41 protein-coding genes, 5 tRNA genes and 1 riboswitch (1 of these 47 cut by a window edge) are annotated in these 46342 nt (G+C 54.3%); of the genes, 17 read left to right on the top strand and 29 right to left on the bottom strand.

Translation table 11 applies throughout. The features are described 5' to 3' along the window. The first annotated feature begins 433 nt into the window (after window positions 1-433). Both purH and purD read left to right on the top strand, forming a co-directional pair. Entirely contained in the window at window positions 434-2023 is a 1590-nt protein-coding gene (purH, locus tag ACOTX3_RS04910) for a bifunctional phosphoribosylaminoimidazolecarboxamide formyltransferase/IMP cyclohydrolase (RefSeq protein WP_058679397.1), read from the top strand. Window positions 2024-2038: 15 nt separating this feature from the next. After that, window positions 2039-3331 (top strand): phosphoribosylamine--glycine ligase, encoded by a 1293-nt coding sequence (gene purD / locus ACOTX3_RS04905; protein ID WP_013095019.1) that lies wholly within the window; start codon window positions 2039-2041, stop codon window positions 3329-3331. 46 nt (window positions 3332-3377) lie between these two features. Here the strand turns inward: purD and ACOTX3_RS04900 are convergent, their stop codons facing one another. The 6 genes from ACOTX3_RS04900 to nudC all read right to left on the bottom strand — a co-directional run bounded on the left by ACOTX3_RS04900 (window position 3378) and on the right by nudC (window position 7732). Then, window positions 3378-4070, bottom strand: a complete 693-nt coding sequence (locus ACOTX3_RS04900; RefSeq protein WP_023621286.1) for a DUF1481 domain-containing protein — start codon at window positions 4068-4070, stop codon at window positions 3378-3380. Window positions 4071-4081: 11 nt separating this feature from the next. Then, a complete protein-coding gene (gene hupA / locus ACOTX3_RS04895) occupies window positions 4082-4354 on the bottom strand; it encodes a nucleoid-associated protein HU-alpha (RefSeq protein ID WP_002445246.1) in 273 nt (90 codons plus the stop codon). A 186-nt stretch (window positions 4355-4540) separates the two neighbouring features. Further along, complete coding sequence (locus tag ACOTX3_RS04890) at window positions 4541-5131, bottom strand: YjaG family protein (RefSeq protein WP_013095017.1); 591 nt, start codon at window positions 5129-5131, stop codon at window positions 4541-4543. Between the two features lie 44 nt (window positions 5132-5175). After that, on the bottom strand, window positions 5176-5844 hold the full coding sequence (gene nfi, locus ACOTX3_RS04885; protein WP_013095016.1) for a deoxyribonuclease V: 669 nt from the start codon (window positions 5842-5844) through the stop codon (window positions 5176-5178). A 9-nt stretch (window positions 5845-5853) separates the two neighbouring features. Then, window positions 5854-6918 (bottom strand): uroporphyrinogen decarboxylase, encoded by a 1065-nt coding sequence (hemE, locus tag ACOTX3_RS04880; RefSeq protein ID WP_038418433.1) that lies wholly within the window; start codon window positions 6916-6918, stop codon window positions 5854-5856. 40 nt (window positions 6919-6958) lie between these two features. Then, a complete protein-coding gene (gene nudC / locus ACOTX3_RS04875) occupies window positions 6959-7732 on the bottom strand; it encodes an NAD(+) diphosphatase (protein WP_013095014.1) in 774 nt (257 codons plus the stop codon). Window positions 7733-7827: 95 nt separating this feature from the next. Here nudC and ACOTX3_RS04870 point away from each other — a divergent pair, with 95 nt between their 5' ends. From ACOTX3_RS04870 to ACOTX3_RS04825, 10 genes are all read left to right on the top strand, one after another. Continuing rightward, entirely contained in the window at window positions 7828-8325 is a 498-nt protein-coding gene (locus ACOTX3_RS04870; protein WP_013095013.1) for an Rsd/AlgQ family anti-sigma factor, read from the top strand. Window positions 8326-8379: 54 nt separating this feature from the next. Then, window positions 8380-8489, top strand: a riboswitch (TPP riboswitch). A 79-nt stretch (window positions 8490-8568) separates the two neighbouring features. After that, window positions 8569-10464 carry a phosphomethylpyrimidine synthase ThiC gene (gene thiC / locus ACOTX3_RS04865; RefSeq protein ID WP_020684620.1) on the top strand — a complete coding sequence of 632 codons (1896 nt, stop codon included), beginning with the start codon at window positions 8569-8571 and terminating at the stop codon, window positions 10462-10464. Then, window positions 10464-11099, top strand: coding sequence for a thiamine phosphate synthase (thiE, locus tag ACOTX3_RS04860; RefSeq protein ID WP_058661700.1), 636 nt, complete (start codon window positions 10464-10466; stop codon window positions 11097-11099). Before thiC ends, thiE begins: the two co-directional genes overlap by 1 nt. Then, window positions 11092-11847: a HesA/MoeB/ThiF family protein gene (locus ACOTX3_RS04855; protein ID WP_013095010.1), complete on the top strand. Its 756-nt coding sequence runs from the start codon at window positions 11092-11094 to the stop codon at window positions 11845-11847. The genes thiE and ACOTX3_RS04855 overlap by 8 nt, the downstream gene beginning before the upstream one ends. Next, the gene (gene thiS / locus ACOTX3_RS04850; protein WP_013095009.1) at window positions 11831-12031 is read left to right on the top strand and encodes a sulfur carrier protein ThiS; all 201 of its coding nucleotides are present in this window, start codon (window positions 11831-11833) and stop codon (window positions 12029-12031) included. Before ACOTX3_RS04855 ends, thiS begins: the two co-directional genes overlap by 17 nt. Window position 12032: 1 nt before the next feature. Then, window positions 12033-12803 (top strand): thiazole synthase, encoded by a 771-nt coding sequence (gene thiG, locus ACOTX3_RS04845; RefSeq protein ID WP_013095008.1) that lies wholly within the window; start codon window positions 12033-12035, stop codon window positions 12801-12803. Continuing rightward, entirely contained in the window at window positions 12800-13933 is a 1134-nt protein-coding gene (gene thiH / locus ACOTX3_RS04840; RefSeq protein WP_058679394.1) for a 2-iminoacetate synthase ThiH, read from the top strand. The genes thiG and thiH overlap by 4 nt, the downstream gene beginning before the upstream one ends. Before the next feature lie 325 nt (window positions 13934-14258). After that, a complete protein-coding gene (locus tag ACOTX3_RS04835) occupies window positions 14259-15800 on the top strand; it encodes a sensor domain-containing diguanylate cyclase (protein WP_058679393.1) in 1542 nt (513 codons plus the stop codon). Window positions 15801-15946: 146 nt separating this feature from the next. Continuing rightward, window positions 15947-16255, top strand: a complete 309-nt coding sequence (locus tag ACOTX3_RS04830) for a PTS sugar transporter subunit IIB (protein ID WP_023334100.1) — start codon at window positions 15947-15949, stop codon at window positions 16253-16255. Continuing rightward, window positions 16255-16572: a PTS lactose/cellobiose transporter subunit IIA gene (locus ACOTX3_RS04825; protein WP_013095004.1), complete on the top strand. Its 318-nt coding sequence runs from the start codon at window positions 16255-16257 to the stop codon at window positions 16570-16572. Before ACOTX3_RS04830 ends, ACOTX3_RS04825 begins: the two co-directional genes overlap by 1 nt. A 57-nt stretch (window positions 16573-16629) precedes the next feature. Here the strand turns inward: ACOTX3_RS04825 and rpoC are convergent, their stop codons facing one another. The 13 genes from rpoC to ACOTX3_RS04760 all read right to left on the bottom strand — a co-directional run bounded on the left by rpoC (window position 16630) and on the right by ACOTX3_RS04760 (window position 30700). Further along, entirely contained in the window at window positions 16630-20853 is a 4224-nt protein-coding gene (gene rpoC, locus ACOTX3_RS04820) for a DNA-directed RNA polymerase subunit beta' (RefSeq protein ID WP_013095003.1), read from the bottom strand. 76 nt (window positions 20854-20929) lie between these two features. Next, entirely contained in the window at window positions 20930-24958 is a 4029-nt protein-coding gene (gene rpoB / locus ACOTX3_RS04815) for a DNA-directed RNA polymerase subunit beta (protein WP_008503453.1), read from the bottom strand. Window positions 24959-25277: 319 nt separating this feature from the next. Beyond that, window positions 25278-25646, bottom strand: coding sequence for a 50S ribosomal protein L7/L12 (gene rplL, locus ACOTX3_RS04810; protein ID WP_013095002.1), 369 nt, complete (start codon window positions 25644-25646; stop codon window positions 25278-25280). A gap of 66 nt (window positions 25647-25712) precedes the next feature. Next, window positions 25713-26210 (bottom strand): 50S ribosomal protein L10, encoded by a 498-nt coding sequence (rplJ, locus tag ACOTX3_RS04805; RefSeq protein WP_013095001.1) that lies wholly within the window; start codon window positions 26208-26210, stop codon window positions 25713-25715. A 292-nt stretch (window positions 26211-26502) separates the two neighbouring features. After that, window positions 26503-27207 (bottom strand): 50S ribosomal protein L1, encoded by a 705-nt coding sequence (gene rplA / locus ACOTX3_RS04800; RefSeq protein WP_013095000.1) that lies wholly within the window; start codon window positions 27205-27207, stop codon window positions 26503-26505. Between the two features lie 3 nt (window positions 27208-27210). Further along, entirely contained in the window at window positions 27211-27639 is a 429-nt protein-coding gene (gene rplK, locus ACOTX3_RS04795; RefSeq protein ID WP_008503452.1) for a 50S ribosomal protein L11, read from the bottom strand. A gap of 155 nt (window positions 27640-27794) precedes the next feature. Next, entirely contained in the window at window positions 27795-28340 is a 546-nt protein-coding gene (gene nusG / locus ACOTX3_RS04790; RefSeq protein ID WP_003862341.1) for a transcription termination/antitermination protein NusG, read from the bottom strand. 1 nt (window position 28341) lies between these two features. Beyond that, window positions 28342-28725: a preprotein translocase subunit SecE gene (gene secE / locus ACOTX3_RS04785; protein WP_013094999.1), complete on the bottom strand. Its 384-nt coding sequence runs from the start codon at window positions 28723-28725 to the stop codon at window positions 28342-28344. Between the two features lie 229 nt (window positions 28726-28954). Further along, window positions 28955-30139 (bottom strand): elongation factor Tu, encoded by a 1185-nt coding sequence (gene tuf, locus ACOTX3_RS04780; RefSeq protein ID WP_013094997.1) that lies wholly within the window; start codon window positions 30137-30139, stop codon window positions 28955-28957. Between the two features lie 118 nt (window positions 30140-30257). Then, window positions 30258-30333, bottom strand: a tRNA-Thr gene (locus ACOTX3_RS04775). A gap of 6 nt (window positions 30334-30339) precedes the next feature. Continuing rightward, window positions 30340-30414 (bottom strand) — tRNA-Gly (locus ACOTX3_RS04770). 117 nt (window positions 30415-30531) lie between these two features. Beyond that, window positions 30532-30616 (bottom strand) — tRNA-Tyr (locus tag ACOTX3_RS04765). A gap of 8 nt (window positions 30617-30624) precedes the next feature. After that, window positions 30625-30700, bottom strand: a tRNA-Thr gene (locus ACOTX3_RS04760). Between the two features lie 317 nt (window positions 30701-31017). Between ACOTX3_RS04760 and coaA the strand changes: the two genes are divergently transcribed. Then, window positions 31018-31968, top strand: a complete 951-nt coding sequence (gene coaA, locus ACOTX3_RS04755; RefSeq protein ID WP_013094996.1) for a type I pantothenate kinase — start codon at window positions 31018-31020, stop codon at window positions 31966-31968. 43 nt (window positions 31969-32011) lie between these two features. Here the strand turns inward: coaA and dppF are convergent, their stop codons facing one another. The 7 genes from dppF to eptB all read right to left on the bottom strand — a co-directional run bounded on the left by dppF (window position 32012) and on the right by eptB (window position 40197). Next, entirely contained in the window at window positions 32012-33025 is a 1014-nt protein-coding gene (gene dppF / locus ACOTX3_RS04750; RefSeq protein WP_014830234.1) for a dipeptide ABC transporter ATP-binding subunit DppF, read from the bottom strand. After that, window positions 33022-34005, bottom strand: coding sequence for a dipeptide ABC transporter ATP-binding protein (dppD, locus tag ACOTX3_RS04745; protein WP_013094994.1), 984 nt, complete (start codon window positions 34003-34005; stop codon window positions 33022-33024). Before dppD ends, dppF begins: the two co-directional genes overlap by 4 nt. 10 nt (window positions 34006-34015) lie before the next feature. Then, complete coding sequence (gene dppC / locus ACOTX3_RS04740; protein WP_020684504.1) at window positions 34016-34918, bottom strand: dipeptide ABC transporter permease DppC; 903 nt, start codon at window positions 34916-34918, stop codon at window positions 34016-34018. A gap of 9 nt (window positions 34919-34927) precedes the next feature. Next, window positions 34928-35947 (bottom strand): dipeptide ABC transporter permease DppB, encoded by a 1020-nt coding sequence (gene dppB, locus ACOTX3_RS04735; RefSeq protein ID WP_014830232.1) that lies wholly within the window; start codon window positions 35945-35947, stop codon window positions 34928-34930. A gap of 159 nt (window positions 35948-36106) precedes the next feature. Beyond that, window positions 36107-37714: a dipeptide ABC transporter periplasmic-binding protein DppA gene (gene dppA / locus ACOTX3_RS04730; RefSeq protein WP_023620080.1), complete on the bottom strand. Its 1608-nt coding sequence runs from the start codon at window positions 37712-37714 to the stop codon at window positions 36107-36109. Window positions 37715-38334: 620 nt separating this feature from the next. Beyond that, window positions 38335-38411 (bottom strand) — tRNA-Pro (locus tag ACOTX3_RS04725). Window positions 38412-38502: 91 nt separating this feature from the next. Further along, window positions 38503-40197, bottom strand: coding sequence for a kdo(2)-lipid A phosphoethanolamine 7''-transferase (gene eptB, locus ACOTX3_RS04720; RefSeq protein WP_023620079.1), 1695 nt, complete (start codon window positions 40195-40197; stop codon window positions 38503-38505). Window positions 40198-40267: 70 nt separating this feature from the next. Between eptB and ACOTX3_RS04715 the strand changes: the two genes are divergently transcribed. Then, a complete protein-coding gene (locus ACOTX3_RS04715; protein WP_013094987.1) occupies window positions 40268-40435 on the top strand; it encodes a hypothetical protein in 168 nt (55 codons plus the stop codon). 1 nt (window position 40436) lies between these two features. Here ACOTX3_RS04715 and ACOTX3_RS04710 read toward each other — a convergent pair whose 3' ends face one another. Together ACOTX3_RS04710 and ACOTX3_RS04705 are read right to left on the bottom strand one after the other, a co-directional pair. After that, the gene (locus ACOTX3_RS04710; RefSeq protein WP_058679187.1) at window positions 40437-41639 is read right to left on the bottom strand and encodes an L-lactate MFS transporter; all 1203 of its coding nucleotides are present in this window, start codon (window positions 41637-41639) and stop codon (window positions 40437-40439) included. A 238-nt stretch (window positions 41640-41877) separates the two neighbouring features. Then, window positions 41878-42576, bottom strand: a complete 699-nt coding sequence (locus ACOTX3_RS04705; protein ID WP_023620076.1) for an autotransporter domain-containing protein — start codon at window positions 42574-42576, stop codon at window positions 41878-41880. 159 nt (window positions 42577-42735) lie between these two features. Here ACOTX3_RS04705 and tag point away from each other — a divergent pair, with 159 nt between their 5' ends. Next, window positions 42736-43317 (top strand): DNA-3-methyladenine glycosylase I, encoded by a 582-nt coding sequence (tag, locus tag ACOTX3_RS04700; RefSeq protein WP_013094984.1) that lies wholly within the window; start codon window positions 42736-42738, stop codon window positions 43315-43317. Beyond that, window positions 43295-43741 (top strand): N-acetyltransferase, encoded by a 447-nt coding sequence (locus ACOTX3_RS04695; protein ID WP_013094983.1) that lies wholly within the window; start codon window positions 43295-43297, stop codon window positions 43739-43741. Before tag ends, ACOTX3_RS04695 begins: the two co-directional genes overlap by 23 nt. On the opposite strand, the gene ACOTX3_RS04690 is transcribed toward ACOTX3_RS04695, so the two are convergent. Beyond that, entirely contained in the window at window positions 43704-46025 is a 2322-nt protein-coding gene (locus tag ACOTX3_RS04690) for a molybdopterin guanine dinucleotide-containing S/N-oxide reductase (protein WP_072205163.1), read from the bottom strand. The two genes, ACOTX3_RS04695 and ACOTX3_RS04690, sit on opposite strands and share 38 nt — an antisense overlap. A gap of 164 nt (window positions 46026-46189) precedes the next feature. Between ACOTX3_RS04690 and ACOTX3_RS04685 the strand changes: the two genes are divergently transcribed. After that, window positions 46190-46342 carry the 5' portion of an OmpA family lipoprotein gene (locus tag ACOTX3_RS04685; RefSeq protein ID WP_023620074.1) on the top strand. Its footprint extends 510 nt past the window's final position, so 153 of the gene's 663 nt are visible here — the first part of the coding sequence; its start codon is at window positions 46190-46192; its stop codon lies off the right edge, out of view.

The raw sequence follows: 46342 nt of genomic DNA, 5'->3' as shown, positions 1-46342 counted from the left end.
TAAATTGTTAAAGAGCAGTTGCGACGCGCTTCAGCGCTCTGTCGCGAGGTGGCGTATATTACGCTTTCCTCTTTCAGAGTCAACCCTGAATTTCAGGATTTTTTCTCCTCAACCGACCGGGTTGTTTGTGAAGTGATTCACATCCGCCGTGTCGATGGAGGCGCATTATAGGGAGTTCTCCGCAGGCCGCAACCGCTAAATGACAGAAAAATGACTGACTGCTGCATTCCCCAGCAAAACCCCGCCTTATACCTTTTTACACACAGAGTTATCCACAGCGATGCGAAAAAGTGAAAATTCGCGAGCGTTGCGCAAACGTTTTCGTTAAAATGCTCGCGCTTAACAAGGATGCCTCGTCAGGTGTGTTAGATGAGTTTTTCGCTGGAAAATTCATCTAACGCTCTCTGTAATCGTGAAATCCAGGGGATTTACCATGCAACAACGTCGTCCAGTCCGCCGCGCTCTGCTCAGTGTTTCTGATAAAGCCGGTATCGTCGAATTCGCTCAGGCACTTTCTGCACGTGGTGTAGAGCTGCTGTCCACAGGTGGTACCGCACGCCTGTTAGCAGATAAAGGTCTGCCGGTAACCGAAGTGTCCAATTACACCGGTTTCCCGGAAATGATGGATGGACGCGTCAAAACCCTGCACCCGAAAGTCCACGGCGGCATTCTGGGTCGTCGCGGTCAGGATGATGCCATTATGGAACAGCATGATATCGCGCCAATTGATATGGTTGTCGTTAACCTTTATCCGTTCGCCCAGACCGTGGCGCGTGAAGGCTGCTCTCTGGAAGACGCCGTAGAGAATATTGATATCGGCGGACCGACGATGGTGCGCTCCGCGGCCAAGAACCATAAAGACGTGGCCATTGTGGTGAAGAGCAGCGACTACTCCGCCATTATTAATGAAATGGATGCGAACGAAGGGTCACTGACTCTGGACACCCGTTTCGACCTCGCGATTAAGGCATTCGAACACACCGCCGCGTACGACAGCATGATCGCCAACTACTTCGGTAGCCTGGTGCCGGCTTACCACGGCGAAAGCAAAGATCCTTCCGGCCGCTTCCCACGCACGCTGAACCTGAACTTCATCAAGAAGCAGGATATGCGTTATGGCGAGAACAGCCACCAGCAGGCAGCCTTCTATATAGAAGAAGAGGTAAAAGAAGCTTCTGTCGCTACCGCCCAGCAGGTTCAGGGCAAAGCGCTCTCTTATAACAATATTGCCGATACCGATGCCGCACTGGAGTGTGTGAAAGAGTTCAATGAACCTGCCTGCGTTATTGTGAAGCACGCGAACCCCTGCGGCGTAGCGGTCAGTACTTCTATCCTGGACGCTTACGATCGCGCCTATAAAACTGACCCAACCTCTGCCTTCGGCGGCATTATCGCGTTTAACCGTGAACTGGATGCCGAAACCGCGCAGGCCATTATCTCTCGCCAGTTTGTTGAAGTGATCATCGCGCCATCTGCGTCTGAAGAAGCGCTGAAAATCACCGCCGCGAAACAGAACGTGCGCGTGCTGGTTTGCGGCCAGTGGGCAGAGCGCGTGCCGGGTCTTGATTTCAAACGTGTAAATGGTGGGCTGCTGGTTCAGGATCGCGATTTGGGCATGGTGACAGCCGCTGACCTGCGCGTCGTCACCAAACGTCAGCCAACCGAACAGGAACTGCGTGATGCGCTGTTCTGCTGGAAAGTGGCGAAGTTCGTGAAATCCAACGCCATTGTCTATGCCAAAGAGAACATGACCATCGGGATAGGTGCAGGCCAGATGAGCCGCGTTTACTCTGCGAAAATTGCCGGTATCAAAGCAGGCGACGAAGGCCTGGAAGTAAAAGGTTCTGCCATGGCGTCTGACGCCTTCTTCCCGTTCCGTGACGGTATTGATGCGGCCGCCGCTGTGGGTATCACCTGTGTGATCCAGCCTGGCGGTTCTATCCGTGACGACGAAGTCATTGCCGCTGCCGACGAACACGGCATTGCGATGATCTTCACCGATATGCGTCACTTCCGTCATTAATTCCCGGAGCAGAAAATGAAAGTATTAGTGATTGGTAACGGCGGGCGCGAGCACGCGCTGGCGTGGAAAGCGGCGCAGTCTCCGCTGGTTGAAACCGTTTTTGTGGCTCCGGGTAATGCGGGTACGGCGCTGGAACCTGCGCTGCAGAACGTCGCCATCGGCGTGACCGATATCCCCGCGCTGCTGAGCTTTGCCCAGAACGAGAAAATCGATCTCACCATCGTCGGCCCGGAAGCGCCACTGGTGATTGGCGTCGTTGACGCGTTCCGTGCCGCAGGTCTGAAAATCTTCGGCCCGACGGAAGGCGCAGCACAACTGGAAGGGTCTAAAGCCTTTACCAAGGATTTCCTTGCGCGTCATAACATCCCGACGGCGGAATACCAGAACTTCACCGAAGTCGAGCCCGCGCTGGCTTACTTACGTGAAAAAGGCGCGCCGATTGTGATTAAAGCCGACGGTCTGGCTGCCGGTAAAGGTGTTATCGTCGCGATGACGCTCGAAGAAGCCGAAGCAGCCGTACAGGATATGCTGGCAGGCAATGCCTTTGGCGACGCAGGCCACCGCATCGTGATTGAAGAGTTCCTTGATGGCGAAGAGGCGAGCTTTATCGTGATGGTGGATGGCGAACACGTTCTGCCGATGGCCACCAGCCAGGACCATAAGCGCGTGGGCAATGCGGATACCGGGCCGAATACCGGCGGTATGGGCGCTTACTCTCCTGCCCCTGTGGTGACGGATGAAGTGCATCAGCGCACCATGGACCGAATCATCTGGCCAACCGTAAAAGGAATGGCTGCCGAGGGTAACACTTACACCGGTTTCCTCTATGCGGGCCTGATGATTGACAAGCAGGGCAATCCGAAGGTGATCGAATTTAACTGCCGCTTCGGCGATCCAGAAACTCAGCCCATCATGCTGCGCATGAAATCTGACCTGGTGGAGCTGTGCCTGGCCGCATGCGACGGCAAGCTGGATGAGAAAACCTCAGAGTGGGACGAACGCGCGTCTCTGGGCGTGGTGATTGCTGCGGGCGGTTATCCTGGCCACTACAACACCGGAGATGAGATCCATGGCCTGCCGCTGGAAGAAACCGAAGGTGCCAAGGTGTTCCACGCCGGAACGAAACTGGCAGACGACGATCGCGTACTGACCAATGGTGGTCGCGTGCTGTGTGCCACCGCGCTGGGCCATACCGTTGCCGAAGCGCAGAAGCGCGCTTATGCCCTGATGGCGGATATCCACTGGAACGGTAGCTTTAGCCGTCAGGATATCGGCTATCGTGCGATTGCACGTGAGCAGGGGGAGTAATCCCCCCTCATCCTAACCCTCTCCCTCAAGGGAGAGGGGATTTACGTCAAAAACTCTTTTCTGTCGGCTGCCAGGTGCAGAAATCTTCGTTCGCCACCAGCAACAGCTGAGAGCCTTCAGGCGCTTCAAGCCACGCCACACTCACTTCCATCGATGAATGACGCTGACGGCGCTGAATATGTTCGGTTGCCCAGGATTCAAGATCAGGTTTGACTGTCTGCCCTTCGCAGGTAGTGACCGTACCATCGGTATGCCAGCGCCCCTGACGCAGCACCACGCGTCCCTGACGCAGCGCATCGCTGGTCTGACGGATTTGTCCGGCACGATAACGATAGAGAGCAACCTGATCGCTGGAGAGTTGCTGTTTTTGACCGTTGACTTCACGCTGCATAAAGCTCAGCTCGCCGTGGTCATCAAACCGCACTTTTACATGTTCGGGGGTTTTGCCGTAGATATTGAGTTCGATGAATGACAGGTCGTCTCCCTGCCAGCGATACTCTGCGGTCGATGTATTGCCGTTATGCCACGGGCTAAAAGCGGAAAGCAGATGCACTTCACCGCCAGAATCTTTACGCCAGATCCTCACCGCTCCCTGGTTGTCAGCGTAACCGCTGGCGGTAAACGGTGGTAAAGAGGTGTCATGGCTACAGGCGGAAAGCAGTAACACGCCCGCCAGCGCGAGCGCGCCACGCCAGAATGACAAAAGGGGCGTTGCCGCCCCTTCGTTAAAACTGTTCACTGCCACGCGTCTTACTTAACTGCGTCTTTCAGTGCTTTACCAGAAACAAATGCCGGCACGTTAGCTGCGGCGATTTTGATTTCTTTACCGGTCTGCGGGTTGCGGCCAGTACGCTCAGCGCGGTGGTTCACTTTGAAGGTACCGAAACCAACCAGTTGTACAGCATCGCCTTCTTTCAGAGACTCAGTAATAGCAGCCAGGGTAGATTCCAGAGCAGCTTTAGCCTGCACTTTAGACAGATCAGCCTTGTCCGCAATTACATCAATCAGTTGAGTCTTGTTCATAAGTTATCCTTTCAATGTGTTTATCGCTTGCTAAGCATCGAGTGCGACGAAAATGCCAAAATAGCACTCTCCTGCATACACGCACCGATAGCCACTTTTTTTCGCCCCCCAAATGTAGACCAGACGGGGGGCAGAAGGGAAGAGTCGAGGTGCGACAAAACAGGCGTTAAATCACGTTTTGTTGTCTCATTGGTTAAAAATTATACCAATATTACTCTCGCCGGCCTCACGCAAGTCCGCACGCAGCCCTTTTATCAGCTCAATATCGCGTTCTTCACACTCTGCCAGCAGGCGGAAAATCTCCCACTGAATATCCCATTCCTGTTCAACAGCAGGGTTAGCCCGCAGCTCTTCGTCGGTCATTTCACGGCCTGCCTGGGTCATTTCCAGCATCGCTACGGTCGTAATGGATGCCTTACTGACTTCAATAGCGTGCTCCAGCGTTTCACCGCTCAGACGAGAGTGAATCAGTTCGCTTAACGCTACGCAGGCATCAATTGCCGGATAGACACCGTACAGATCAAAATCATCCGCCACCGGAATAGCCTCTTCGAGCTTTTCCAGCTGAGAGTCGAAGTTCACCTTTGCGTCTTTGACCGTCAGCGTTTCCCAGATGAGGTCGAGGATCCGGCGATAAATATGGCCATCACCAAACTCCGTCTGCTTGCAGAACGCGGCGTAGTTCGGATACATGCGCTCGCACAGGCAAGCCATAAAGGTGACGTGCTGCCAGCTTTCCAGCTTCTCAAGGCGCAGGTGAATCGGGTTTTGTAGCATGATGAGATCTCGAATCGAAAATTAGCCGCAGTTTACCTGATTCATCACTGAATTTCCTGCCAACGAACAAAAGCCGGACGAGCAGAGGCCACCGCATCTGCCCAGCGCGTGGGCTCAGGTAAACGGTAACCCTTCATACAACGCTGCACCCAGGCCAGGGCGCTGTCCATGCTCACACGGTGCCCGGTTGCGATAAACAGCGGGTTACAGCGCGCTTTACTGCGCCAGACCCATGCCAGTTGCTCACCCTTATCGATAAGCGGCGCCAGCGCGCCCGGCTCGGCGGAGAGCGGCTCAAATGCACCGCACAGGCGTTTTTTGGCCACACCGATGGTGGGTACATCCACCAGCAGACCAAAGTGGCTGGCAACGCCTAAGCGACGCGGGTGAGAGATACCGTGTCCATCAACAAACAGCAGATCGGGTTTTTGCGAGAGTTGCTCCCACGCTGCGAGCAGCGCGGGGTATTCACGGAAGGAGAGAAAGCCCGGTATGTACGGCATGGTGGTGGCGATACGCGCCACTTTGTACTCCACCAGCTCAAGTGAGGGATACTTCAGCAGCACCATCGCCGCTCGCGTCACTTCACCGCCCTGCTCAAACCCGACATCCGCACCGCCTATATACTGCGGGGGATCCTTATCCAGACGATCCTCGCGGATCACGGATGAAGCCAGTTCTATCTGTTGAGCGCGTAATGACGCGAGATCCATAACCACTCCTTATTTGTGATATTGCGCAGAAAGTCGGTGCACCGCCTCCACAAACGCGCCAGCGTGCTCTGGCGGAACGTCCTGATGGATACCGTGCCCGAGGTTAAACACGTGCCCTTCCCCCTGGCCAAAGCCAGCCAGAATAGACGCCACCTCTTCTTCAATACGGGCAGGCTGCGCGTAGAGCATGGACGGATCCATATTGCCCTGCAGCGCCACTTTGTCACCCACGCGACGGCGCGCGTCGGCGATATCGGTGGTCCAGTCGAGACCCAGCGCATCGCAGCCAGTCGCCGCCATGGCTTCCAGCCACTGACCGCCGCCTTTGGTGAACAGCGTGACCGGCACACGGCGGCCTTCATTTTCACGCAGCAGGCCATCAACGATTTTGTGCATGTAGTAGAGCGAAAATTGCTGATAATCGCGCCCGGTCAGCACGCCGCCCCAGGTATCGAAAATCATCACCGACTGCGCACCCGCTTTGATCTGCGCGTTCAGATAGAGGGTGACGCTTTTCGCCAGCTTATCGAGTAGCGCATGCAGGGCCAGCGGCTCGGCATACATCATCTTTTTGATTACGGTAAAGGCTTTACTGCTACCGCCTTCAACCATATAGGTCGCCAGCGTCCACGGACTGCCGGAGAAGCCAATCAGCGGGACTTCGCCTTTCAGTTCACGACGAATGGTGCGCACGGCATTCATCACATAGCCCAGCTCCTGTTCAGGATCGGGAACGGGCAGCTTATCAACATCCGCTCTGCTTTTGATTGGGGAAGTGAAACGCGGGCCTTCGCCGGTTTCGAAATAGAGCCCAAGGCCCATCGCATCCGGAATGGTCAGAATGTCCGAAAAGAGAATGGCGGCATCCAGCGGGAAGCGGCGCAGCGGCTGGAGCGTGACTTCACACGCCAGCTCGGCATTTTTGCACAGCGACATAAAATCGCCCGCCTGCGCACGCGTGGCTTTGTACTCTGGCAAATAGCGTCCCGCCTGGCGCATCATCCACACCGGGGTGACATCAACGGGCTGGCGCAGCAGCGCACGCAGATAACGATCGTTTTTCAGTTCGGTCATTTTTGCAGTTCCTTAAGCGTCATGGCCTCAGTGTAACATGTCACTCAGCATCAGCCCGACACATTGCTACGGTATCTTCTATCAGCCGACGGGCGACGGTGCCTGGGGGTGGCAGCAGCGGCAAATCGTCATAGCGATACCAGTTCGCCTCCAGCAACTCTTTCTGGTCGATGACAATCTCGCCGCTGTCATAATCGGCCATAAAGGCCGTCATCAGCGACTGCGGGAACGGCCACGGCTGGGAGGTAACATAGCGCAGGTTTTTAACCTTAATCCCGCTCTCTTCCATCACTTCACGCGCCACCGCCTGTTCCAGCGTTTCGCCCACCTCGACGAACCCGGCCAGCACGGTATGAATGCCATTGCGGTGGCGGGTATGCTGCGCCAGCAGGATGGAATCGTCACGACGGATAGCGACGATAATGCACGGCGCAATTTGCGGGTAGTAACGCTCACGGCAGTGGCTGCAGAGCATCGCCCACTCGGTTTTACTGGGGTGCATGGTGTGACCACAGTAGCCGCAGTACTTATGCGAACGGTAAAACTCAGCCAGCTGCACACCCCGGCCCGCCAGCTGGAACAAACCCACATCCTGATCCAGCACCTGACGAACCGATCCCATGTCATTGCGGCGTGGCTGTTGGATCAACCACACGGGTTCACCCTGCCATTCCCCGATCTTCAGCGCGGGCAGGCCGACAAGATCGAATTTTTCTGCTGCGCCATAGGGTATTTCCCCGGCAGGCAACCATAATTTTTGTTCGTGACTGACGATCCACCAACCCAGATCTGATTTTTCAATAATACGATCCATATCTATTGCACTACCTTCGCTTCACTGACATGTTGTTAGCATTGTGGTTACATTTTGGATAAGCAGATTCAATTCTCAACCTTGCGGAGTCAACCATGTTAAACCAGCTAGAGAGCCTGACTGAGCGCGTTAGAGGAAGTAACAAACTGGTGGATCGCTGGCTACATGTGCGCAAGCATCTACTCGTGGCTTATTACAATCTGGTCGGTATTAAGCCTGGCAAAGAATCGTTTATGCGGTTGAATGAAAAAGCGCTGGATGATTTTTGTCAGAGCCTGGTCGACTATCTGTCCGACGGCCATTTCAATATTTATGAACGCATTATCCGCGAAATGGAAGGGACTACACCGTATTTAGCAGCCAGCAAACTCTATCCGCTGCTGGAAGCTAACACCCAGCAGATCATGGATTACTACGATTCCACGCTTGAGAACGCTATCGATCACGATAACTATCTTGAGTTTCAGCAGGCGCTTTCCGACCTCGGCGAAGCGCTGGAAGAGCGATTCACGCTGGAAGATAAGCTGATCGCCCTCGCCCTGGATCACGGCCTGGATGTGAGCCACGAAGATAACGTCGCGCGACCTGCTTGAGTTCTTAATCGTTAACGAGTAATTTACAACCATTCGCCCCTCTGCGGAGGGGGATTTTTCTTGTCGGAGTGCCCAGTGTGCAAGCACGGGCTGAGACCGTTAATTCGGGATCCGCGGAACCTGATCAGGCTAATACCTGCGAAGGGAACAAGAGTCACACTGCTGTTGTATCGCCCCCAGGGCGATCCTCTCTTGCTTCATCCGTCGTCTGACAAGCCATGTCCTTCACTTTTGGAATGAGCTATGTCTACAACAAAACTGACCCGCCGCGAACAGCGCGCACAAGCCCAACACTTCATCGACACTCTGGAAGGCACCGCTTTCCCGAACTCAAAACGCATTTACATCACCGGTTCACAGGCGGATATCCGCGTGCCAATGCGTGAAATCCAGCTTAGCCCGACCCTTATCGGTGGCAGCAAAGCGCACCCGCAGTATGAAGATAACGAAGCCGTTCCGGTGTATGACACTTCCGGTCCGTACGGCGATCCTGCGGTTGCCATTAACGTTCAGCAGGGGCTGGCGAAATTGCGCCAGCCGTGGATTGACGCGCGTAACGACTGCGAAGAGCTCTCTGACCGCAGCTCGGCGTACACCAAAGCGCGTCTGGCGGACGATGGTCTTGATGAGCTGCGCTTCACCGGGTTGCTGACGCCGAAACGCGCGAAAGCGGGTAAATGCGTTACCCAACTGCACTATGCCCGCCAGGGCATCGTTACGCCGGAGATGGAGTTTATCGCCATTCGTGAAAACATGGGTCGCGAGCGTATCCGCAGCGAGGTGTTACGCCACCAGCATCCGGGAGAAGGCTTCGGGGCACGTCTGCCGGAAAACATCACGCCGGAGTTTGTGCGTGATGAAGTGGCCGCTGGCCGCGCGATTATCCCTGCCAACATCAATCACCCGGAATCTGAACCAATGATCATTGGCCGCAACTTTCTGGTGAAGGTCAACGCCAATATCGGCAACTCGGCCGTGACCTCCTCCATTGAAGAAGAGGTGGAAAAACTGGTCTGGTCGACACGCTGGGGCGCGGACACGGTGATGGATCTCTCCACCGGGCGTTACATCCACGAAACCCGCGAGTGGATCCTGCGCAATAGCCCGGTGCCTATCGGAACGGTGCCCGTTTATCAGGCACTGGAGAAGGTGAACGGTATTGCCGAAGACCTCACCTGGGAAGCCTTCCGCGACACGCTGCTGGAGCAGGCGGAACAGGGAGTCGACTACTTCACCATTCACGCGGGCGTGCTGCTGCGCTACGTGCCGATGACGGCGAAGCGTCTGACCGGTATTGTCTCGCGCGGCGGCTCTATCATGGCCAAATGGTGCCTGTCGCACCATAAAGAAAACTTCCTCTACGAACACTTCCGCGAGATCTGTGAAATCTGTGCCGCGTACGATGTCTCCCTGTCGCTGGGCGACGGCCTGCGTCCGGGCTCCATTCGTGATGCCAACGACGAAGCGCAGTTTGCCGAACTACATACCCTGGGTGAGCTGACCAAAATCGCCTGGGAGTATGACGTGCAGGTGATGATTGAAGGCCCGGGACACGTGCCAATGCAGATGATCCGCCGCAACATGACCGAAGAGCTGGAGCACTGCCACGAAGCGCCGTTCTATACCCTGGGGCCGTTGACCACGGATATCGCTCCGGGCTATGACCACTTCACCTCCGGGATTGGTGCGGCGATGATCGGCTGGTTCGGCTGCGCCATGCTCTGCTATGTGACGCCGAAAGAGCACCTCGGCCTGCCCAACAAAGAGGATGTGAAGCAGGGGCTGATCACCTACAAAATCGCCGCTCACGCCGCGGATCTGGCCAAAGGCCACCCTGGCGCGCAAATCCGCGACAACGCCATGTCGAAGGCGCGCTTTGAATTCCGCTGGGAAGACCAGTTCAACCTGGCGCTCGATCCTTTCACTGCCCGCGCGTATCACGATGAAACCCTGCCGCAGGAGTCGGGCAAAGTGGCGCATTTCTGCTCCATGTGCGGGCCAAAATTCTGCTCGATGAAAATCAGCCAGGAAGTCCGTGACTACGCCGCCGCGCAAACCATTGAAGTGGGTATGGCGGATATGTCAGAAACCTTCCGCGCGAAGGGCGGCGAAATCTACCTCAAAAAAGAGGAGGCGTAATGTATCAGCCTGATTTCCCCTCCGTTCCCTTCCGTTTAGGGCTCTATCCGGTGGTGGACAGCGTAGCGTGGATCGAACGCCTGCTGGCGTGCGGCGTTCGCACAATCCAGCTGCGCATCAAGGATAAACGTGATGACGAGGTGGAGGCCGATGTGGTCGCCGCCATCGCGCTGGGGCGTCGCTACGACGCGCGCCTGTTTATCAACGACTACTGGCGACTGGCCGTTAAGCACCAGGCGTACGGTGTGCATCTGGGTCAGGAGGACCTGGAAACAACGGACCTGAGCGCTATCCGGGACGCTGGATTAAGACTGGGGGTGTCAACACACGACGACATGGAGATCGGCGTGGCGCTGGCGGCTCGCCCTTCGTACATCGCACTTGGCCATGTTTTTCCGACGCAGACCAAACAGATGCCCTCTGCCCCACAGGGGCTGACGCAGCTGGCGGCGCACGTTAAACGCCTTGCCGATTACCCTACCGTCGCGATCGGTGGGATCAGCCTGGAACGCGCTCCTGCCGTGCTGGATACCGGTGTCGGCAGTATCGCTGTCGTCAGCGCCATTACCCAGGCGGCAGACTGGCAGGCCGCCACCGCACAGCTGTTAAAGCTGGCAGGAGCAGGCGATGAATGATCGTGATTTTATGCGCTACAGCCGCCAGATCCTGCTGGAGGATATCGCCATTGACGGGCAGCAAAAGCTGCTCGCCAGCCGGGTCCTGATTGTTGGTCTGGGCGGATTAGGCGCTCCTGCCGCGCTCTATCTGGCAGGCGCGGGCGTGGGCACGCTGGTTCTGGCCGATGACGACGAGGTTCATATCAGTAACCTGCAGCGACAAATCCTCTTCACCACGGAGGATGTTAACCAGCCCAAAGCGCAAATCACCCGCAAAAGGCTGAAGCAGTTGAATCCGGACATCACGCTCATCGCGCACCAGGAGCGGCTCCACGGCGACACTCTGCAGCGCGAAGTCGCCCTTGCTGATGCGGTGCTGGACTGCACCGACAATATGGCGACCCGCCAGGCCATTAACGCCGCCTGCGTGGCACAGAATACGCCGCTTATCACCGCCAGTGCGGTCGGTTTCGGCGGGCAGATGATGGTGCTGACCCCGCCCTGGGCGCAGGGCTGTTATCGCTGCCTGTGGCCGGATGATGCCGAGCCGGAGCGCAACTGCCGCACCGCGGGCATACTGGGCCCGGTGGTAGGCGTGATGGGGACCCTGCAGGCGCTGGAAGCCATTAAATTGCTCAGCGGTATGGAAACAGAGCGCAATACGCTGCGGCTGTTTGATGCCCGCTCCAGCGGCTGGCGTCATCTGGCACTGCACCGCGCCAGCCACTGTCCGGTGTGCGGAGGCCGCAATGCGCATTCTGTTTAATGATGAGCCGATGAAATGCGATGACGGTCTCACCGTTGCCGCGCTGCTCGAGAAGCTGCGCCAGCTCAAGCCGGGAACGGCGCTGGCGCTTAATCAACAGATCCTGCCGCGTGAGCAGTGGGAACATCAGCAGGTGAGCGAAGGCGACCAGATCCTGCTGTTTCAGGTTATCGCCGGGGGCTGAGATGTTACGTATTGCTGATAAAGTCTTTGATTCACATCTGTTTACCGGGACCGGAAAATTCGCCTCGCCGCAGCTGATGGTGGATGCCATCCGTGAAAGCGGCAGCCAGCTGGTGACGCTGGCGCTCAAGCGCGTCGATCTGCGCCATCACAGCGACGCCATTCTGGCACCATTGCTGGATGCTGGCGTTACCCTGCTGCCCAATACCTCCGGAGCGAAAACGGCTGAAGAAGCGATTTTTGCGGCTCAGCTGGCTCGTGAAGCGCTGGGTACCCACTGGCTGAAACTGGAAATACATCCGGATGCGCGCTGGCTGTTGCCCGACCCCATCGAAACGTTAAAAGCGGCCGAAAAGCTGGTGCAGCAAGGCTTTACCGTTCTGCCCTACTGCGGGGCCGATCCCGTGCTGTGTAAACGGCTGGAAGAGGTCGGCTGCGCTGCCGTCATGCCGCTGGGCGCTCCAATTGGTTCTAATCAGGGCCTGGAGACCCGCGCCATGCTGGAGATCATCATTGAGCAAGCCACCGTGCCGGTGGTGGTGGATGCAGGCATTGGCGTGCCCAGCCATGCCGCCCAGGCGCTGGAGATGGGAGCAAGTGCCGTGCTGGTGAACACGGCCATTGCGGTCGCCGACGACCCCATCAGGATGGCCCGTGCGTTCCGCATGGCCGTGGAGGCTGGCTTGCTGGCACGAGAGTCTGGCCCGGGAACGCGCAGTTTTCAGGCACAGGCCACCAGCCCGTTGACCGGCTTTCTGGAGGCGCTCTCATGACCACCTTTACCGACCGCTGGCGGCAGCTTAACTGGGACGATATTGCCCTGCGTATCAACAGTAAAACGCAGGCTGACGTGGAGCGCGCCTTACAAGCCCGTCACCTGTCCCGCGACGATATGATGGCCCTGCTCTCTCCGGCGGCGAGCACCTTTCTTGAGCCGATGGCCCAGCGCGCTCAGAGGCTCACCCGCCAGCGTTTTGGCAACACGGTGAGCTTTTACGTACCGCTCTATCTCTCTAACCTGTGCGCGAATGACTGCACCTACTGCGGCTTCTCCATGAGCAACCGCATCAAGCGGAAAACACTCGATGAGAGTGAAATCGCCCGTGAGTGTGCCGCCATCCGTGAAATGGGTTTTGAGCATCTCCTGCTGGTCACGGGTGAACATCAGAGCAAAGTCGGGATGGACTATTTTCGACAGCACTTTCCGGCCATTCGCCGTCAGTTCGCGTCGCTACAGATGGAGGTTCAACCCCTGTCGCAGGAGGAATACGCGGAGCTTAAAACCCTCGGGCTGGACGGAGTGATGGTGTATCAGGAAACCTACCACGAGGCGACGTATGCCCGGCATCACCTGAAGGGAAAGAAACAGGATTTCTTCTTCCGGCTGGAGACCCCGGACAGACTGGGCCGGGCCGGGATCGACAAAATCGGTCTGGGTGCGCTGATTGGGCTATCAGATAGCTGGCGAGTGGATTGCTACATGGTAGCGGAACACCTGCTATGGCTGCAGCAGCACTACTGGCAAAGCCGTTACTCCATCTCTTTCCCACGCTTGCGGCCATGTACGGGAGGTGTTGAACCCGCCTCGGTAATGGACGAACGTCAGCTGGTCCAGGCCATCTGTGCGTTTCGCCTGCTTGCCCCGGAGGTTGAATTATCCCTCTCGACGCGTGAATCTCCTGAGTTTCGTGACCGCGTGATCCCGCTTGCGATTAACAACGTCAGTGCGTTCTCCAAAACGCAGCCAGGGGGCTACGCCGACGACCATCCGGAGCTGGAACAATTTGCGCCACATGATGGTCGACGGCCAGAAGCAGTTGCCGCCGCCCTGACCGCGCAGGGGTTACAACCGGTCTGGAAAGACTGGGATAGTTGGCTGGGAAGAGCCTCGCAAATGCGTTGAAACGCACTGCAAGCCGTTAAAAAATTGTCGAGGCGCTCTGGAGAGTCACAACCGGACGATTGTCATCTATCGTCCGGTTTTTTATTGTCATGCCGTCAGCAACGGAAGCTGACCAGGGCGAAAAGCTTCTTCCTCGTTTCGCCCTGCCTCTGATTCATTGCACACGCCGCCCGCCAGTGAATGAGTATTTTCTTAATGGTTCTTAAGATAAATCATCTCATCTGAAACTGTGTTCCGTATAATTCACAGCTAACCGCAGGACAGCGACTATGCTGAGAGGATATCGGCAGACGAAAAACTCACCATCAGGATTGATGTACAACTCATGGCACTTCACAGCAGAAAGCTCTCTTTTACCCGACCCATTATGCTCAGCTTTGCGGGGATCCTGTGCAGTTTTGCGCTGATCGCGGTCGTGGTTACCCTTTCACAACAAAAAGATTTTCTTGAGGATTATCATAAGATTAATGGTAACTTCACCCACAACCTGGCGGTGAACTACACCGAATCTATCCTGCGTGAAAACGACTATATCCTTGGGCGTTCGGCGCTCTATTTTTCACGCAACGACACGCTGAACGAGATGCTGAACGTCAATCCGTCGCAGGGTTTACAGATGTTGATGCATCTACAGAACCTGATGCCGACCGTCTCTTCCATTTCTCTGACAGACACCCAGGGCCGTTATCTGCGCGCGCCGGAGGTACTTCCCACGGAAAAGAGCAAAACCTTCGATCCCCGGACGCGTCCATGGTTCATCGCCCAGGCGGAAGCCAGCATCTTCAGCCACTATACCCGCCCTTACATGGACTATTTTACCGGGCATCCCACGGTCACTCTTTATAAGCCGTTGATTTCTCCGGAAGGACGGCTCAAGGGTACAATAGCATTTCATCTCGATTTGACCTCCATGGGGTTTACCCTTCGTCAGATGGTAGCGCCTGTACAAGGGGAATTCTTTGTTGTCGAACGCGACGGTGCCGTGGTGCTTCATCCTGATCCGGGCGCACTCTTCAAGCAGTACGTGAGCGAAGCGCTGATGGACAAAATGACCAGCGGCGAAGGCCATCTGTATGATAAGAAAACCAAAGCCTGGTATTACTACTACTCCTTCACCAACCCGGACTGGTTTGTCATCTACCGGGTTTCGGGCGCAACGCTCACCGACATTACCCGCCATGAGACCACTATCGTCGGCTGGGGTTTTGCGCTGGCGGCCATCATTATCATCCTCTTCGGTCTGTACCTGCGCCATGAGTCGCGTACCGTGCTGATGACGATTATCAACGCCATCAAAACCGGCGACGTCAACCAGGCTCCGCGTCTGGAAGCGATGCTTAGCCATACTATCCAGTCCAACAAAGCGCGTGAGATGGCCTATGTGCGCCAGGCCACCCATGATGCACTCACCGGCTGCAAAAACCGTCGGGCATTTGATAGCGATGTGGATGAGCTACTCAGTGCCCACCAGCCTTTCGCCCTGGCGCTGATTGACATCGACAACTTTAAATCGATTAACGACACCTGGGGTCACCTGAGCGGTGATATTGTCCTGCGTAACGTGGCGCGTGAAGGGATCCAGATAATGCAGCCGCATAACGTCTCGGTTTACCGCTACGGTGGAGAAGAGTTCGCAGTGATTTTCCAGGCTGACCAGATCGCTAGCGCATTCTCGTTACTGGACGCGTGGCGAACCACCGTTGAAAAACGCGTCTGGCGGGAAGAAAACCTGCGGGTAACGTTCAGTGCCGGTCTGGGGGAATGGCATTTCGAACCGCTGGAAGAACTGGTGGGGAGCGTAGATAACGCCCTCTACAGCGCGAAACAGCAGGGAAAAAACCGCATTATTCGAACGTCCGTCGGCTGATTTTCGCTGCCCGGCGCAAAATTGTAACCGGTTTCAGAAAAATGCCGATTTCTTTGTGATGCCTGACACACAATCACGGTAAAGCGGTTGTTGAAGCAGTCTGCACGGGATAATTATCAATAAACACATGTAGATCGAGGCTGATTATGAAGAACATCGTTTTATGCTGTGCAGCGGGAATGTCAACGAGCATGCTGGTTCAACGTATGAAAGACGCCGCGCAGAAAAAAGGGGTTGAAGTCACCATTAAAGCCGTTCCGGTCGCGGAATTTAAAGACAACATCGCGACGGCCGACATCGTATTACTGGGGCCACAGGTTAAATACGAGCAGGCGAAACTTCAGGCCCAGGCCGAGCCGCTGGGTAAAAAGGTCGCGGTGATCGACATGATGGATTACGGCATGATGAAAGGTGATGCCGTACTGGAAAAAGCGCTCAAACTGCTGGAGTCATAATGGAAGACTTAGAAACGACAATCATGGAATTGCTGGTCAACGCGGGTGCGGCGCGCAGTGCTGCCCTGACGGCATTACAGATGGCGCGTAAAGGTGACTTTGACGAAGCCGAAAAGGCGATGGAAGAGTCGCGCGAGTATGTGAAGCATGCGCACACCATCCAGACACAGCTTATTGGTCTTGATGAAGGCACCGGGAAGCTTCCGGTTAACCTGATTACCGTCCATTCTCAGGATCACCTGATGAACGCGATGGTCATCCAGGATCTGGCGGGCGACATGATTGAGCTTTATCGACGCATACCGTTGCTGAATTAAAAGCTACAGCTGTAAAAAAACCCGCCGAGGCGGGTTTTTTATTTACGGCATCAACGATTACTCGTTGTCGGAACCGCCCAGACCTGCGTTCAGCAGCTCTGCCAGGCTCGCGGATGCATCTTCAGCAGTCACCTGCGGTGCAGCTGGCAGTTCGCCTGCAGCACGACGACGCATACGATCCTGATGGTACGCATAACCGGTACCCGCCGGGATCAGACGACCCACGATAACGTTCTCTTTCAGACCGCGCAGTTCATCACGTTTACCTGCAACAGCGGCTTCGGTCAGGACACGAGTGGTTTCCTGGAACGATGCTGCAGATATGAAGGACTCGGTTGCCAGAGACGCTTTGGTGATACCCAGCAGATCGCGCGAGAAGGTCGCACCGATTTTGCCGTTCGCTTCCAGTTCGCGGTTAGCGATCTTGACGCGTGAGTACTCAACCTGCTCGCCTTCCAGGAACTCGGAGCTGCCCGCGTTCTCGATGGTCGCTTTACGCAGCATCTGACGAACGATAACTTCGATGTGTTTATCGTTAATCTTAACGCCCTGCAGACGGTATACGTCCTGTACTTCGTTAACAATGTAACGCGTAACAGCATGCACACCACGCAGACGCAGGATGTCGTGCGGCGCTTCTGGACCGTCGGAAACCACGTCACCACGTTCTACGCGTTCACCTTCGAACACGTTGAGCTGACGCCACTTAGGAATCATCTCTTCGTACGGCTCGCTGCCATCTACCGGGGTGATAACCAGACGGCGTTTACCTTTGGTCTCTTTACCGAAGGAGATGATACCGCTGATTTCAGCCAGGATTGCCGGCTCTTTCGGACGACGTGCTTCGAACAGGTCCGCAACGCGTGGCAGACCACCGGTGATGTCCTTGGTACCGCCGGATTCCTGAGGAATACGCGCCAGGGTGTCACCAGAGCTGATCTGTACGCCATCTTCCAGCTGTACAATCGCTTTACCAGGCAGGAAGTACTGCGCAGGCATATCGGTACCAGGGATCAGAACGTCGTTACCCTGAGCATCAACGATTTTCAGGGCAGGACGCAGATCTTTACCGCCGGTAGTACGTTCAGCAGAATCCAGAACTACCAGAGAAGACAGACCGGTCAGCTCGTCAGTCTGACGAGTAATGGTCTGGCCGTCGATCATGTCAGTGAAGCGGATGAAACCACTCACTTCGGTGATAACTGGCATGGTATGTGGATCCCAGTTTGCAACGGTTTCACCGCCGGCAACCTGCTCGCCATCACCTTTCGCCATAACAGCACCGTAAGGCACTTTATAGCTCTCTTTGGTACGACCGAATTCGTCGATCAGCTTCAGTTCGGTGTTACGAGAAGTGATAACCAGTTTACCGCTGGAGTTCACAACCGATTTCGCGTTGCTGAGCTTGATGCTACCTTTGTTTTTCACCTGGATGCTGGATTCAGCAGCCGCACGAGATGCCGCACCACCGATGTGGAACGTACGCATCGTCAGCTGTGTACCCGGCTCACCGATGGACTGTGCCGCGATAACGCCGATGGCTTCACCTTTGTTGATGATGTGGCCACGTGCCAGGTCACGACCGTAGCAGTGCGCACATACACCAAAGTCGGTGTCACAGGATACAACGGAACGCACTTTCACGGAGTCAACAGAGTTCGCTTCCAGCAGGTCACACCACTGTTCGTGCAGCAGCGTGTTGCGTGGAACCAGAATGTCTGCGGTACCCGGCTTCAGAATGTCTTCCGCGGTAACACGACCCAGTACGCGATCGCGCAGTGGCTCTTTAACATCACCACCCTCGATAACCGGAGTCATGGTGATACCTTCAAGGGTGCCACAATCGTCTTCGGTCACCACCAGATCCTGCGCAACGTCAACCAGACGACGCGTCAGATAACCGGAGTTCGCTGTTTTCAGTGCGGTATCCGCCAGACCTTTACGCGCACCGTGCGTGGAGATGAAGTACTGGAGTACGTTCAGACCTTCACGGAAGTTCGCGGTGATTGGCGTTTCGATGATGGAGCCATCTGGCTTCGCCATCAGACCACGCATACCTGCCAGCTGACGAATCTGTGCTGCAGAACCACGTGCACCGGAGTCGGCCATCATGTAAATGCTGTTGAAGGAAACCTGCTGCTCTTCTACGCCGTCACGGTTAATCACGGTTTCGGTTTGCAGGTTATCCATCATCGCTTTGGATACACGATCGTTCGCCGCAGCCCAGATATCGATAACTTTGTTGTAGCGTTCGCCCGCGGTTACCAGACCAGACTGGAACTGCTCCTGGATTTCCGCAACTTCAGCTTCTGCTTCAGAGATGATCTCGTGTTTCTTCTCTGGGATGACCATGTCATCGATACCAACAGATGCACCTGAACGCGCTGCATAAGCAAAGCCGGTGTACATTGTCTGGTCAGCGAAGATAACAGTCGGCTTCAGACCCAGAATGCGGTAACAGGTGTTCAGCATTTTGGAGATCGCTTTCTTACCCAGCGCCTGGTTGACGATGGAGAAAGGCAGACCTTTCGGTACGATCATCCACAGAATGGCACGGCCGATAGTCGTGTCTTTCAGGCTGGTTTTCGCAACGAATTCGCCGTTAGCATCTTTTTCGTATTCAGTGATACGCACTTTAACGCGCGCATGCAGAGAGGCCAGGCCAGCGCGATAAATACGCTCAGCTTCTTTCGGGCCAGTCAGCACCATGCCTTCGCCTTTAGCGTTAACACAGTCACGGGTCATGTAGTACAGACCCAATACAACGTCCTGAGAAGGAACGATGATTGGCTCGCCGTTCGCTGGAGACAGGATGTTGTTGGTAGACATCATCAGCGCACGCGCTTCGAGCTGGGCTTCCAGCGTCAGCGGTACGTGAACAGCCATCTGGTCACCATCGAAGTCGGCGTTATACGCCGCACAAACCAGTGGGTGCAGCTGAATAGCTTTACCTTCGATCAGGACTGGCTCAAATGCCTGGATACCCAGACGGTGCAGAGTTGGTGCACGGTTCAGCAGTACCGGGTGTTCGCGGATCACTTCGTCCAGGATATCCCAAACGACAGCTTCTTCACGCTCAACCATTTTCTTAGCGGCTTTGATGGTGGTGGCGAGTCCTCGCAGTTCCAGTTTGCCGTAGATGAATGGTTTGAACAGCTCCAGTGCCATTTTCTTCGGCAGACCGCACTGATGCAGACGCAGGTATGGACCTACGGTGATTACAGAACGACCGGAGTAGTCAACACGCTTACCGAGCAGGTTCTGACGGAAACGACCCTGTTTACCTTTGATCATGTCGGCCAAAGATTTCAGAGGACGTTTGTTAGAACCGGTGATCGCACGACCGCGACGACCGTTATCCAGCAGGGCATCTACCGCTTCCTGCAGCATACGTTTTTCGTTGCGTACGATAATGTCCGGCGCAGCCAGATCCAGCAGACGTTTCAGACGGTTGTTACGGTTGATCACGCGACGATACAGATCGTTCAGATCGGACGTTGCGAAACGACCACCATCCAGCGGAACCAGCGGACGCAGATCTGGCGGCAGAACCGGCAGAACGGTCAGGATCATCCACTCTGGCTTGTTACCAGACTGAACGAACGCTTCCAGCAGTTTGATACGCTTGGTCAGCTTTTTACGCTTGGTTTCGGAGTTGGTTTCGTTCAGCTCTTCACGCAGCTGCTCGCACTCTTGCTCCAGATCCATGCTCTTCAGCAGGGCCTGAATAGCTTCCGCACCCATCTTCGCATCGAATTCGTCACCGAACTCTTCCAGCGCGTCCAGATACTGCTCTTCAGTCAGGATCTGGTGACGTTCCAGGTTCGTCATCCCGCCTTCGATAACCACATAAGATTCGAAGTACAGAACACGTTCGATATCGCGCAGCGGCATATCCAGCAGCAGGCCGATACGGGACGGCAGAGATTTCAGGAACCAGATGTGAGCAGTCGGAGACGCCAGCTCGATGTGGCCCATGCGCTCACGGCGCACTTTGGTCTGGGTCACTTCAACGCCGCACTTCTCACAGATCACACCACGGTGTTTCAGGCGCTTGTACTTACCGCACAGGCACTCGTAATCTTTTACTGGCCCGAAAATACGTGCACAGAAAAGGCCGTCACGCTCAGGTTTGAACGTACGGTAGTTGATGGTTTCCGGCTTTTTAACTTCACCGAAAGACCATGAACGGATCATGTCTGGCGAAGCCAGAGCAATTTTGATCGCATCAAACTCTTCGGTTTTAGTTTGCGCTTTCAGAAACTTTAATAAGTCTTTCACGGATTTGCTCCCGTCGGAGTTAGCACACTCTGCTGTCGGGCGTTAACCCGACAGCAGTGACCTGTTTGAGCGAGAATTACTCGTCTTCCAGTTCGATGTTGATACCCAGCGAACGAATCTCTTTCAACAGTACGTTGAAGGACTCTGGCATGCCCGGTTCCATCTGATGGTTGCCGTCCACGATGTTCTTATACATCTTGGTACGACCGTTCACGTCATCAGACTTAACGGTGAGCATTTCCTGCAGGGTGTATGCTGCGCCGTATGCTTCCAGCGCCCACACTTCCATCTCCCCGAAGCGCTGACCACCGAACTGTGCCTTACCACCCAGCGGCTGCTGAGTAACCAGGCTGTAAGAACCGGTAGAACGAGCGTGCATTTTGTCGTCGACCAGGTGGTTCAGTTTCAGCATGTACATGTAACCTACGGTTACCGGACGCTCGAACTGTTCACCGGTACGGCCGTCAAACAGCGTAATCTGACCAGACGTTGGCAGACCACCCAGTTGCAGCAGCTCTTTAATTTCAGCTTCTTTTGCACCGTCGAATACCGGCGTTGCAATTGGCATACCTTTGCGCAGGTTCTCTGCCAGACGCAGCACTTCTTCATCGCTGAAGGTGTTCAGGTCGACTTTCTGACGCACATCGGTGCCCAGATCGTAGGCACGCTGGATGAATTCGCGCAGTTTCGCGACTTCCTGCTGCTGTTTCAGCATGGCGTTAATCTTGTCGCCGATACCTTTCGCAGCCATACCCAGGTGGGTTTCCAGAATCTGACCGATGTTCATACGAGACGGTACGCCCAGTGGGTTCAGTACGATATCTACCGGCGTACCGTTAGCATCGTGCGGCATATCTTCGATCGGGTTGATCTTAGAGATAACACCCTTGTTACCGTGACGACCTGCCATCTTATCACCAGGCTGGATCTGACGTTTAACAGCCAGATACACCTTAACAATCTTCAGCACGCCTGGTGCCAGATCGTCGCCCTGAGTGATTTTGCGGCGTTTCGCTTCGAGTTTTTTCTCGAACTCGTGTTTCAGTTCGTCATACTGCTCAGCCAGCTGTTCCAGCTGATTTTGTTTCTCTTCGTCGGTCAGGCCCAGTTCCAGCCAGCGATCGCGTGGCAGTTTGTCGAGCTTCTCAGCTTCAACGCCACCGGCAACCAGCACCGCGTAGATACGGCTGAACAGACCCGCTTCGAGGATCTGCAGTTCTTCAGACAGGTCTTTCTTAGCCTGTTTGAGCTGCATCTCTTCGATTTCCAGCGCACGTTTATCTTTCTCAACGCCGTCACGGGTGAAGACCTGAACGTCGATAACCGTACCGGAAACACCGTTTGGTACGCGCAGAGAAGAGTCTTTAACGTCAGACGCTTTCTCACCGAAGATTGCACGCAGCAGTTTCTCTTCTGGCGTCAGCTGGGTTTCACCTTTCGGCGTTACCTTACCAACCAGAATGTCGCCGCCGGTCACTTCCGCACCGATGTAAACGATACCGGATTCATCCAGTTTAGAGAGCGCAGCTTCACCCACGTTAGGGATGTCAGCGGTGATCTCTTCTGGCCCCAGCTTGGTGTCACGGGACACACAGGCCAGTTCCTGAATGTGGATGGTGGTGAAACGATCTTCCTGTACCACACGTTCGGAGACGAGGATGGAGTCTTCGAAGTTGTAACCGTTCCACGGCATGAACGCTACGCGCATGTTCTGACCGAGCGCCAGTTCACCAAGGTCGGTGGACGGACCGTCTGCCAGCACGTCGCCGCGCTCAACTGGCTCACCCAGAGATACGCAAGGCATCTGGTTGATACAGGTGTTTTGGTTAGAACGGGTGTATTTAGTCAGGTTGTAGATGTCGATACCCGCTTCGCCCGGATACATCTCGTCTTCGTTAACTTTGATAACGATACGGGATGCGTCAACGTACTGAACGGTACCGCCACGCTTAGCCACTGCAGTAACACCGGAGTCAACGGCAACAGCACGTTCCATACCGGTACCAACCAGCGGCTTATCAGCACGCAGAGTTGGAACGGCCTGACGTTGCATGTTCGCACCCATCAATGCACGGTTGGCGTCATCGTGTTCCAGGAACGGGATCAGGGACGCACCGACGGATACCACCTGCTGGGTGGATACGTCCATGTAGTCAACCTGGTCGCGGCTGAACAAGCTGGATTCGCCTTTGCTACGGCAGGTAACCAGATCTTCTACAAAGTGGCCTTCGTCATCCAGGTTGGAGTTCGCCTGAGCGATAACGTAGTTGCCTTCTTCAATAGCAGACAGGTAATGAATTTCGTCGGTAACAACACCGTCAGTCACTTTACGGTACGGGGTCTCAAGGAAACCGTATTCGTTTGTCTGTGCGTACACGGACAGGGAGTTGATCAGACCGATGTTTGGACCTTCAGGCGTTTCGATTGGACATACGCGACCGTAGTGAGTCGGGTGTACGTCTCGAACTTCGAAGCCTGCGCGTTCACGGGTCAGACCGCCTGGGCCGAGTGCAGAGATACGACGTTTGTGCGTAATCTCAGACAGCGGGTTGTTCTGGTCCATAAACTGAGACAGCTGGCTGGAACCGAAGAACTCTTTCACGGCTGCAGAAATCGGCTTGGCGTTGATCATATCCTGAGGCATCAGGGTATCCAGATCGCCCAAAGACAGACGCTCTTTCACCGCACGCTCTACACGCACCAGGCCAACGCGGAACTGGTTTTCCGCCATTTCGCCTACGGAACGGATACGACGGTTGCCGAGGTGGTCGATGTCGTCCACTTCGCCTTTACCGTTACGGATATCGATGAGCTTCTTCATCACTTCGATGATGTCGTCTTTGCTCAGGATACCGGAACCTTCGATCTCATCGCGCAGCAGAGAACGGTTGAACTTCATACGACCAACCGCAGACAGATCGTAGCGGTCTTCAGAGAAGAACAGGTTCTCGAACAGGCTTTCAGCCGCTTCGCGAGTTGGTGGCTCACCAGGACGCATCATGCGGTAGATTTCTACCAGCGCGCTCAGACGATCGTTGGTTGGGTCGACGCGTACAGTCTCAGAGATGTACGGACCGTGGTCCAGATCGTTAGTGAACAGCGTTTCGATACGTTTGTGGCCAGCCTGACTCAGCTTAGCCAGCAGATCCAGGCTCAGCTCCATGTTAGCCGGGCAGATCAGCTCGCCAGTTGATTCATCAACGTAATCTTTCGCGGCTACTTTTCCTGCAATGTATTCAACCGGAACTTCGATGTGTTTGATATCATCTTTTTCCAGCTGACGGATGTGGCGCGCGGTAATACGGCGACCTTTTTCCACATACACTTTGCCGTCGGCTTCGATGTCGAACGACGCGGTCTCACCACGCAGACGTTCCGGCACCAGCTCCATCTGCAGCTTATTGTCGCGGATTTCAAAGATCACTTTTTCAAAGAACAGGTCCAGGATCTGTTCAGTGGTATAGTTCAGTGCGCGCAGAATGATGGTTGCAGGCAGTTTACGACGACGGTCGATACGGACAAACAGGTTGTCTTTTGGATCGAACTCGAAGTCCAGCCATGAACCACGGTAAGGAATGATGCGCGCGTTATACAGTACTTTACCGGAAGAGTGTGTTTTACCTTTATCGCTGTCGAAGAAGACGCCCGGGCTACGGTGCAGCTGGGAAACGATAACACGCTCAGTACCGTTGATAACGAAAGTACCGTTGTCTGTCATGAGTGGAATTTCACCCATGTAGACTTCTTGTTCTTTAATGTCTTTAACAGTGCCTTCCGGCGCTTCGCGCTCGTAGATCACCAGACGCAGTTTTACGCGCAGCGGTGCGGAATAGGTCACGCCACGGATCTGACATTCCTGAACGTCAAACACCGGTTCGCCAAGGCGGTAGCTGACGTACTGCAGCTCGGAGTTACCGCTGTAGCTCTGAATTGGGAACACGGAACGGAAGGCTGCTTCCAGACCGTACTGCCCTTCAGGATCTTGCTCGATAAACTTCTGGAACGAGTCAAGCTGGATAGAAAGGAGATATGGAATGTCCAGAACTTGTGGACGTTTACCAAAATCCTTACGAATACGTTTTTTCTCGGTATAGGAGTAAACCATAGGGTTCCTCAGCTCGCTGACAAGTCGACCCATCTGTCCGACGAAGGGACAGTTTGTGCAACACCATTTTGTGGACCGGAAAATTGAATACTTTCCGCAATACCTGTTGCTATCACGCTTAAACCATTTCATTGCGATTTACACAGAGCGAGCACCCTGTCGCAGTATATTAAGTCGTCGATAGAAACAAGCATTGAAAGACACATCGATAGTCAAACAGTGTGAAATGCTACCGAGGCCTTACAGCGCAAAAAGGCTGGTGACTAAAAAGTCACCAGCCATCAGCCTAATTACTTAGGCTGCAACCAGAAAAGTTGGCTTATTTAACTTCAACTTCAGCGCCAGCTTCTTCCAGAGATTTTTTCAGTGCTTCTGCGTCGTCTTTGCTCACGCCTTCTTTCAGCGCAGCTGGAGCAGATTCTACCAGGTCTTTAGCTTCTTTCAGACCCAGACCGGTAGCGCCACGAACAGCTTTGATTACTGCAACTTTGTTCGCGCCAGCAGCTTTCAGAATTACGTCGAATTCAGTTTTCTCTTCAGCAGCGTCAGCAGCTGGGCCAGCAGCAACAGCTACAGCAGCAGCAGCAGAAACACCGAATTTTTCTTCCATTGCAGAGATCAGCTCAACAACGTCCATTACGGACATAGCGGATACTGCTTCAATGATTTGATCTTTAGTGATAGACATTTAAATTGTTCCTGAATATCAGAATAAGTTTATACGTAAGCAGATGCTTTATAAAGATAACTGCGATTAAGCAGCTTCTTTCGCATCGCGTACAGCAGCCAGAGTACGAACCAGTTTGCCAGCCGAAGCTTCTTTCATGGTTGCCATCAGGCGTGCAATTGCTTCTTCGTAGGTCGGCAGAGTTGCCAGGCGGTCGATCTGAGACGCCGGGATCAGCTCACCTTCAAAGGCAGCGGCTTTGACCTCAAATTTTGCATTCGCTTTCGCGAACTCTTTGAACAGACGAGCAGCAGCGCCCGGGTGTTCCATAGAGTATGCAATCAGGGTCGGACCAACAAACGTGTCTTTCAGGCACTCAAAAGAGGTACCTTCAACAGCACGGCGCAGCAGGGTGTTACGAACAACACGCATGTAAACGCCAGCTTCACGACCTGCTTTACGCAGTTCAGTCATTTTATCTACAGTTACGCCACGGGAATCCGCAACTACTGCAGACAGCGCGCCTTTGGCTACTTCGCTGACTTCAGCAACAATCGCTTGTTTGTCTTGAAGATTTAAAGCCATTAGCTTTTGCTCCTGGATGTTTGCCGGAACTCATGTTCCGGAACTCACTTCACTCTTCCCAACGGAAAGAGCGTCTTAATACGGTGAGCAGAAACAAGCCAGAATATCCAAAAATAATCTTAGCGTTCTGTCACCGTCTACGCAGGGGATTAAGTCTCTTGCGAAACACCTGCGGTCTTCGACGGAGGCCTGGATTAGGCCAGGCTCCAACGAACAATTCTTTTAGCCGCTAACTTTCGTTAGCAAACGTGGGGGTAAGATTGTAGACAAAATCACCGCCCACGTAAAGGCATTAGTTTGCAGCAGCGCTCAGGCCAGCCTGGTCAACTGCAACACCTGCACCCATGGTGGTGGAGATGCTAACTTTCTTGATGTACACGCCTTTCGCCTGAGTTGGTTTTGCTTTTTTCAGCGCAACCAGCAGAGCTTCCAGGTTTTCTTTCAGTTTGTCAGCGTCGAAGTCCACTTTACCGATGGTGGTGTGGATGATGCCATTTTTGTCGTTACGATAACGAACCTGACCTGCTTTAGCGTTCTTAACCGCTTCAGCAACGTTAGGGGTTACAGTACCCACTTTCGGGTTTGGCATCAGGCCGCGTGGACCCAGAACCTGGCCCAGCTGGCCAACAACGCGCATTGCATCTGGAGATGCGATAACAACGTCAAAGTTCATTTCGCCTTTTTTGATCTGGTCAGCCAGATCTTCCATACCTACCAGTTCAGCGCCAGCAGCTTTAGCAGCTTCTGCGTTTGCACCCTGAGTAAATACAGCTACGCGAACGGAACGGCCAGTACCGTGTGGCAGTACAGTTGCACCACGAACGTTCTGATCAGATTTACGAGCATCGATGCCCAGGTTAACAGCAACGTCAACGCTTTCAACGAACTTAGCGGTAGCCAGTTCTTTCAGCAGAGCGATAGCTTCGTTGATGTCGTACTGTTTGGTCGCATCAACTTTGTCACGGATCACGGACATGCGCTTGGTCAGTTTAGCCATTTCTTAGTCCTCCACTACCAGGCCCATGGAACGTGCAGTACCTTCGATAGAGCGAGTCATCGCTTCAATGTCGGCACCAGTCATGTCGGCAGCTTTGGTCTGCGCGATTTCCTGCAGCTGAGCGCGGGAAATTTTACCCACTTTGTCTTTGTTCGGTTTACCGGAACCAGACTTGATACCAGCCGCTTTCTTCAGCAGAACTGCTGCAGGAGGGGTTTTGGTAACGAAAGTGAAAGAACGGTCAGCGTAAACAGTGATTACAACTGGGATTGGCAGACCTTTTTCCAGGGATTCAGTTTTGGCGTTAAACGCTTTACAGAATTCCATGATGTTCACACCCTGCTGACCCAGAGCTGGACCAACTGGTGGACTTGGGTTCGCCATACCAGCTGCAACCTGCAGCTTGACGTAGGCTTGTACTTTCTTAGCCATTCTAAAATCCTCTGATTGGGTGATAGCGCCTCAGCGAGGCTCCCCGTGAATAAAATCGTTTTACAGGCCGTGGCCCATAAAAACAAAAGGCGCGAAATTGTATTCCAATCTCGCGCCCTGTGCAACGATTAAATCGCCGCTTTTTTGATCGCTGCTTAGGCTTTTTCTACCTGGGCAAAGTCCAGTTCTACCGGGGTCGCACGACCGAAGATAGAAACAGAAACTTTCAGGCGGGATTTCTCGTAATCCACTTCTTCGACCACGCCATTAAAGTCAGCAAACGGACCGTCATTAACACGAACCATTTCACCCGGTTCAAACAGCGTTTTCGGACGCGGCTTATCACCCACCTGCTGCAGGCGGTTCATAATCGCATCAACTTCTTTGTCGCTGATTGGAGCCGGACGGTCAGACGTGCCGCCGATAAAGCCCATCACGCGCGGTACGCTGCGCACAAGGTGCCAGCTCGCGTCGTTCATAACCATCTGAACCAGCACGTAACCCGGGAAGAATTTACGCTCGCTTTTGCGGCGTTGGCCGCCACGGATCTCGACCACTTCTTCGGTCGGAACCATAACTTCGCCAAATAACTCTTCCATGTTGTGTAATTTGATATGCTCACGCAGCGACGTTGCTACGCGGCCTTCAAAACCGGAAAACGCCTGAACGACGTACCAGCGCTTTTTAGGGGCTTCAGACATCTCAGAACCTCAGGCCAGTGATAAAGGATACCAGGCGAACCAGAATACCATCCAGTCCCCACAGGATCAGTGACATTACAGCGGTTACCGCCGCTACGATCAGCGTGGTGTGCAATGTTTCCTGGCGAGTCGGCCAAATTACCTTACGGACTTCGGTACGCGCTTCGCGGGCAAAAGCGACAGTCGCTTTGCCTTTTGTCGTCAACAGCGCGACACCACCCGCTGCAGCAATCAGAATTACCACTGCAAGCGCGCGTAGCGGCAGCATAATGTCACGATAAAGATAGTTGCCGACGATCGCTACGATCAGCAGAACGGCTACCACTACCCATTTCATCGCTTCCAGGCCGCGCCCGCTCCCTTGAGCTTCGGTATTCGCACTCATAAACCAACCTGTCAGAAGTATTCTACAAACATTTTCACCCCGCGATCGCGAGGCAAACCAAATCGAAATGCTAATTCGCTTTTCGAATTTTACGCTCTCTGCAGAGCCTGTCTCAGCAATGATTATGACAAAAATAATCACTGATGAGCCAGGTTCTGGCGTGAAAGCGTGCAAAAAGGGCATCAAATGATGCCCTTTTATTGCGCATTGCGTCAAATGTTATCAGCAATTAGCCGAGAACTTTAGCAACCACGCCCGCGCCAACGGTACGGCCACCTTCACGGATTGCGAAACGCAGACCGTCGTCCATCGCGATTGGGTGGATCAGAGTCACAACCATCTTGATGTTGTCGCCTGGCATTACCATCTCTACGCCTTCTGGCAGTTCGATGGTACCGGTCACGTCAGTTGTACGGAAGTAGAACTGTGGACGGTAGCCTTTGAAGAACGGAGTATGACGGCCGCCTTCGTCTTTGGACAGGATGTACACTTCAGATTCGAACTTGGTGTGTGGCTTGATTGAGCCTGGCTTCGCCAGAACCTGACCACGTTCGATTTCTTCACGTTTGATACCACGCAGCAGAACACCAACGTTCTCACCAGCACGGCCTTCGTCCAGCAGTTTGCGGAACATTTCAACGCCAGTACAGGTAGACTTCGCAGTCTCTTTGATACCAACGATTTCAACTTCTTCACCCACTTTGATGATACCGCGCTCTACACGACCGGTAACAACGGTACCACGACCGGAGATGGAGAATACGTCTTCAATTGGCAGCAGGAATGGCTTATCAATCGCACGCTCTGGTTCTGGGATGTAAGAATCCAGGTAGCCAGCCAGTTCGATGATTTTCGCTTCCCACTCTGCGTCGCCTTCCAGCGCTTTCAGCGCGGAACCACGAACGATTGGGGTATCGTCGCCTGGGAAATCGTACTGAGACAGCAGTTCACGAACTTCCATCTCTACCAGTTCCAGCAGCTCTTCGTCATCAACCATGTCGCATTTGTTCAGGAACACGATGATGTAAGGAACGCCTACCTGACGACCCAGCAGGATGTGCTCACGAGTCTGAGGCATTGGGCCGTCAGTCGCAGCTACTACCAGGATCGCGCCGTCCATCTGCGCAGCACCGGTGATCATGTTTTTAACATAGTCGGCGTGGCCTGGGCAGTCTACGTGTGCGTAGTGGCGAGTCGGGGTGTCATATTCAACGTGAGAGGTGTTGATGGTGATACCACGAGCTTTTTCTTCTGGCGCGTTATCGATCTGGTCGAATGCACGAGCAGAACCACCGTAGGTTTTTGCCAGAACGGTAGTGATTGCAGCGGTCAGCGTTGTTTTACCATGGTCAACGTGGCCGATAGTACCGACGTTAACGTGCGGTTTTGTACGTTCAAACTTTTCTTTAGACATCGATTGTCCCTCTAAGACACGGATAAATCGGTGATATCACCACATCAACCAGGCGAAATGCCTGAACTGTTGAATCAAGTAAAATTGAAACAGAGAGAAACGGGAAGGAGAAGTGAAGTGGTGCTGATACCCAGAGTCGAACTGGGGACCTCACCCTTACCAAGGGTGCGCTCTACCAACTGAGCCATATCAGCACGTATTGGAGCGGGCAGCGGGAATCGAACCCGCATCATCAGCTTGGAAGGCTGAGGTAATAGCCATTATACGATGCCCGCATCCTGAAACTCGGCTACCCAGTTCTTTCTGTAACAAAAAAAGAGATTTCTCTCTTTTTAAGTTCGAGCTGATTCAGCTTTTAAACCAGCTCCGGCGGCATTTACGCTGCCAGAAAGTGGTGGTGGGGGAAGGATTCGAACCTTCGAAGTCTGTGACGGCAGATTTACAGTCTGCTCCCTTTGGCCGCTCGGGAACCCCACCGGACTTGATGGTGCCGACTACCGGAATCGAACTGGTGACCTACTGATTACAAGTCAGTTGCTCTACCTACTGAGCTAAGTCGGCATCAAGTAGCGCGCATTCTATGGATACCTGCGCGGTCATGCAACTAAAAATTTGCATAAAACGTTCTTTCGCTCACATTTTATGCTAACCACGCATCAAGCGCTGTAAAAGTAGCCATTCACGGTCAAATATTCAACATATATGAGCGAATTGCATCGCATACACCTTAGCGTGACGGCTTCCGCGTAACGCAGCGCTTTCCATCTTTTTTCTTATTATTCCTGTCATCTGGTGTTAACCTCCTGCCCATTGTCCAAAATTAACTGTGTGATGAGCCATGATCCGGCAGTGTGATGCTGGCTCACTGAAGCATGCTTATGAGCAAAAAAGAGCAAACGTTAATGACGCCTTATCTTCACTTTAACCGCAGCCAGTGGGCTGCCCTGCGTGATTCCGTCCCTATGACGCTGACGGAAGGTGAAATCGCACGGTTAAAAGGGATAAACGAAGATCTGTCCCTGGAAGAAGTGGCAGAAATTTATCTCCCCCTCTCACGCTTGCTTAACTTCTATATCAGTTCCAACCTGCGCCGTCAGGCGGTGCTGGAGCAGTTCCTGGGAACCAATGGTCAACGCATTCCTTATATCATCAGTATTGCCGGCAGCGTGGCGGTAGGTAAAAGCACAACCGCGCGTGTCTTGCAGGCTCTCCTGAGCCGCTGGCCAGAACACCGCAGCGTGGAGTTGATCACCACCGACGGCTTTCTGCACCCCAATGAGGTGTTAAAAGAACGCGGGCTGATGAAGAAGAAGGGCTTCCCGCTCTCTTATGACATGCACCGTCTGGTGAAATTTGTCTCTGACCTGAAATCCGGCGTGCCTAACGTCACGGCGCCGGTCTATTCGCACCTGATCTATGATCGCATTCCGGGCGGAGACAAAACGGTGGTGCAGCCAGACATTCTGATTCTGGAAGGGTTAAATGTGCTGCAGAGTGGGATGGATTATCCTCACGATCCGCATCACGTGTTTGTCTCTGACTTCGTCGATTTCTCTATTTATGTCGACGCACCGGAAGATTTGCTGCAAAGCTGGTATATCAACCGCTTCCTGAAGTTCCGCGAAGGGGCGTTCACCGACCCGGACTCCTATTTCCATCACTACGCCCAGCTTTCTGAAGAAGAGGCGGTGAAGGTGGCAACAGGCCTGTGGAACGAGATCAACTACGTAAACCTGAAAGAGAACATTCTCCCTACCCGCGAGCGGGCGAGCCTGATCCTCACCAAGAGCGAGAAACACGCTGTCGACCAGATTCGTTTGCGGAAATAGGTTAGCAGACATAAAAAAACCGGCTTAACGCCGGTTTTTTTGTTTACGCCTGCGGCTTTTCGCCGTTTTCATCCTGATCGACCGCAAAGCAGGCGACCAGCTGACCGCGATAATCTTTCAGCTGCGGCTGTAGCTGGGTGCAAGGGCCAAAGCGGCGACTGCAACGGGCGTTGAACGCACATCCCGGAGGTGGATTCAGCGGACTTGGCAATTCACCGGTCAGCTTAATACGCTCACGACGATCGTCCGGGTTCAGGCGAGGTGTCGCAGAGAGCAGCGCCTGGGTGTACGGGTGGCGAGGGTTATTAAAGATCTGATCTTTCGTCCCCTTCTCCACGCAGCGCCCCAGATACATTACCATTACTTCATCAGCGATATGCTCTACCACCGACAGGTCGTGGGAGATAAATACGTAAGACAGCCCCAGCTCCTGCTGCAGATCCATCATCAGATTCAGCACCTGTGCGCGTACGGAAACGTCGAGCGCTGAGACCGGTTCATCGGCAATCACGACATCCGGATCGAGCATCAGGCCACGGGCGATGGCGATACGCTGGCGCTGACCGCCAGAGAACATATGCGGGTAGCGATCGTAATGCTCGGTTTTCAGGCCGACTTTCGCCATCATCGCCAGCGCTTTTTCACGACGCTGCTCTTTGCTGAGATTACTGTTAATCAGCAGCGGCTCTTCCAGTATCTGCCCCACTTTCTTGCGCGGGTTCAATGAACCGTACGGGTTCTGGAACACAATCTGGATTTTCTGGCGACGCAGCTTCTGCGCCTGCGGATCGTGCTTGAGCAGATCCTGTCCCTGATAATAGAGCTCGCCGCCGGTAGGCGTTTCAATCATCGTCAGCAGACGGCCTAAGGTTGATTTGCCGCAGCCCGACTCCCCGACCACCGCCAGCGTTTTACCGCGTTCGAGGGTAAAGGAGACGCCGTCCAGCGCTTTCACCAGGCGCTCAGGGGCAAAAATCCCCTTCTTCACCGGGTAGTGTTTTTTCAGGTCGATAGCCTGCAACAGCGGTTGTTGCGTGGTGGCCTGTTGCGTACTCATAGTGTTGGCCTCCCGGCATCATCGAGTGGGTAGTGGCATTTCGACTGACGACCGTCAGCCAGCTGGTTCAGCTCAGGCTCTTCTGCACGGCATTTATCCGTCGCATACGGGCAACGCGGATTCAGCAGGCAGCCCTGCGGACGGTCATATTTACCCGGTACCACACCCGGCAGCGACGCCAGACGCGCTTTATCCTGGGCAAACTCCGGCAGCGCACGTAAAAGCGCCTGGGTATACGGATGACGCGGTGCGCGGAAGATATCGTGCGAACTTCCGGTCTCCACCACCTGTCCTGCATACATCACGATGATTTTGTGTGCTGCTTCAGCCACCAGCGCCAGGTCGTGCGTAATCAGCACCAGCGCCATGTTCTCTTTCTGCTGCAGTTCCAGCAGCAGCTCGATGATTTGCGCCTGGATGGTCACGTCCAGCGCTGTGGTCGGCTCATCGGCAATCAGCAGTTTTGGCCGACAGGCAATTGCCATCGCGATCATCACACGCTGACTCATCCCGCCAGAAAGCTGATGCGGGTAGACATCAAGGCGCGATGCCGGGTCAGGGATCCCCACCTGGTTCAGCAGGTCGATCGCCCGCTGACGACGGGTTTTCTTGTTACCGCCCTGATGGACCTTGATCGCCTCCATAATCTGGAAGCCCACGGTGTAGCAGGGGTTCAGGCTGGTCATCGGGTCCTGGAAGATCATCGCCACTTCCGCGCCCACCAGCTGGCGGCGCTGTTTCTCGGAAATGCGCTTCAGATCCTGACCATTGAACTGCAGGTTTTCCGCCATCACGCGGCCCGGATAATCGATCAGCCCCATAATCGCCAGTGAGCTTACGGACTTACCGGAACCGGATTCCCCAACAATGCCAACCACTTCGCCCTGATTTACGCTGTAGCTGATGCGGTCCACGGCGCGAAACGGGGTGCCTTCATCGCCGAAGTGCACCGATAATTTATCTACATTTAATAACGCCATCTCGTGCCTCTTACTGCTTCAGTTTGGGATCAAGTGCATCGCGCAGACCATCACCCATCAGGTTAAATGCCAGCACCGTCAGCAGAATTGCCAGACCCGGGAAGGTGACAACCCACCAGGCGCTTTGTGCGAACTGCAACACGTCGGAGAGCATCGTGCCCCACTCCGGTGTTGGCGGCTGCGCACCCATGCCCAGGAAGCCAAGAGCGGCCATATCAAGAATGGCGTTAGAGAAGCCGAGCGACGCCTGAACAATCAGCGGCGCAAGGCAGTTCGGGAAGATATTGACGAACATCTGGCGCATCGCACCGGCACCGGCCACGCGGGACGCGGTGACGTAGTCGCGGTTCACTTCCACCAGCACTGCCGCACGGGTTAAACGCACGTAGTGAGGGAGTGCCACGAAGGTCAGCGCAAGCGCGGCATTACCGATCGACGGGCCAAATATCGCCACCAGCACCAGGGCCAGCAGCAGGCTTGGCAGCGCCAGCATGATGTCGACGATACGCATGATGATGTTATCAACAATGCCACCAAAATAACCCGCAACCAGGCCGAGGATGATCCCCATGATCAGGGACAGCACCACCACCAGGCAGCCCACCAGCAGCGACAGACGCGCGCCGTACATCAGACGCGACAACACGTCGCGACCTACATCATCGGTACCCAACAGGTGAGCCAGGCTCCCGCCGTCCTGCCATGCAGGGGGGGCCAGCAGCGCGTCACGGAACTGATCGGCCGGGTTATACGGTGCAAGCACGTTTGCAAACACGGCAATCAGGATCATGACAGAGACATAGACCAGCCCCACTACCGCGCCTTTATTGCGCTTGAAGTAGTGCCAGAATTCCTGCAGCGGCGTCATTGGAACCGGTGCAGCAACCACTTTATTTTCAGAAACGTGTGACATGATGGCCCCTTACTTCTTATGACGAATACGCGGGTTCACCACGCCGTACAGCAAATCGACCAGCAGGTTGACGAGAATAATCATCGTCGCGACCAGCAATACACCGCCCTGCACGACCGGATAGTCACGGCGTTGCAGCGCGTCAATCAGCCAGCGGCCAAGGCCCGGCCAGGAGAAGATGGTTTCGGTCAGGATCGCCCCTGCCAGCAGCGTACCCACCTGCAGACCGATAACGGTCACCACCGGCAGCATGGCGTTACGCAGCGCATGAACGATGATGACTCGCATACGCGTCAGGCCCTTGGCACGCGCGGTACGAATATAATCCTCGCCCAGCACTTCCAGCATTGACGAACGGGTCATACGCACGATTACCGCCAGAGGGATCGTGCCGAGCACCATCGCCGGCAGGATCATATGCGCGACCGCATCAATAAAGTTGCCCTCTTCACCCCATATCGCCGTATCAATCAGCATGAAGCCGGTCAACGGGTTGGAATCATCGAGGAAGACCATATCGCTGACGCGTCCGGAGACCGGCGTCAGGTTAAGCTGCACCGAGACCAGCATAATCAGCATCATGCCCCACCAGAAGATCGGCATGGAGTAGCCGGTCAGCGCCAGGCCCACGGCGGTATGGTCAAAAATAGAGCCACGTTTAACGGCAGCCAGCACCCCGACAGGGATACCCACCGCAGTGGCAAAAATCATGGCGCAGATGCCAAGCTCCAGTGTCGCTTTAAAACGCGGCACGAACTCGTCCCACACCGGAAGACGGCTTTTCAGTGAAATCCCTAAGTCACCATGCATAACGCCCCAGATATAGTGGAGGTACTGCTGCCACATCGGCTTATCGAGGCCGAGTTCAGCCAGCAGCTGCGCATGACGTTCAGGGGAAATACCACGCTCGCCCGCCATAATCATTACCGGGTCGCCGGGGATCATATGGACGAAGGCAAAAGTGAGAAGGGTGATACCGATAAACGTGGGGATGACAAGTCCCAGACGTCGGAGGATGAACTGCAACATAACCCGGATTCTCTCTGAAGACGCACGACCAGTGGCGTGGCGTCTGTATTGCCACAAATGTAAATTCCCTCTCCCGCAGGAGAGGGTTAGGGTGAGGACTAGCATGCAAGCCCCTCACCCCTGCCCTCTCCCACAGGGAGAGGGAGAACGCCCTACTGATTATTCAACAGATACGTTTTCGAAGTGGTGTTTGCCCAGCGGATCAACCACGTAGCCTTTCACTTCTTTGCGCACTGGCTCGTACACGGTGGAGTGAGCAACAATCAGAGCCGGAGCCTGATCGTGCATAACAACCTGTGCCTGCTTGTAGAGTTCAATACGTTTGTTGTGATCGTCGGTGGCACGCGCCGGCTGGATCAGGTCTTCAAACGGCTTGTAACACCAGCGAGAGTAGTTAGAGCCGTCTTTTGCCGCCGCACAGCTGAAGAGGGTGGCGAAGAAGTTGTCCGGATCCCCGTTGTCACCGGTCCAGCCCATCATCACTGCCTGATGCTCACCCGCTTTGGCGCGCTTCAGATACTCGCCCCACTCGTAGGTGACAATCTTGGCCTGAACGCCGATTTTCGCCCAGTCAGCCTGAACCATTTCAGCCATACGGCGTGCGTTCGGGTTGTACGGACGCTGTACCGGCATCGCCCACAGTTCAACGGTAAAGCCTTTATCCTGCCCTGCTTCCTTCAGCAGCGCTTTCGCTTTCTCTGGGTCGTAGGTATAGTCTTTAACGTCATCGTTATAGCCCCACATGGTTGGCGGGATCAGGTTTTTAGCCGCAACGCCAGCGCCCTGGTAAACGGCCTTGATGATCGCTTCTTTGTTCACCGCATAGGTCAGCGCCTGACGCACTTTCACGTCATCAAACGGTTTCTTCTCGGTGTTGAAAGAGAGATAGCCCACGTTCAGGCCAGCCTGCTCCATCAGGTTGATATTCTTGTCCTGCTTCATGCGGGCGATATCAGCCGGGTTCGGGTATGGCATAACCTGGCATTCGTTTTTCTGCAGTTTTGCGTAACGCACAGACGCGTCAGGCGTGATGGAGAAGACCAGACGGTCGATCTGTGGTTTGGTACCCCAGTAGCCCGGGAACGCTTTGTACAGAATGCGGGAGTCTTTCTGGTACTGCAGCAGCTGGAACGGACCGGTACCGATTGGGTTCAGGTCCACTTTTTCCGGCGTGCCGGCTTTCAGCATGTTGTCCGCGTACTCTTTAGAGAGGATAGAGGCGAAGTCCATGGCCAGGTCCGCCAGGAATGGCGCTTCCGGGCGAGTCAGCACGAACTGAACGGTTTTATCGTCCACTTTTTTCACTTCAGCGATCAGGTCTGGCAGACCCATCCCTTCGAAGTACTCATAGCTGCCGCCGGACACTTTGTGGTACGGGTTCTGAGCGTTTTTCTGACGATCGAAGGAGAACACAACGTCATCGGCGTTGAAGTCGCGCGTTGGTTTGAATTCTTTGCTGTCCTGCCACTTCACGCCCTGGCGCAGGTGGAAGGTATAGGTTTTACCGTCTTCGCTGACGTCCCACTTCTCCGCCAGGCCAGGAATCACTTCCGTGGTGCCGGTTTTGAATTCAACCAGACGGTTATAGATCGGCACAGAGCTTGCGTCGTAAGTCGTACCAGAGGTAAAGAGCTGTGGGTTAAAGCCTTCCGGCGAGCCTTCAGAACAGTAAACCAGGGTTTTTGCCTGTACGCTTGCTGCCACGGTCATAGCCACCAGGCTCAGACCAAGCTTCAGCATCCCTGACTTCTTCAAGGAAATACTCATTATTCTGCTCCAATGTGATGTTTTGCTTTGTTGTGTTACGCCGCCTGACCTTTATTTATTTTTTACCCGGTCCGGTCGGTGATGCCCGAAGGCGTTAAAGGGATGGAGAATCCTTTCAGAAGAGCGTTGGAGTTGCAGCGCAGATCGTCCCTGAAATGCCCCTCGTGCCCTACAATCTGTCAACAGAATGTGAAAACGTCAATACAGGTGACGGGGATTTACGCTGAGTGTGAGAAACCGCAAACAAAGATTAAAAAAACTATGTACGCCAGTTTTCAGCAGGGAAATTTATGCTACTCGTCATGTTGCAGCACAAATATCTTCATATTTCGCAACAATCAGTGATTAACTTTTATTCAGAATGGGTAAATTTTCTTGCAGAACGGTGATTATCTGAGCACTAAATACCGCGAACGTTAAAACGCACAGCGAAAAATGCTGAGGTTATCCATAAGCAACGCGAAAAAAGATCAATCTATATATAAAAAAATACAATGGATTATGTCACAAAATCACGAACAGGCAGGAAGAAGCAGGACTAAGAGGTGTTTTGGCTAATCTGGACGAATAAAGCGTTAATGCAAAAAGGGCTAACCTTGCGGTTAGCCCTTTTTTGAATGTGGTCGGCGAGAGAGGATTCGAACCTCCGACCCACTGGTCCCAAACCAGTTGCGCTACCAAGCTGCGCTACTCGCCGAATGCGGAGCGCATCTTACTGCTGAGGTGCGCCCCCGTCAATCCCTTAATTTAAAAAAGCCATCCAACTGGCGATAAACTCGCCAGGCAAGCTACTGCGCGGCTTTCTGGCTGCTTTCAGGCAGTTTGCACCAGTTGTTATTTTCGTTAATCCCCCCGTCCGGAGAGGTATAACCCAGGCAACCCATGATGGTGTCGTACAACTCAACGTGACGGCGCGGTACCTTAATTTCTGCCTGCTGTTTCAGATGAGCAAACATTTTGGCTTTGTCAGGGTTCTCCAGGTACTTATCTGACATCCACATAATCATCGGTACACGGAATTGCTCCGGCGGCGCCAGCTTACGCGGCGTACCGTGCAAATGCTCTTGCTCGTTGATGGACTCGCCGTGATCAGCCGCATAGATCACAATCGCTTTCTTATCGCGAAGCTGGTCAATTACCCGGCTGAGGAACGTATCCACATACAGCACCGAGTTATCATAGGCATTAATCAGCTCTTGCTTGCTGCAGTATTTATTAATACCGATGCACTCAGGTTGCCATTTTGCGAAATCACGCGTGTAACGCTGATAGTAGCTGTAGTGTGATCCTTTGGTGTGCAGAACAATAAGATGCTTACCCTGCGGATGATTTTTCAGCGACTGCTCCATTTCTGAGAGTAGCAGCATGTCATCAACGGTCTTACCGCGGTTACGCGGCTCGGCGCCAATCTGCTCACGGTAAGCGATGTTATCTGCAAGGGTGTTGGTGTAGAACCACATCTCACTTTGCATGGCGAACAAGTCTGAGCTGAAGCCAAGCTGCTTTAGTACGGCAAATACATTCTGCTCTTTAAGGGTACGCTGCGGGTTATCACTCGCACCGCCTTCACGTACAAACATACAGCGCAGCGAAAGCTTTGTGGCGGTATCACAAGAATAGCCGCGGTAAGCCACCAGGTTCTTTTCCTGTGCCAGTTTAGGCGTGGTATCACGGTCATAGCCCAGAATACCCATATGATCCCAGCGCGTTGTTTCACCAATAACAAACACGACGTAAGTATCATCGAGCCCGTCAGCGGGTGCCTCGTAGTGGAATTTTTTGGTCGGATTCATCAGCGATTTCACATCGCTGGATTCATCCGCCTGCGCCCAGGCATAGAGACCTAACGCTGAAAGCCAGTTTGACGGCAGATACGAGTTGGCCACAACTCCGCCATAGCTTGGCATATCGACACCCGTTGCCTTTTCGATGCGTTTTTGCTGTTTTTCCATCAGGCGAATAGGCGCCCATACCAGCAAACCGGCCAGCAGGACCACGGCGACAGTGCGGATCCGCTGTCCACGAGTGCGCAACTGGCGTAACAACGTATAGCGGCAGGTATTACTCCAGATAAAGAAGAGTGGGAGCAGACAGGTTAAAATTGTCCAGACGATAAAGCCTTTACCCACAACCTCTTTCGAGAGATCAATGTCAGTGGTCATTACCGACGCAACGATACCGTAGCCAATGACGACGTTCATAAAGGTCATGTAATAGCTGGCGGCGGCGGAAATTATTACCACCAGCGAGGCCAGAATTTGCCACGTGCGACGGCCGAAGAGAGATAACAGGCGTAACAAGAAAAATGTCGCGAGGACGGAGCCGAACACTTCAATAGCGGCAAAAATTCCATTTCTTACGGTGAGGTCTTCGAAATAACCTTCCACTCGTCTGAACAGCACCGCGCCATTCAGAAATAATCCGATATAGACAGCCAGCATCAGACACAATCTTTGCTGGGTAATAGACCTAATGTATTTCATGCAAACAACCCTGGGGGAAGGGGTATAAAGACCCGCCGAATCTCAGTGAGAAAGCGGACAGAGTAAGTAAATGCGTAAGAAAGCGTTATCAGAAACGTCTACAAGCGCCGTAAGTAGACCACAGCGGGAGAGAAAAGTGGCAGCGGAGAATGTGATCGGTGCAAATTTTTACAAAATAACAAGTCTGGAAGCATATCAAATAAAAGTTAAAGAGGCCGTTAAGGCCTCTTTAATTTAAGTTAAGCATGTGCTTCATTAAACACTTCGCGCTGCGGCTGCCGAATCGTCGTCGACAGGGCCAGCGAAATAATCAACAGGGCGAATATTACACAGAAGGTGACATAGAATCCGCCGAACAGCGAGGCAATTAACGAGCCGCAAATGCTGCCGATGCCAAAGCCTAAGTAAATCACGCCATAATTTTTCGCCAGGTTGTTCAGACCAAAGAACTCGCTCACCAGTGACGGGAACACCGTGATGGTGCCGCCGAAGTTAAAGGCCACGCAGGCAATCGCAGCAAAGAAAGTCGCTTCATTCAGGGGCGCAAACAGCAGAGCCGCCATACCCACCAGTGAAACCACCTGTCCAAGGGTAATCACGCGGATACGGGCAATCTTGTCGGACAGGATACCCAGCACCAGACGACCAGACAGGTTAGCGATAGAGATCACGGTCACCGCATTTGCCGCCGTCATGGCATCCAGTTTAACCATGCCCTGCGCGATATCTTTCGCCACACCAATCACATACAGGCCACTCATGCAGGCCGTCAGGAACATCACCGCCAGCATCCAGTACTGGGGTTTACGCATGGATTGAGCCAGGGTGAAGTCATTCTCCACCACGCCGTTAACGGTTTTCACTTCCTGCTGCGGTGCGTCTTTCATCAGCGTCGCGCCAAACAGGATCATCACCAGGACGATAGCCCCCCAGATCATGAAGGTTTTTTCGAGGCCAACCGACGCCAGCAGATGAGAGTCGATAAATTTAAATCCGAGGCTGCCCAGGCCATAAGAACCGATGGCAAACGCGGAGATTAACCCTTTACGCTCCGGGAACCATTTGACGCAGTTTGACAGAGTAAGCAGATAACCGGCACCGTCCGCCAGACCAACCAGTACCCCGGCGCTCAGCCAGAGCATCATCAGGTTGTTTGAATACGCCGTCAGGAAAAAGCCCAATCCCAGCAGGATCCCCGAGGCCATCGTGACGCGTTTCACGCCGAACCGCTCCTGCAACTTGCCCGCAACCGAAGAGGACAACGCCAGCCCAAGGCTTAGCAAACCGAAAGAGAACGCCACCTGACTGATCGGCGCACCGAGCTTGTCGGAAAGGGCACTGTTAAACAGGCTCCAGGTATAGACCGAGCCCAACGCAAACTGGGTGACGATGGTGCCAAAGAGCGTCAGCCAGCGTGTACGATTGTAGGAAGATGTAATCATGGCAGTTGTCCTGCAAGAGAAAGTAAGGGAATTTGCTGAGGACAACGATAAACAAAACCCTGATCCCGCTGGGGGAAAACGGCATGAGATGCAGGAGAAACGGAATGAAATGCCTGGAATCGGGAATGAACGACCTTGCCGGGGAATGAAGCGACAGAATGTTAGTGCACGCTATCGCTACAACCCCCACGGTTATTGTATTCAAGATGTTAACGTGACGTTTAAAATAGTAACAACGTTAGAAATTTGCACTTACGCCCAGCGTGTACAAAAACTGCTCTCCCGTCGTGCTGTCCTCCCCTTGCGCTAAGGAAGCATACGCCGCCATGTGCGAGGTGAAAGGAATATCGGTGCCTACGGTGACATCCATCCAGTTGCCATTTTGAGCCGGGGCAGGCGTTTGCGGCATCCCGAACTGGGATTTCCACTGATTTTCACCATACTGCTGGTTATAGCTAATCTGCGCCCAGGGACGAAGTTCGCCATATTGCGTATCCACGCGCCAGCCTAGCGTACTCACGCTGGCATGCCACAGGGGATCGGTCAGCGCCTGGGTTGTCACGCTATCACCAAACTCATTAATCATCATGGGCGTGGTGCCGTCATAACGCCATGCCACCACCGGGCCGGTCGTGACATGACCCGCCAGCGGAAAATTCCAGCCGACGCTCATCGCCCCCGCGGAGGTCGAGCCAGAGGGCAGATTCAGAGCCAGCCCCGGCGCATTTTGCGAAGACTGGATGCGCTCCGCCAGGATATCGTCATAACGCGGTTGGTGATCCGCATCCCATGTATAGCGTTCCGCCGTATTACTTTGCGGGTCTGAAACGATATATTCCTGTTGCCAGGCAAATGCTGAGTGACCAGAAAGCAGACAGGCTGAAATCCCCACCAGGCCAGAAACAGCATGGCGACCACTGATTTTTTTTATCATCAAAGCGACTCCAGAGAGAGCCGAATTCGGCGATTTTTATCATTGTTCAGGAAGAGGTTTTTAGGGCTTATGGCCCTGTATTAACTATTGTCTTTACAGGTCACACGTCAAGCCTGACGGAATGAAATTTTTGCGATAACCGTGTCATAAGGGAGATAACCGATGCAACGTTGCGGTTGGGTAAGCCAGGATCAGCTCTATATCGACTATCACGATCGGGAATGGGGCGTGCCGGAAACGGACGGCAAAAAACTTTTCGAGATGATCTGCCTGGAGGGTCAGCAGGCGGGTTTGTCATGGATTACGGTATTGAAGAAACGCGAAAACTACCGCAATGCCTTTCATCAGTTCGATCCCGTCCGGGTCGCCGCGATGACCGACGACGACGTGGAGCGACTGGTGCAGGATGCAGGCATCATCCGCCATCGCGGTAAGATCCAGGCCATTATCGGTAACGCACGCGCTTACCTGGCAATGGAACAAAACGGTGAACCGTTCTCAGAGTTTGTCTGGACGTTTGTGAATAACGATCCGCAAATCACGCAGGCCGCTACGCTCGCGGAAATTCCCGCCTCGACTCCGGCCTCGGACGCACTCTCGAAAGCGCTGAAAAAACGCGGCTTTAAGTTTGTCGGCTCCACCATCTGCTACGCCTTTATGCAGGCCTGTGGCCTGGTCAATGACCATGTTACCGGCTGCTTCTGTCATCCGGGAGGCCATCATGATCCGCAAATGGCAAAGTGAGAATACCGCGTCGCTGTTGAGCCTATGGCTTGAAAGTACCACGGAAGCGCATCCGTTTATTGAGGCGAGCTACTGGAAAGAGAACGAAGCCATGGTGCGGGACGTTTATCTGCCGTCGGCCGAAACCTGGGTCTGGGAACAGGATGGCGAACCTTACGGGTTTATCAGCGTGATGCAGTCTCAGTTTGTCGGCGCACTATTTGTCGCACCGGCGTACATCGGCAAAGGCATCGGACGCGCGCTGCTGAACCACGTTCAACAGCGCTTCCCGCACTTAAGCCTGGAGGTGTATCAAAAAAATGTCCGGGCGGTGAATTTCTACCATGCTCAGGGCTTTCGCATCGAGGACAGCGCCTGGCAGGACGACACCCAACACCCGACGTGGATCATGAGCTGGCAGGCGGATCAAACGCCGTCAGAGTAAGCTCGGGTCCCTGATATTTCTCGACCCATGCCAGCGCCGTATTGCCTGCGCAGCCATTCCCCAGCTTCGAGCTGGGGAGATCTTTGGTCAGCACGTTAACGGCACCGTTTTTACAAATACCGCTCTCGTCCAGGTCCGGCCACGCGCCCTGGTGGATGCAGATCACGCCTGGTTTGATTCCGTCGCTCACCACCGCTCCGGCCAACACCTGCCCACGATGGTTCCAGACGCGCACCAGATCGCCATCCGCAATCCCGCGCGCTTTCGCATCTTCAGCATGAAGCGTGATCGGCTCCCGTCCGGCGACCGCATACTGCTCACGCAGCGACGAATAGTTAAGCTGGCTGTGCAGGCGATGCGCGGGGTGCGCGGATAACACCTGGAGCTGCTCCGGCTGGGCATTGCCGTGCCACTCATCCGGTTCAAGCCATGTGGGATGCGCAGGACAATCCGCGTATCCAAAGCGGGCAATGCGCTCACTGTAAATCACAATCTTTCCGCTCTCGGTTTTCAGCGGATGGTTCTCCGGGTCGCGACGGAAATCGGCGAAACGGACAAACTGCGCGTTCTGCTCGCTCTCCGGCATTTCGAAAATCGCGTTCGCTTCCCAGAATTCCGCAAACGGCGGCAGCGTCACCCCCTGGGCCGCACCGCGCTGAGCGGCAATCTGATAGAACGTTTCCAGCCACTCAAGATCGGTTTTCCCTTCGGTGAAACGCTCGCGACCGCCCGCTTCCCACCGTTCGCTCAGTTCCGCAAATACGTCAAAATCATCACGCGCTTCATCCCGCGGTGCGACCACACGCTTCATCGGCACCATATGCTGATTGCTGTAGTCACCGGTCATGGTGAGATCGTTACGCTCGTACGAGGTCGTGGCCGGCAGCACGATATCGGCATGTTTGGCGGAGGCGGTCCAGAAGCATTCCGAAATCACCACCAGCTCTGGCTTCTGCCAGGCGCGGATCAAACGATTGGTATCCTGATGGTGCGTGAAATTCGCCCCACCCGCCCACCAGACAAACTTAATATCCGGGAAATGGCGGTCCAGACCGTTATGCTGATAAAACCCGCCCGGGTTTTCCAGGGCTTCAACAATACGCGCCACCGGAATTTTATCCACGGCATCAACGCCGCCCTTAACCGATCCCTGCATGGAGGCCAGCACGGCGGCTTTACGGGTGGGGTTGCCGCCATTGGCGAAGTGATAAGAGAGCCCAAACCCGCCGCCCGGCGTACCAATTTGCCCGAGCATCGCGGCAAGCGTCACCAGCATCCAGTGTTTTTGCTCGCCAAACTGCTGGCGCTGCATGCCCCAACCGGACATCAACATCGTGGTGTTTTCATGGAACAACGCGGCCAGTTCACGGAGCTTGTCAGCCGGAATGCCACAAATATCGGCTGCCCACGCTGCCGTTTTGGCAACACCATCCGTTTTACCCGTCAGATAATCGGCGAATTTGTCGAAGCCCGATGTGCAACGCGCGAGGAAGTCGGCGTCGTGCCAGCCATTCTCTACCTGCGTGTGGGCGATACCCAGCATCATCGCCACGTCAGTACCCATATGCGGGGCGAGCCATTCGGCACTGTCACCAAAGAAATCCATGGTTTCAGAGCGCATGGGGTCAATACAGATGATGCGCTTACCGCTCTTGCGCAGCGCATCAAAATAGCCAATACCCTGCTCGTCGGAAGCATTCCAGGCAATTTTCAGCGTGTTGAGAGGGTTGGCACTCCACAGCACCACCACCTCGGTATGCTCCAGTACCAGCGGCCAGCTGGTCTGCTGCTGATAAACCTCATTACCACCGACGACGTACGGCATGATCGCCTGCGCCGCGCCGGTGGAGTAATCCCCCAGATGGCCCGTGTAGCCGCCGGCCAGGCTCATGTAGCGCTGCAGCAATGTCGATGCTTTATGCAGCACGCCGTTAGAACGCCAGCCGTAAGAGCCGGCAAAAATGGATGCTGGCCCATAGCTGTCGCGGATGCGCTTGTGCTGGGCGTGGATCAGCGCCAGCGCGTCATCCCAGCTCACACGCACAAACTCATCCTGACCACGAATGCCCTGCGGCTTGTCCGGCGAAGCCAGAAATCCTTTACGCACCATCGGCCAGCGCACGCGGGTTTTGCTGTGCACCTGATCGCGAACGACGGTCTGTAAAGAGTTAGGGTGTTGTGTTGGCAATGCCCCACGGGAAGACAGGACATTTTCGCCGTCGGTTTCGACCAGCATCGGCCCCCAGTGGGCGGCAGTCAGAATGGTTTTTGTTGAGGTGCTCAAAGCGTGCGCTCCTGGTTGCGTGCAGGTTTACGGTCTTGTTATTGAGGCCGTTTATGGTTTGTCACAAATTTCAGAGTTATCCCCGGAATTTTCTCCGTATCCGGACGTCATAATCAACTGCCACGTCCGTCGTGGCAAAGAATAAAAAGGATTAAGGAAAGAAGATGAAAAAACGCGTACTCGTTATTGCCGCTCTGGTGAGCGGTGCACTGGCGGTTTCTGGCTGCACAACAAACCCATACACCGGTGAACGCGAAGCGGGTAAATCCGGCATCGGCGCGGGTATCGGTTCACTGGTCGGGGCGGGTGTAGGTGCG

The sequence above is a fragment of the Enterobacter cloacae complex sp. IR5384 genome (genome assembly GCF_049237265.1).
Classification (GTDB): Bacteria; Pseudomonadota; Gammaproteobacteria; order Enterobacterales; family Enterobacteriaceae; genus Enterobacter; species Enterobacter cloacae.
Note: the sequence above shows the minus strand (reverse complement) of the source record. Positions and strands in the feature narration are given on the sequence as shown.

What these genes read in the sequence shown, in the direction of transcription:
- purH (WP_058679397.1), top strand. Translation starts at nt 434, where the DNA reads ATGCAACAACGTCGTCCAGTCCGCCGCGCTCTGCTCAGTGTTTCTGAT.
- purD (WP_013095019.1), top strand. Translation starts at nt 2,039, where the DNA reads ATGAAAGTATTAGTGATTGGTAACGGCGGGCGCGAGCACGCGCTGGCG.
- hupA (WP_002445246.1), bottom strand. Translation starts at nt 4,354, where the DNA reads ATGAACAAGACTCAACTGATTGATGTAATTGCGGACAAGGCTGATCTG.
- ACOTX3_RS04890 (WP_013095017.1), bottom strand. Translation starts at nt 5,131, where the DNA reads ATGCTACAAAACCCGATTCACCTGCGCCTTGAGAAGCTGGAAAGCTGG.
- nfi (WP_013095016.1), bottom strand. Translation starts at nt 5,844, where the DNA reads ATGGATCTCGCGTCATTACGCGCTCAACAGATAGAACTGGCTTCATCC.
- hemE (WP_038418433.1), bottom strand. Translation starts at nt 6,918, where the DNA reads ATGACCGAACTGAAAAACGATCGTTATCTGCGTGCGCTGCTGCGCCAG.
- nudC (WP_013095014.1), bottom strand. Translation starts at nt 7,732, where the DNA reads ATGGATCGTATTATTGAAAAATCAGATCTGGGTTGGTGGATCGTCAGT.
- ACOTX3_RS04870 (WP_013095013.1), top strand. Translation starts at nt 7,828, where the DNA reads ATGTTAAACCAGCTAGAGAGCCTGACTGAGCGCGTTAGAGGAAGTAAC.
- thiC (WP_020684620.1), top strand. Translation starts at nt 8,569, where the DNA reads ATGTCTACAACAAAACTGACCCGCCGCGAACAGCGCGCACAAGCCCAA.
- thiE (WP_058661700.1), top strand. Translation starts at nt 10,464, where the DNA reads ATGTATCAGCCTGATTTCCCCTCCGTTCCCTTCCGTTTAGGGCTCTAT.
- ACOTX3_RS04855 (WP_013095010.1), top strand. Translation starts at nt 11,092, where the DNA reads ATGAATGATCGTGATTTTATGCGCTACAGCCGCCAGATCCTGCTGGAG.
- thiS (WP_013095009.1), top strand. Translation starts at nt 11,831, where the DNA reads ATGCGCATTCTGTTTAATGATGAGCCGATGAAATGCGATGACGGTCTC.
- thiG (WP_013095008.1), top strand. Translation starts at nt 12,033, where the DNA reads ATGTTACGTATTGCTGATAAAGTCTTTGATTCACATCTGTTTACCGGG.
- thiH (WP_058679394.1), top strand. Translation starts at nt 12,800, where the DNA reads ATGACCACCTTTACCGACCGCTGGCGGCAGCTTAACTGGGACGATATT.
- ACOTX3_RS04835 (WP_058679393.1), top strand. Translation starts at nt 14,259, where the DNA reads ATGGCACTTCACAGCAGAAAGCTCTCTTTTACCCGACCCATTATGCTC.
- ACOTX3_RS04830 (WP_023334100.1), top strand. Translation starts at nt 15,947, where the DNA reads ATGAAGAACATCGTTTTATGCTGTGCAGCGGGAATGTCAACGAGCATG.
- ACOTX3_RS04825 (WP_013095004.1), top strand. Translation starts at nt 16,255, where the DNA reads ATGGAAGACTTAGAAACGACAATCATGGAATTGCTGGTCAACGCGGGT.
- rpoB (WP_008503453.1), bottom strand. Translation starts at nt 24,958, where the DNA reads ATGGTTTACTCCTATACCGAGAAAAAACGTATTCGTAAGGATTTTGGT.
- rplL (WP_013095002.1), bottom strand. Translation starts at nt 25,646, where the DNA reads ATGTCTATCACTAAAGATCAAATCATTGAAGCAGTATCCGCTATGTCC.
- rplJ (WP_013095001.1), bottom strand. Translation starts at nt 26,210, where the DNA reads ATGGCTTTAAATCTTCAAGACAAACAAGCGATTGTTGCTGAAGTCAGC.
- rplA (WP_013095000.1), bottom strand. Translation starts at nt 27,207, where the DNA reads ATGGCTAAACTGACCAAGCGCATGTCCGTGATCCGTGACAAAGTTGAT.
- rplK (WP_008503452.1), bottom strand. Translation starts at nt 27,639, where the DNA reads ATGGCTAAGAAAGTACAAGCCTACGTCAAGCTGCAGGTTGCAGCTGGT.
- nusG (WP_003862341.1), bottom strand. Translation starts at nt 28,340, where the DNA reads ATGTCTGAAGCCCCTAAAAAGCGCTGGTACGTCGTTCAGGCGTTTTCC.
- secE (WP_013094999.1), bottom strand. Translation starts at nt 28,725, where the DNA reads ATGAGTGCGAATACCGAAGCTCAAGGGAGCGGGCGCGGCCTGGAAGCG.
- tuf (WP_013094997.1), bottom strand. Translation starts at nt 30,139, where the DNA reads ATGTCTAAAGAAAAGTTTGAACGTACAAAACCGCACGTTAACGTCGGT.
- coaA (WP_013094996.1), top strand. Translation starts at nt 31,018, where the DNA reads ATGAGCAAAAAAGAGCAAACGTTAATGACGCCTTATCTTCACTTTAAC.
- dppF (WP_014830234.1), bottom strand. Translation starts at nt 33,025, where the DNA reads ATGAGTACGCAACAGGCCACCACGCAACAACCGCTGTTGCAGGCTATC.
- dppD (WP_013094994.1), bottom strand. Translation starts at nt 34,005, where the DNA reads ATGGCGTTATTAAATGTAGATAAATTATCGGTGCACTTCGGCGATGAA.
- dppC (WP_020684504.1), bottom strand. Translation starts at nt 34,918, where the DNA reads ATGTCACACGTTTCTGAAAATAAAGTGGTTGCTGCACCGGTTCCAATG.
- dppB (WP_014830232.1), bottom strand. Translation starts at nt 35,947, where the DNA reads ATGTTGCAGTTCATCCTCCGACGTCTGGGACTTGTCATCCCCACGTTT.
- dppA (WP_023620080.1), bottom strand. Translation starts at nt 37,714, where the DNA reads ATGAGTATTTCCTTGAAGAAGTCAGGGATGCTGAAGCTTGGTCTGAGC.
- eptB (WP_023620079.1), bottom strand. Translation starts at nt 40,197, where the DNA reads ATGAAATACATTAGGTCTATTACCCAGCAAAGATTGTGTCTGATGCTG.
- ACOTX3_RS04715 (WP_013094987.1), top strand. Translation starts at nt 40,268, where the DNA reads ATGCGTAAGAAAGCGTTATCAGAAACGTCTACAAGCGCCGTAAGTAGA.
- ACOTX3_RS04710 (WP_058679187.1), bottom strand. Translation starts at nt 41,639, where the DNA reads ATGATTACATCTTCCTACAATCGTACACGCTGGCTGACGCTCTTTGGC.
- tag (WP_013094984.1), top strand. Translation starts at nt 42,736, where the DNA reads ATGCAACGTTGCGGTTGGGTAAGCCAGGATCAGCTCTATATCGACTAT.
- ACOTX3_RS04695 (WP_013094983.1), top strand. Translation starts at nt 43,295, where the DNA reads ATGATCCGCAAATGGCAAAGTGAGAATACCGCGTCGCTGTTGAGCCTA.